This window comes from Microbacterium sp. NPDC055910, from assembly GCF_042271185.1.
Lineage (GTDB): Bacteria > Actinomycetota > Actinomycetes > Actinomycetales > Microbacteriaceae > Microbacterium.
The window spans coordinates 1-57,671 of sequence record NZ_JBHJZS010000011.1 but is presented as its reverse complement, the minus strand read 5'-3'; the positions used below and the strand labels follow the sequence as shown (position 1 = coordinate 57,671).

Annotated in this window: 48 protein-coding genes and 1 pseudogene (1 of these 49 running past the window's edge); 33 read left to right on the top strand and 16 right to left on the bottom strand. The window is 66.3% G+C overall.

Annotated features, from left to right (window positions below; translation table 11 throughout):
* The 6 genes from ACFC3F_RS07245 to ACFC3F_RS07220 all read left to right on the top strand — a co-directional run.
* Nucleotides 1-1,897, top strand: partial view of an N-6 DNA methylase gene (locus tag ACFC3F_RS07245; RefSeq protein ID WP_376128055.1) — the 3' portion only. Its footprint begins 134 nt before the window's first position; 1,897 of the gene's 2,031 nt are visible here — the last part of the coding sequence; the start codon falls outside the window, past its left edge; its stop codon occupies nucleotides 1,895-1,897.
* A complete protein-coding gene (locus ACFC3F_RS07240) occupies nucleotides 1,894-3,177 on the top strand; it encodes a restriction endonuclease subunit S (RefSeq protein ID WP_376128053.1) in 1,284 nt (427 codons plus the stop codon). Before ACFC3F_RS07245 ends, ACFC3F_RS07240 begins: the two co-directional genes overlap by 4 nt.
* A 29-nt stretch (nucleotides 3,178-3,206) precedes the next feature.
* The gene (locus ACFC3F_RS07235) at nucleotides 3,207-6,272 is read left to right on the top strand and encodes a type I restriction endonuclease subunit R (RefSeq protein WP_376128052.1); all 3,066 of its coding nucleotides are present in this window, start codon (nucleotides 3,207-3,209) and stop codon (nucleotides 6,270-6,272) included.
* Nucleotides 6,273-6,288: 16 nt separating this feature from the next.
* Nucleotides 6,289-7,653: an AAA family ATPase gene (locus tag ACFC3F_RS07230; RefSeq protein ID WP_376128050.1), complete on the top strand. Its 1,365-nt coding sequence runs from the start codon at nucleotides 6,289-6,291 to the stop codon at nucleotides 7,651-7,653.
* Nucleotides 7,646-8,479, top strand: a complete 834-nt coding sequence (locus ACFC3F_RS07225; protein ID WP_376128048.1) for a hypothetical protein — start codon at nucleotides 7,646-7,648, stop codon at nucleotides 8,477-8,479. Before ACFC3F_RS07230 ends, ACFC3F_RS07225 begins: the two co-directional genes overlap by 8 nt.
* Nucleotides 8,480-8,704: 225 nt before the next feature.
* The gene (locus tag ACFC3F_RS07220) at nucleotides 8,705-11,449 is read left to right on the top strand and encodes an AAA family ATPase (RefSeq protein ID WP_376128046.1); all 2,745 of its coding nucleotides are present in this window, start codon (nucleotides 8,705-8,707) and stop codon (nucleotides 11,447-11,449) included.
* A 158-nt stretch (nucleotides 11,450-11,607) separates the two neighbouring features.
* Here ACFC3F_RS07220 and ACFC3F_RS07215 read toward each other — a convergent pair whose 3' ends face one another.
* A complete protein-coding gene (locus ACFC3F_RS07215; RefSeq protein WP_376128044.1) occupies nucleotides 11,608-12,249 on the bottom strand; it encodes a hypothetical protein in 642 nt (213 codons plus the stop codon).
* Nucleotides 12,250-12,454: 205 nt separating this feature from the next.
* Between ACFC3F_RS07215 and ACFC3F_RS07210 the strand changes: the two genes are divergently transcribed.
* The 3 genes from ACFC3F_RS07210 (at nucleotide 12,455) to ACFC3F_RS07200 (ending at nucleotide 15,356) form a co-directional block, all read left to right on the top strand.
* Nucleotides 12,455-13,102, top strand: coding sequence for a helix-turn-helix domain-containing protein (locus tag ACFC3F_RS07210; protein WP_376128042.1), 648 nt, complete (start codon nucleotides 12,455-12,457; stop codon nucleotides 13,100-13,102).
* A gap of 464 nt (nucleotides 13,103-13,566) precedes the next feature.
* Nucleotides 13,567-14,886 (top strand): SIR2 family protein, encoded by a 1,320-nt coding sequence (locus ACFC3F_RS07205; RefSeq protein ID WP_376128040.1) that lies wholly within the window; start codon nucleotides 13,567-13,569, stop codon nucleotides 14,884-14,886.
* A gap of 23 nt (nucleotides 14,887-14,909) precedes the next feature.
* Nucleotides 14,910-15,356, top strand: coding sequence for a TIR domain-containing protein (locus tag ACFC3F_RS07200; protein WP_376128039.1), 447 nt, complete (start codon nucleotides 14,910-14,912; stop codon nucleotides 15,354-15,356).
* Between the two features lie 84 nt (nucleotides 15,357-15,440).
* Here ACFC3F_RS07200 and ACFC3F_RS07195 read toward each other — a convergent pair whose 3' ends face one another.
* Nucleotides 15,441-15,824, bottom strand: coding sequence for a hypothetical protein (locus ACFC3F_RS07195; RefSeq protein ID WP_376128037.1), 384 nt, complete (start codon nucleotides 15,822-15,824; stop codon nucleotides 15,441-15,443).
* A gap of 77 nt (nucleotides 15,825-15,901) precedes the next feature.
* Here ACFC3F_RS07195 and ACFC3F_RS07190 point away from each other — a divergent pair.
* The 3 genes from ACFC3F_RS07190 (at nucleotide 15,902) to ACFC3F_RS07180 (ending at nucleotide 18,480) form a co-directional block, all read left to right on the top strand.
* A protein-coding gene (locus tag ACFC3F_RS07190) for an IS3 family transposase (RefSeq protein ID WP_376128035.1) occupies nucleotides 15,902-17,091 on the top strand; the annotation gives its coding sequence in 2 pieces (ribosomal slippage) (nucleotides 15,902-16,180 and nucleotides 16,183-17,091; 1,188 coding nt in all).
* A 421-nt stretch (nucleotides 17,092-17,512) separates the two neighbouring features.
* Complete coding sequence (locus ACFC3F_RS07185) at nucleotides 17,513-17,998, top strand: TIR domain-containing protein (protein ID WP_376128033.1); 486 nt, start codon at nucleotides 17,513-17,515, stop codon at nucleotides 17,996-17,998.
* A complete protein-coding gene (locus ACFC3F_RS07180) occupies nucleotides 17,995-18,480 on the top strand; it encodes an HIT family protein (RefSeq protein ID WP_376128031.1) in 486 nt (161 codons plus the stop codon). The genes ACFC3F_RS07185 and ACFC3F_RS07180 overlap by 4 nt, the downstream gene beginning before the upstream one ends.
* Here the strand turns inward: ACFC3F_RS07180 and ACFC3F_RS07175 are convergent.
* Both ACFC3F_RS07175 and ACFC3F_RS07170 read right to left on the bottom strand, forming a co-directional pair.
* On the bottom strand, nucleotides 18,431-18,877 hold the full coding sequence (locus tag ACFC3F_RS07175; protein ID WP_376128029.1) for a hypothetical protein: 447 nt from the start codon (nucleotides 18,875-18,877) through the stop codon (nucleotides 18,431-18,433). The two genes, ACFC3F_RS07180 and ACFC3F_RS07175, sit on opposite strands and share 50 nt — an antisense overlap.
* Before the next feature lie 148 nt (nucleotides 18,878-19,025).
* Nucleotides 19,026-19,205, bottom strand: coding sequence for a helix-turn-helix domain-containing protein (locus ACFC3F_RS07170; RefSeq protein WP_376128028.1), 180 nt, complete (start codon nucleotides 19,203-19,205; stop codon nucleotides 19,026-19,028).
* Here ACFC3F_RS07170 and ACFC3F_RS07165 point away from each other — a divergent pair.
* From ACFC3F_RS07165 to ACFC3F_RS07155, 3 genes are all read left to right on the top strand, one after another.
* The gene (locus ACFC3F_RS07165) at nucleotides 19,204-19,932 is read left to right on the top strand and encodes a hypothetical protein (protein WP_376128026.1); all 729 of its coding nucleotides are present in this window, start codon (nucleotides 19,204-19,206) and stop codon (nucleotides 19,930-19,932) included. The two genes, ACFC3F_RS07170 and ACFC3F_RS07165, sit on opposite strands and share 2 nt — an antisense overlap.
* A gap of 626 nt (nucleotides 19,933-20,558) precedes the next feature.
* The gene (locus tag ACFC3F_RS07160; protein WP_376128024.1) at nucleotides 20,559-21,386 is read left to right on the top strand and encodes a nitroreductase family protein; all 828 of its coding nucleotides are present in this window, start codon (nucleotides 20,559-20,561) and stop codon (nucleotides 21,384-21,386) included.
* A 450-nt stretch (nucleotides 21,387-21,836) separates the two neighbouring features.
* The gene (locus ACFC3F_RS07155) at nucleotides 21,837-22,070 is read left to right on the top strand and encodes a hypothetical protein (protein ID WP_376128022.1); all 234 of its coding nucleotides are present in this window, start codon (nucleotides 21,837-21,839) and stop codon (nucleotides 22,068-22,070) included.
* A 549-nt stretch (nucleotides 22,071-22,619) separates the two neighbouring features.
* Here ACFC3F_RS07155 and ACFC3F_RS07150 read toward each other — a convergent pair.
* Entirely contained in the window at nucleotides 22,620-24,287 is a 1,668-nt protein-coding gene (locus tag ACFC3F_RS07150; RefSeq protein ID WP_376128020.1) for a dihydroxyacetone kinase subunit DhaK, read from the bottom strand.
* 194 nt (nucleotides 24,288-24,481) lie between these two features.
* On the opposite strand from ACFC3F_RS07150, the gene ACFC3F_RS07145 reads away from it, so the two are divergent.
* From ACFC3F_RS07145 to ACFC3F_RS07110, 8 genes are all read left to right on the top strand, one after another.
* Nucleotides 24,482-25,381, top strand: a complete 900-nt coding sequence (locus ACFC3F_RS07145; protein WP_376128018.1) for a dihydrodipicolinate synthase family protein — start codon at nucleotides 24,482-24,484, stop codon at nucleotides 25,379-25,381.
* 75 nt (nucleotides 25,382-25,456) lie between these two features.
* Nucleotides 25,457-26,482, top strand: coding sequence for a DctP family TRAP transporter solute-binding subunit (locus ACFC3F_RS07140; protein WP_376128016.1), 1,026 nt, complete (start codon nucleotides 25,457-25,459; stop codon nucleotides 26,480-26,482).
* Between the two features lie 87 nt (nucleotides 26,483-26,569).
* Complete coding sequence (locus ACFC3F_RS07135) at nucleotides 26,570-27,133, top strand: TRAP transporter small permease (RefSeq protein ID WP_376128014.1); 564 nt, start codon at nucleotides 26,570-26,572, stop codon at nucleotides 27,131-27,133.
* Nucleotides 27,130-28,413 (top strand): TRAP transporter large permease, encoded by a 1,284-nt coding sequence (locus ACFC3F_RS07130; RefSeq protein WP_376128012.1) that lies wholly within the window; start codon nucleotides 27,130-27,132, stop codon nucleotides 28,411-28,413. The genes ACFC3F_RS07135 and ACFC3F_RS07130 overlap by 4 nt, the downstream gene beginning before the upstream one ends.
* 1 nt (nucleotide 28,414) lies before the next feature.
* Nucleotides 28,415-29,452 carry a LysR family transcriptional regulator gene (locus ACFC3F_RS07125; RefSeq protein WP_376128011.1) on the top strand — a complete coding sequence of 346 codons (1,038 nt, stop codon included), beginning with the start codon at nucleotides 28,415-28,417 and terminating at the stop codon, nucleotides 29,450-29,452.
* Nucleotides 29,449-30,441, top strand: a complete 993-nt coding sequence (locus ACFC3F_RS07120) for a Gfo/Idh/MocA family protein (protein WP_376128009.1) — start codon at nucleotides 29,449-29,451, stop codon at nucleotides 30,439-30,441. Before ACFC3F_RS07125 ends, ACFC3F_RS07120 begins: the two co-directional genes overlap by 4 nt.
* Nucleotides 30,438-31,385 carry a fumarylacetoacetate hydrolase family protein gene (locus ACFC3F_RS07115; protein ID WP_376128007.1) on the top strand — a complete coding sequence of 316 codons (948 nt, stop codon included), beginning with the start codon at nucleotides 30,438-30,440 and terminating at the stop codon, nucleotides 31,383-31,385. The genes ACFC3F_RS07120 and ACFC3F_RS07115 overlap by 4 nt, the downstream gene beginning before the upstream one ends.
* Before the next feature lie 22 nt (nucleotides 31,386-31,407).
* Nucleotides 31,408-32,130 (top strand): SDR family oxidoreductase, encoded by a 723-nt coding sequence (locus tag ACFC3F_RS07110; RefSeq protein WP_376128005.1) that lies wholly within the window; start codon nucleotides 31,408-31,410, stop codon nucleotides 32,128-32,130.
* A 10-nt stretch (nucleotides 32,131-32,140) separates the two neighbouring features.
* On the opposite strand, the gene ACFC3F_RS07105 is transcribed toward ACFC3F_RS07110, so the two are convergent.
* The 3 genes from ACFC3F_RS07105 to ACFC3F_RS07095 form a co-directional block, all read right to left on the bottom strand.
* Complete coding sequence (locus ACFC3F_RS07105; protein WP_376128003.1) at nucleotides 32,141-33,127, bottom strand: hypothetical protein; 987 nt, start codon at nucleotides 33,125-33,127, stop codon at nucleotides 32,141-32,143.
* Nucleotides 33,128-33,168: 41 nt separating this feature from the next.
* The gene (locus ACFC3F_RS07100) at nucleotides 33,169-35,868 is read right to left on the bottom strand and encodes an OmpL47-type beta-barrel domain-containing protein (protein WP_376128001.1); all 2,700 of its coding nucleotides are present in this window, start codon (nucleotides 35,866-35,868) and stop codon (nucleotides 33,169-33,171) included.
* Nucleotides 35,869-36,109: 241 nt separating this feature from the next.
* The gene (locus tag ACFC3F_RS07095) at nucleotides 36,110-40,291 is read right to left on the bottom strand and encodes a DUF5979 domain-containing protein (protein ID WP_376127999.1); all 4,182 of its coding nucleotides are present in this window, start codon (nucleotides 40,289-40,291) and stop codon (nucleotides 36,110-36,112) included.
* 208 nt (nucleotides 40,292-40,499) lie between these two features.
* On the opposite strand from ACFC3F_RS07095, the gene ACFC3F_RS07090 reads away from it, so the two are divergent.
* Entirely contained in the window at nucleotides 40,500-40,895 is a 396-nt protein-coding gene (locus tag ACFC3F_RS07090) for a hypothetical protein (RefSeq protein WP_376127997.1), read from the top strand.
* A gap of 4 nt (nucleotides 40,896-40,899) precedes the next feature.
* Here ACFC3F_RS07090 and ACFC3F_RS07085 read toward each other — a convergent pair whose 3' ends face one another.
* Nucleotides 40,900-41,586, bottom strand: coding sequence for a hypothetical protein (locus ACFC3F_RS07085; RefSeq protein WP_376127995.1), 687 nt, complete (start codon nucleotides 41,584-41,586; stop codon nucleotides 40,900-40,902).
* 169 nt (nucleotides 41,587-41,755) lie between these two features.
* Here ACFC3F_RS07085 and ACFC3F_RS07080 point away from each other — a divergent pair, with 169 nt between their 5' ends.
* A complete protein-coding gene (locus tag ACFC3F_RS07080; protein WP_376127993.1) occupies nucleotides 41,756-42,202 on the top strand; it encodes an SRPBCC family protein in 447 nt (148 codons plus the stop codon).
* A 42-nt stretch (nucleotides 42,203-42,244) separates the two neighbouring features.
* Here the strand turns inward: ACFC3F_RS07080 and ACFC3F_RS07075 are convergent, their stop codons facing one another.
* Entirely contained in the window at nucleotides 42,245-42,586 is a 342-nt protein-coding gene (locus ACFC3F_RS07075; RefSeq protein ID WP_376127991.1) for a DUF6804 family protein, read from the bottom strand.
* A gap of 237 nt (nucleotides 42,587-42,823) precedes the next feature.
* Here ACFC3F_RS07075 and ACFC3F_RS07070 point away from each other — a divergent pair, with 237 nt between their 5' ends.
* Together ACFC3F_RS07070 and ACFC3F_RS07065 are read left to right on the top strand one after the other, a co-directional pair.
* Nucleotides 42,824-43,933, top strand: coding sequence for a cystathionine gamma-lyase (locus ACFC3F_RS07070; RefSeq protein ID WP_376127989.1), 1,110 nt, complete (start codon nucleotides 42,824-42,826; stop codon nucleotides 43,931-43,933).
* Between the two features lie 254 nt (nucleotides 43,934-44,187).
* Nucleotides 44,188-44,574, top strand: coding sequence for a hypothetical protein (locus ACFC3F_RS07065; RefSeq protein WP_376127987.1), 387 nt, complete (start codon nucleotides 44,188-44,190; stop codon nucleotides 44,572-44,574).
* A 101-nt stretch (nucleotides 44,575-44,675) separates the two neighbouring features.
* Here the strand turns inward: ACFC3F_RS07065 and ACFC3F_RS07060 are convergent.
* Nucleotides 44,676-45,536: pseudogene (locus tag ACFC3F_RS07060) on the bottom strand (LLM class flavin-dependent oxidoreductase); the annotation flags it as partial.
* Nucleotides 45,537-45,639: 103 nt separating this feature from the next.
* Here ACFC3F_RS07060 and ACFC3F_RS07055 point away from each other — a divergent pair.
* Nucleotides 45,640-46,038 carry a glucose-6-phosphate dehydrogenase gene (locus tag ACFC3F_RS07055; RefSeq protein WP_376127985.1) on the top strand — a complete coding sequence of 133 codons (399 nt, stop codon included), beginning with the start codon at nucleotides 45,640-45,642 and terminating at the stop codon, nucleotides 46,036-46,038.
* Nucleotides 46,039-46,100: 62 nt separating this feature from the next.
* Entirely contained in the window at nucleotides 46,101-46,583 is a 483-nt protein-coding gene (locus ACFC3F_RS07050; RefSeq protein WP_376127983.1) for an SRPBCC family protein, read from the top strand.
* Between the two features lie 218 nt (nucleotides 46,584-46,801).
* Here ACFC3F_RS07050 and ACFC3F_RS07045 read toward each other — a convergent pair whose 3' ends face one another.
* Nucleotides 46,802-46,960, bottom strand: a complete 159-nt coding sequence (locus ACFC3F_RS07045) for a hypothetical protein (protein ID WP_376127981.1) — start codon at nucleotides 46,958-46,960, stop codon at nucleotides 46,802-46,804.
* A gap of 129 nt (nucleotides 46,961-47,089) precedes the next feature.
* On the bottom strand, nucleotides 47,090-48,247 hold the full coding sequence (locus ACFC3F_RS07040) for an AI-2E family transporter (protein ID WP_376127979.1): 1,158 nt from the start codon (nucleotides 48,245-48,247) through the stop codon (nucleotides 47,090-47,092).
* Between the two features lie 322 nt (nucleotides 48,248-48,569).
* Between ACFC3F_RS07040 and ACFC3F_RS07035 the strand changes: the two genes are divergently transcribed.
* Together ACFC3F_RS07035 and pntB are read left to right on the top strand one after the other, a co-directional pair.
* Entirely contained in the window at nucleotides 48,570-50,105 is a 1,536-nt protein-coding gene (locus tag ACFC3F_RS07035; RefSeq protein WP_376127977.1) for a Re/Si-specific NAD(P)(+) transhydrogenase subunit alpha, read from the top strand.
* Nucleotides 50,102-51,496, top strand: a complete 1,395-nt coding sequence (gene pntB / locus ACFC3F_RS07030; protein WP_376127976.1) for a Re/Si-specific NAD(P)(+) transhydrogenase subunit beta — start codon at nucleotides 50,102-50,104, stop codon at nucleotides 51,494-51,496. Before ACFC3F_RS07035 ends, pntB begins: the two co-directional genes overlap by 4 nt.
* A gap of 89 nt (nucleotides 51,497-51,585) precedes the next feature.
* On the opposite strand, the gene ACFC3F_RS07025 is transcribed toward pntB, so the two are convergent.
* The 3 genes from ACFC3F_RS07025 to ACFC3F_RS07015 all read right to left on the bottom strand — a co-directional run bounded on the left by ACFC3F_RS07025 (nucleotide 51,586) and on the right by ACFC3F_RS07015 (nucleotide 53,618).
* Nucleotides 51,586-51,942: an Lsr2 family protein gene (locus tag ACFC3F_RS07025; protein WP_376127974.1), complete on the bottom strand. Its 357-nt coding sequence runs from the start codon at nucleotides 51,940-51,942 to the stop codon at nucleotides 51,586-51,588.
* A 125-nt stretch (nucleotides 51,943-52,067) separates the two neighbouring features.
* Nucleotides 52,068-52,928, bottom strand: a complete 861-nt coding sequence (locus ACFC3F_RS07020; protein WP_376127972.1) for a LuxR C-terminal-related transcriptional regulator — start codon at nucleotides 52,926-52,928, stop codon at nucleotides 52,068-52,070.
* A 141-nt stretch (nucleotides 52,929-53,069) separates the two neighbouring features.
* A complete protein-coding gene (locus ACFC3F_RS07015; RefSeq protein ID WP_376127971.1) occupies nucleotides 53,070-53,618 on the bottom strand; it encodes a methylated-DNA--[protein]-cysteine S-methyltransferase in 549 nt (182 codons plus the stop codon).
* A 161-nt stretch (nucleotides 53,619-53,779) separates the two neighbouring features.
* Here ACFC3F_RS07015 and ACFC3F_RS07010 point away from each other — a divergent pair, with 161 nt between their 5' ends.
* Together ACFC3F_RS07010 and ACFC3F_RS07005 are read left to right on the top strand one after the other, a co-directional pair.
* Nucleotides 53,780-57,502, top strand: a complete 3,723-nt coding sequence (locus ACFC3F_RS07010) for an AAA family ATPase (protein WP_376127969.1) — start codon at nucleotides 53,780-53,782, stop codon at nucleotides 57,500-57,502.
* On the top strand, nucleotides 57,492-57,671 hold a 180-nt coding region (locus tag ACFC3F_RS07005), incomplete at its 3' end, for a hypothetical protein (protein WP_376127967.1). The genes ACFC3F_RS07010 and ACFC3F_RS07005, both read left to right, overlap by 11 nt.

Sequence of the window (57,671 nt, the reverse complement as noted above, 5' to 3'; positions counted from 1 at the left end):
GTTCAAGCCCTCTGAGTACGGGTCGGTGGTTCTCCCGTTCACGGTGCTCCGCCGCCTCGACGCCGTGCTCGCCGACACGAAGCCTGCTGTGCTCGAGGCCGCGAAGTCCATCGCGACGCTCCCTGAGATGCTGCAGGCGATCAAGCTCCAGGAAGCCGCCGGTCACCAGTTCTACAACGCGTCACCCTTCGATTTCGGCAAGCTCGTCGCCGATCCAGCCGACCTCCGCGCGAACCTGTCCTCCTACCTGGCCGGTTTCTCCCTGAACGTGCGCGACATCTTCGAGCGGTTCGAGTTCGACAAGACGCTGAACAAGCTGGCGGAGAAGAACAAGCTGTTCGCGGTGACGGAGAAGTTCGCGCAGGCGGACTTCCACCCCCGCACGGTCAGCAACATCCAGATGGGTCTTGTATTCGAGGAGCTCATCCGGTTCGCGAACGAGAAGTCAAACGAGACCGCCGGTGACCACTACACCCCGCGCGAGGTCATCAAGCTCATGGTCGAGCTGCTGTTCGCACTCGACGACGACGCCCTGTCGAAAGCAGGTGTGGTGCGGTCCATCTACGACCCGACCGCCGGCACGGGCGGCATGCTCTCCGTCGCTGACGAGTACCTCCGCACGTTGAACCCGGGCATACAGCTCAACCTGTACGGGCAGGACTATAACGACGCCTCGTACGCGATCTGCAAGGCCGACATGGTCCTCAAGGGCCAGGACGTCGACAACATCGCCCTTGGCGACACCCTCACCGAAGACGCCTTCGACGACAAGAAGTTCGACTACAGCCTCTCCAACCCGCCCTTCGGCGTCGACTGGAAAGACCAGCGCACCTACGTCGACGACGAACACACCAAGCTCGGCTTCAACGGCCGCTTTGGCCCCGGCACCCCCACCGTTAGCGACGGGGCGATGCTATTCCTCCTCCACCTGGTGTCGAAGATGCGCACACCCGAAGGTGGCGGCTCCCGCATCGCGATCGTCCTGAACGGGTCACCGCTGTTCTCCGGCGGTGCCGGAGGTGGCGAGTCGAACATCCGCAAGTGGCTGCTCGACAACGACCTCGTCGAGGCGATCATCGGGCTGCCGAAGGACATGTTTTACAACACCGGCATCTCCACATACATCTGGGTCCTCACCAACCGCAAGGCCGATGACCGCAGGGGCCGGGTCCAGCTCATCGACGGGCGCGAGATGTTTACCAAGGTTCCGAAGACCCTCGGCTCCAAGCGCAACGAACTCTCGCCGAAGAACATCGAGACCATCGTCGGCCTGTACGCCGAGTTCGAGGAAGGCAAGAACTCGAAGATCTTCCGCAACGAGGAATTCCTCTATCGCACCATCACCGTCGAACGTCTACTCAAACTCAACTGGCACGCCACCCCCGAGCGCATCGACACCGTCTTCGAAGCCAAGGCCATCCAGAAACTGAACGAGACGGATTCCGCCGCCCTCCGCGCCGCTCTCGACCGGCTCGGCACTGACACAGTGTGGAAGAACCGCGCCGAGTTCCAGAAGGCGCTAAAGGACGCCGCGAAAGCCGAAGGCCTCACCCTCCCCGCACCGCTGCTCAAGACCGTGACGACGGAGCTCGGCGAGCAGGACGACACCGCCGACACCTGCACCGACGCCAAGGGGGACCCTGAGGCCGATCCGTCGCTCCGCGACACCGAGAACGTGCCATGGGACGAGGATGCAGACGCCTACGTTGCCCGTGAAGTCCTCCCGTACGCGCCCGACGCATGGGTCGACTACTCCAAGACCAAGGAAGGCGCGGAGATCCCCTTCACCCGCCACTTTTACCAGTACATCCCACCCCGTCCACTTGAGGAGATCGACCGCGACCTCGACGCCGTCATGGACGAACTCCGCGCAATACTCAACCAGGTGGAGGCGTGAAGCGTCACAGGCCGCATGCCGACTACCGGGACAGTGGGATCGAGTGGCTAAGCGACGACAAGATCCCGGCGTCCTGGGAAACCATCAAGCTCGGTCTGATTGCGCGCTTCAAGAGTGGCGACGCTATCGACAGCGCTCGGATCAATGAGTCAGGTGAGTATCCCGTGTACGGCGGCGGCGGGTTCCGCGGGTACACGGACTCGTTCAATGTCGACGCGGTGGCGCCCATGATCGGCCGACAAGGTGCCCTGTGTGGGAAAGTCTGGATAGGACACGGCAAGGTCTACGCAACCGAGCACGCGATTGTCGCCTACTCGGGACGCCGCTGTGATCCTGAATGGCTTCGCTACATCCTCTCCGTCATGGACCTCGGGCAGTATTCCACCAGTGCGGCCCAGCCCGGAATATCGGTCGAAACCGTCGCCTCCAAGCGGGTGCCGGTCCCGTCGCTCCCCGAACAGAGAGCCATCGCCGACTATCTGGATCGGGAGACGGCACAGATCGACGCGTTCATCGCGAAGAACGAGGACCTCATCACCCTCCTCACCGAGCGCCGCGCTGCGGTCATCGCGCACGCTGTTACCCGTGGTATCGATGCCTCAGCCCCGCTGGCAGCGAGCGGTGTCGAGTGGCTCGGAGATGTCCCAAGCCACTGGTCGGTTCAGCGGTTGGCCTCGACGGTAGCTCGCGCCCGGAATGGCGTCTGGGGTGCTGACCCAGAAGGGGGGGGAGAGGATCTCCGTTGCGTGCGTGTCGCTGACTTCGATCGGCCAAAGCAGCGGATCCACGACGATGCGCACACTCTTCGGAAACTGAGTGCGTCTGAACGAGCCGGTCGGGTCTTACGGAACGGCGATCTGCTGCTCGAGAAATCCGGTGGGGGTGAGAAGTCCCCGGTCGGCTTCGTCGTGCTGTACGACCGAGATGAGCCGGCAGTTTGCTCGAACTTCGTAGCTCGCGTAGAGCTGCGAGCCGGAATGGATCCCCAGTTCTGGACGTACGTCCATGGAGCGATGTATCGACTGCGCATCACCGAGAAGTCGCTTAAGCAGTCGACTGGGATCCAGAACCTCGACCAGTCCGCGTACTTCAACGAGTACGTCGCAGTGCCGCCCTACCGTGAACAGTGCGCGATCGCTGAGCAGGTGGAGCGACGGACGGCGGAGATTGACGCTGCGGTAGGCACAGCGCGGCACAGCGTCGCGTTGGCGCGGGAGCGTCGTGCCGCCCTGATCTCGGCGGCTGTGACGGGGAAGATCGATGTGGGGGTGGCTGTGTGAGTGGTGTTGCTGGGTCGCATCTGGAATCGGTGCTCGAGAACGAGATCGCGGAGCGTCTCGCCGCGAACGGCTGGTTGTATTCGCCGACCGATGCCGGTTACAACCGTGAGCTCGCGCTGTTCCCTGAGGACGTGCTCAGCTGGTTGGCGGACTCGCAGCCTATCGAGTTCGCGAAGGTTGTTCGGCCCGGTGACACTCAGACGCAGCGCAAGGCCGCGGGCGACAGCATCCTGAATCGCCTTGCGAAGTCTTTGGATCTGGATCCGTTGAAGAACGGTGGGACGATCCGGATTCTGCATGAGGGGTTCTCGATGGTGCCGCTGCATGGGGGTGCGGTGAAGTTCCGGTTGGCGCAGTTCCGGCCGGCGACGACTCAGAACCCTGACACGCTCGAGGCGTACGCGAAGATGCGGGTGCGGGTGGTGCGTCAGGTGCACTACTCGGTGAAGCATCCGAACAAGGCCTTGGATCTGGTGCTGTTCGTGAACGGTATCCCGGTCGCGACGTTGGAGTTGAAGACGGACTTCACGCAGTCGATCGGGAACGCGGTGAACCAGTACCGGTTCGACCGGTCGCCGGCGGGTGAGCCGTTGTTCGGGTTCGCGAAGCGGTCGCTGGTGCACTTCGTGGTGTCGAACTCCGAGGTGCGGATGACGACGAAGCTCGCCGGCGCCGCGACCCGTTTCCTGCCGTTCAACAAGGGCGCGGATGAGGGCGCCGGGAACCCGGTCAACCCGAACGGGTCGGCCTCCTCGTACTTCTGGGAGGAGATCCTGCAGCGCGACACCTGGCTGCAGCTGCTGGGATCGTTCGTGCACCTGCAGGTCGATGTCGATGTCGACCCCGACACAGGCAAGAAGACCAAGACCGAGAAGGTGCTGTTCCCCCGATACCACCAGTGGCGGGCTGTGACCCGTCTGGTTGAGGCGGCGCGGGTGGAGGGGCCGGGGAACCGGTACCTGGTGCAGCATTCGGCGGGGTCGGGGAAGACGAACTCGATCTCGTGGCTCGCGCACCGCCTCTCCCAGCTCCACGACAACCAGAACGTGCGCGTGTTCGACACGGTCGTGGTGGTCACGGACCGGACGGTGCTGGACAAGCAGCTGCAGGATGCAATCAGCCAGTTCGAGAAGCAGGCCGGGGTGGTGCAGTCGATCACGAAGGACGCGGGCGAGTCGAAGTCGAAGCAGCTCGCCGCCGCGCTGACTGGCGGCAAGAACATCGTGATCGTGACGATCCAGTCGTTCGAGGCGCTGATCACCGCGATCCAGACCCTGCCAGAGCTGCAGGGGCGTCGTTTCGCGGTGATCGCGGATGAGGCACATTCGTCGCAGACCGGGTCGACCGCGGGCGCGTTGACGAAGGTGCTGTCGCCGGATGAGCAGGCCGCGGTCGCGGAAGGCGCGCCGATCAACTCGGAGGCGTACCTGCAGTGGGCGATGGAGGTCACGGCGTCCGCTCCGAACATCTCCTACTTCGCTTTCACAGCGACCCCGAAGGGCAAGACGCTCGAGCTGTTCGGGCGTGTGCGAGAGGGTGGGGGTCTGCCGGAGCCGTACGACCTGTACTCGATGCAGCAAGCAATCGAGGAAAAGTTCATCCTCGACGTGCTGCAGAACTACACGCCCTACAAGGTGGCGTGGAGGCTGCAGCATCCCGACTCGGAGTACGACGACGCCGGTGAGGTCGATGAGTCGACCGCGGTGAAGGCGCTGGTGCAGTACGTACGGTTGCATCCGACGAACATCAGCCAGAAGGCAAAGATTGTTGTCGACCACTTCTGCACCTTCGTGCAGCCCCTGCTGGACGGCAAGGCCAAGGCAATGGTCGTCACCGGATCGCGCATCGAGGCGGTGCGGTGGAAGAAGTACCTCGACAAGTACATCGCGGACTCCGGAGTGCTGGGGGTGCGGTCGCTGGTTGCGTTCTCAGGCACCGTCGAAGACCCGGACGACGTTGGCGAGGGGCTGACGGAGCGCACTCAGAATCCGGGGGTTCCGTCGGATCTCGCAGAGGCATTCAAACCGGCCACATTCAACGTGATGATCGTGGCCGAGAAGTTCCAGACCGGGTTCGACCAGCCCCGCCTGGTCGCGATGTACGTCGACAAGAAGCTCGGCGGCGTCCAGGCCGTGCAGACCCTGTCCCGCCTGAACCGCACCTACCCGGGCAAGGACAAGACGTTCGTTCTCGACTTCGTCAACGATCCCCTCGAGGTGCTGGACGCGTTCCTGCCGTACTACCGGAAGGCGACCCTCACCGCGACGACCGACCCGAACCTAATCTACGACCTCGTGGTCAAGCTCGACGCCGCAGGAATCTACGACATGACGGAGGTCGAGCAGGCGTTCGATGCCGCACTCGCCGGTGGGGTGAACGTGAACTCGAAGGTGTCGGCGGCGACCGCCCCGGCGGTGGACCGGTTCCAGAAGCGGTGGGTCGCAGCTGTGCTGGACGACGACAAATCCGAGCAGGACGAGTTGCGGCTCTTCAAGGCGGACGTGGGAAACTTCGTGAAGTTCTACGATTTCATCTCCCAGGCCCGCAACCTCGAAGACACCGACCTACCCCGTCGGCACTACTTCTTCCGCCGCATCCTTCCCCAGCTGTCCACTGCGACAATCCTCGAACCGGTCGACATCTCGGACGTGACGCTCGTCGGCTACAAGATCTCCGCAGGCGAAGCGGTCAAGCTCAACCTCGAGCAGGGACCGGGGCTGGACCCGATCACCGCGATCGGATCCGGCGCGATCCACGAGAAGCACCGCAGCGCGCTCGAGGAGATCATCCAGAAGCTCAACGAACGCCTCGGCGACAAGTACGGCGTCGGCGTCATCGACCTGCAGATGAACCACATCGTCGGCAAGCTCGCCCTGGACGTCGAACTTGCTCGCCAGGCCGAAGTGAACACGCCGCAACAATTCGCCGAGTCGCCGGCGCTGCCGAGGGCGTTCACCAAGGCAGTCGTCGAAGTGCGAGACGAGACGCCCGCTTTCATTGACGAACTGCTCGGCGACAGCGGGCTGTTCGCGGCGTTGAGTAAAGCGCTCCCCGCCATGCTTTATGACCACTTCAGAAGTGTGGGTCCAAATTGAGGAACGAAGGAACCCCATGAGAACCGTCACCAGAATCGAAATCGTCGGGCTATTTGGCTATGCACACCATGTGGTGAACCTTCGTTCAACCGAGCCAACAATCATTGTCGCGCCCAACGGTGCCGGAAAGACCCACGTGCTCCGCCTGACGGCTGCACTTCTCGCCCTTGACGGTCAGACCCTCATTGAGACGACGTACAGAAAACTGACGCTGGAGTTCAGCGGCGGTAAGGCGCTCGTCGTCGACCGAGAGGTCGGACCTGACGGGCCCACCGTCCGCATATCTGCTGCAAGCCAACCCGGTGAGGAGACGGAGAGCGTTGTGTTCACGCTTGAAGAGCTCGACATTGAACGCGCGCTGCCTGCAGGAATCGTGAAGACGGCGGCGGGGCGTTGGTTCAACGAGCGGACCGGAGCTTACCTATCAGAGAACGATTTGCGCCGCCGGTACGACTTCGATGTCGATGCACTCGCGACCCGCGCTAGGAAGGTCCCAGCAATCGCCGAACTCTGTGGAGGCAATCGCCCGGTCTTCATCGATACCTGGCGCCTGGACGCTCGCGCAGAGGACCCGCGCATGCTCGGCGAGTGGGGCGGCCGTCGTATTCGGTCAAATACCGCGGCGGCATCAAGAATTCGTGGTTATACACACATGCTCAGTGAAGAGATAACCGAAGCCCGGCGTGCTTCAGTGCAGGCCACGCAGAGTGCAGACCTTAGTTTCGCGCGGCGCGCCCTGCAAGGTGCCCGGTCGACGGTGCGAGAGTCCGACCTTCACAAGCGCTACGACAATACAGTCGAGCGATATGAGGCTCTCGCTCGGAACGGACTAGCAGTTGGCGAAAGACCGATGGCGTTTCCGGACAAGACAACGCCGACCGATCGCCGAATACTGAGCGTTTTTCTAGATGACTGGGATCGCAGACTTGAGCCCCTGCTTCCAGTCAACGAGAAGCTGGAAGCGCTTCGCGACATTCTTGACACGAAACTAGCGCCATCGGGAAAGAAGACCTCGATCTCCGCGCGCGGCGGTCTCGAGTTCCACAATGTGGCAGGTCATCGGCTTCCCGTGGCGCGGCTCTCATCCGGCGAGCAGCACCTGGTAGCCCTGTTCACCCTTCTGCTGTTCGCTGCCCGTCCCGGGTCCCTCGTCCTTATCGACGAGCCCGAAATCTCGCTTCACGCGGCCTGGAAGCACGCATTCCTCGCAGACATCACCCGCGTGGCTGCTCTCAGCAATCTCCAGGTGCTCCTGGCCACGCACTCGTCGGGGATCGTAAACGGCCGATGGGATCTCACAGAAGAGCTCGAACTCACATCCCAGATCCCTGCGACTGCTTCGGAGGACATCGACGACCTCAGCGAAGACTTCGATGAGTAACTCACTGCGTGACCTGGATCGCCTCGAGGATCGTATCCGTCAGCATCGTCAAGTAGATAAGTCGCCCGTATTAATTGTAGAAGGTCCGGACGACCTACTTACGCTCCGAGCGCATCTCGATCGGGTGACCATGTTTGCCGCCGACGGGAAACCGAAAGCCCTGACCGCGGTGCGAGCGCTCAAGGCGTGGGGGCAGGTGGGAGTACGAGCGATTGTCGACGCCGACTTCGATGATGAGCCCGATGCCGAGCTTGAGGGTATCGTACATACTTACGAACAGCGAGATCTCGAAGCGATGCTCGTATCGTTGGGAGTGCTCGCGCATCTGCTCGAGCATCTAGCTTCGTCGACGAAGCTCAGCGCAGTCGGCGGGGCGGAGGCGGCAGCTCAGACCGTCATCGACTCAGCGGGGCCCCTTGCGGGCATCAGGCATGCCAGTCGGGTGAATGACTGGGGGCTGCGGTTCGATGCGATTGACCCGACCGCGAAGGCAAACAAGGTCACCCTGACCCTTGATGTTCGACGCTACGCCGCCAGTTTGCTGAGTGCCAGCGACTGCGCGGTAGCGGTTGCCGACGTAGTTCTAGCTAGCGCTCACCCGCCGCCAGACGGACGGGGGTCGCGTGGCAAGGATATTGCGGCCTTCGCAGGACTGTCACTTCGCGCGAAGTTCGCATCGCTCTCTCACACTGCGGTGGGCATGGAGTTGATCGCCGCGCAAATACGTTCCAGCGGCGGATTTGCGCTGGCTCAGTCTCAGTGGCTTCTCACGGTTCGTGAGTCGCTCGCTGCAGCAGAAGACGAGCTTCGAGTCTTCGCGGCCTGAGAAGCTACCAATCCCGTGTGATGATCAGCGGACTCCGCGTAACGCGCTTGCTCCGTGATTGGCCGCAATGCACCCATTGAGCTCAGTGACCGTATTGCAACGCTATGACCGTAATGCACGCAGGCACCGATGGTGGACGACGCCCTTTGAAACCACTTCGCTACAGCTACCTGCATCCTAGAAAAATCCCTGGATAACCGCGAAAACCTAGCCTACTCTGGCGCCATGCGCGGAGGTCTGGAGCGATGGAAGAGGGGTGTCGAATCCCGCGGGGTTCGGCACGCGATCTCGTATGCTCTCGAGGGCACGTGCGACGCCCACATACCCCACCCGACGGGCGCCGAAGCGCTCGAGGCGTATGGCGCAGCATCCGATTCAACCGTCTCTCGGTTCGTCGTCGACAACGGCGTCATCACCTCCGACGAACTCACAGCCGGCGGACTTCGTGTCTGGCTGACCGGGCACGACCCGGTCACGGGGGAGGAGCGAGGCCACCAGCGGCTGAGCCCTGACGCGGACTTGGTTCTCGACGGGACGCTCAATCACCCGAAGTCGTACAGCATCGCGGCGCTGCTGCATCCGGAACTCGCTGCAGAGTTCGAAGCGCTACAAGACCGGCTGCGTGAGCGCATCCTGCTCACGTGGCAGACCGAGCTCAACGCTCGGCGCGGCCACGGCGGTCTCCTCCGCGAGGAGGTCACGCGCATCGAGGTCGTCGAGCTGCAGCATCGTCGCTCTCGCGCGCTCGACCCGCACATCCACCGTCACCTGTGGCTGAACATCAAGGTGCTCGGCGCGGACGGTAAGTGGTCGAACCTTGACTCGCGCGTCGCGATGAAGCTGCATACGGTCATCAACGCCGAGGGCGAGCTCGCCGCGCGCACAGATCCCGAATGGATCGCCGCGCTTGCACGCCACGGGTACAGACTCGACGACTCGGGCGGGATCGCCGGACTCGCCGGCGCCGTGCGTCCGCTCTCGCGCAGGTCGGGCCAGATCGAGCGGAACCGAACGCGCTTGATCGCGGAGTGGTCGGCGGCGCACGGGGGCTCGGCGCCCAGCGCGCAGGTGCTGCATCAGATCGACCGGCGTGCGTGGGCGATCGCGCGACCGAACAAGCCGGTAGACCTGGAGGAGATGTCGTGGGAGTCGCGCGTCCGCGACGAGATCACGGCGATCGATCCGAGTCTGATCACCGCGCGTGCACCGATTGCCGTCGCTGCGACAGACCTGCACGCCCTCGATCTGGATCTGCTCGCTGCTGCGGCGATCGTGGATGCGGACCAACGGTCCACATCATGCGGCGGGCGATTCAGTACCTTCGACATCCGCGCCGGCGCAATACGCGCGCTCTCGCGGACGGGCATCGTTGCGGAGCGCAGCGAGCTCGATGGCGTGATCCTCGAGATCACGACGCGCGCCGCGAAGGCCGTCTATCGGCTCGTTGCGGAGGTTCCGCCGGCGCATGTGAAGGCCTTCATGGCGACCGAGACAGTGCGCGCGAAGGTGCGCCTCGCCGGACGCCTTGATGTGCTCGCCCAGCCGGGGCGCTCACTCCTGCCGAATGTGCTGTATCGGTTCGCGCCCAACGAGGGCATCTCGACGCTGGACGCCTCGCAGGGTGTTGCGGCGTGCGCTATCGCCGGGACTGATGGGCTCGTCGCGGTCACCGGCCCCGCTGGCACAGGCAAGACGACGATGCTGCGTGTTGCTTTCGCAGCCCTCGGTGCGCAACGGCGGCAGATGCTCGTCGTCGCTCCGACCCGGAAGGCGGCGTCGGTGGCGTCTCGCGAGGTTGGGGCTTCCGCATCCAGTATTCATGCACTGCTCGCAGACCACGGCTACCGGTGGGGTGCCGATCCGACCGGTGCAAAGGTGTGGACACGACTGCGCGTGGGCGAGATCGATCCCAGCACGGGTGTCGCGTACAGCGGGCCGACGCAATTCGTGTTGCGTTCTCGCGATCGGATCGTGGTGGACGAAGCGGGCATGGTCGATCTGCAGACAGCGAACGTCCTCGCCGACCTTGCGATCGAACAGGGGTTAGGGCTCGCGTTCGTGGGTGACCCGCACCAAGCGCTGCCGGTCGGGCATTCCGGTGCGATGGGTTCAGCGGTCCGACACGCGAATTCAGCGGTCGAGCTCGACACGGTGCATCGGTTCCGTGATCCCGAGTACGCGGCGCTCACGCTGCGGCTGCGTAACACGAGCGATCGCGAGCATGCATTGACGGTTGCCGGTGAGTTGGCGGAACGCGGTCACGTCGTACGGGTTGCTCATCACGATGCAGCCCGTGAGCGGATGATCGACGCGTACTTCGAGTGGCAAGCGCATGGCATGCGGGTGACGTTGGTGTCCGGTACCAACGCTGAGGCGGATGCCATCAACGTCGCGATCCAGCAGCGGCGAGTCGATCACGGCGACCTGGATCCCGGTGTGGTCGCGTGGGGGATGGGGGAGCAGCGCATACTCGTCGGTGACACTGTCCAGACCCGCCGTAACGACCGGCTCACGGGCGTCGAGAATCGTGCGCAGTGGATCGTACGCGGCATCCGTGAGGAGTTCGTCGATCTTGTGTCGGTTGGCGACAGCGGAGAGTTGCGGCGAGTTTCTGCCGAGTATGCGCGGGAGCACCTGCAGCTCTCCTACGCGTCGACGGTGCATGGCGTTCAGGGCGACACGGCCGATGCTTCCGTGGTCGGGCCGGATGTCGACGCGGCGGGCCTGTACGTCGGCCTCACACGCGGGCGAGTGCACAACGTCGCAATCGTGGTCGCGCGGACGGATGCGGCCACCCGCCAGTGTCTCGCCGAGTCGATGCAGCGCGGCACGCCGGAGCTGACGGTGCAGGATGCTGTGCTCGCGGCTCAGGCGGAGTTGCGGCGAGCGGCGCGAGCGCGGGACTTGGCGGCGACGGCGACCGGTCCGGTTGTTGGGGCGTCGAGTGCGGGGCGTGGGATGGGGATGTAGCGGCGTTCGATTCGCGGGGCTCTCAGCGGGCAGGCTTCGGGTCGGTATCCGGGGCGGGGTGGATGGGGGCGTGGGCGCAATCGCGACATCTCGTCGCGTGGTCTGGCGGAGGACACAACGAGCGGGCGAGCTCTAGACCGGCCCGCTCTAGTCGTCTACTAAGCCGCGACGGCCCAGGCCTCCCGATAGGCCAGCGATTCTGTTCGGAGGAAGGAAATGCGTTCACGGGTCAGAGCTACCGCCGGGTCGATCGGACGGGCAACCCCGGTTCGCGCCAAGACGATCATCGGCTGCAGGTTCGGATCGATCTGCTGGACCGCTTTCGCGACCGCGGTCTCCATCAGATCCATTTCCGGCTGAGTGATCGGATTGCCCGAGAAGTGAACCACTGCGCCAAAGTTGCCAGAGGCGGCCTCGAGAACAAGATGTACCCGCAAGCTGACGAGGGGATAGCCATCGGTATCGAGAACCACGATGTTCCTCTGTCTGCGGGACGCGCTGGTCGGGTTCAGGCCTTGGAGAACCTGCGCCATACCCTTCGCCGCCGCAGCATAGCTGGGCTTCATGCGGTCACTGGCGTCGAACACCGCCTGGTCGAGGGCCCCGCCCCGGTTACCGGCACGAACGTACTCGATGATTCGAGTAATCAATCGTTCGTAAACGAAAGCGAAGACGCGATCGTCTGCGGGTGCTTCGACCTGACGTCGGTCGCTCTCGACATGGGTAGCGCGACCGTTAGCTCGCGCACGCGCGAAGTCGCGAAGGTGACCGAGCGAAGGGGTATGACTTTCGGGTGCCATCTGAGATCCAATCGTTGATGCGGGGCTTCGACGCAACGCACTAACGCACGCGGGATACGATTGGATCGCTGATGAACCATCGCACCACGGGCCTGAAGTAGTTGTCGCTACTTCAGGCCCGCCATCTTTGTCTTTTTCGACAAGCCTTGTAGTGGTAAGCATAAATGCTTGGGCTTGTGTCCGCAACGGCATAGAGTTGCTTTCTATGACAACCTCCGTAACGTCCATGACGCAAGAAGAGGCCTTTGGTCGAGCCGTGGCCTTCTGGCGGGGTCAGCGAGAGCTCAGTCAGCGCCAACTAGCGGATCGCCTGACAGTCCGAGGCATGAAGCTGGACGCGCCGGCGGTTTCGCGCATCGAGTCCGGCGCGCGCTCGGTTCGCCTGACGGAAGCCATGCTTATCGCAGAAGTGATGGATCTCGAGCTTGATGCGTTAGTCGGCTTCGCGCTCTCACCGCCACAGCAACTGCATCGCCTACGACGTGCTGCCGACTCCGCGATGAACGAACTCGAACCGTTTTTGCAGCGCTGGCTCAATCGCCTAGCGATGGTGCGCGAGTTTCTCGTGGAACACCCCGACTTGCTCGCCAATCTGCCCGATGCAGAGGGCGACATTCGCCCCGATCAACCAGACGAGTACTTTGACTGGGTGCAACAGCGACTCGGCAAGCTGGCTGTCTCTGCACTACCTGAGGACAAGAAGCGCGCGCGTGTCGATAACGAGATGATCGTCATCGTCGAGAGCGAACAAGAGCGTTCGGACCTGGTTGAGCTTGCCGCTGAGTACGCGCGGGCACAGGTGCTCCTCTGGACCGAAGTGCCAGAGCAGCCTTCGAGCACTGGTACTGACTAGCGCTTATGCGAAAGATGGGTCGCGCTCAAGGGAACGATTGCCTCTCGGAACGCGTACTCGTCGATGTCCGCTCTTGTCAGTCGAAATCCGGTTAGCGAGTTCGAGTCCGCTCGTCCAAGCTAGAGCGGAGCGGGGTGTAGAGCAGGCTTGCGCTCGAAGCCTGTAGAGCGGAGCGAGGTCCAGAACTGCCATATGAGGGCGCGCCAATATGCTGGTGGGGCGTGACTGGCTCGGGTATGTCGGGGTCGGAGCGATTTCCTTGACCGAAGGTGGCCCGGTGGCAAAGACACGACGATTCGCGAACTGCGCTGGAGCTGGGACATCGTGAAAGCGATCCTCGCCTGAGGTCAGCGATGTCAGCCTCGATAAGCCGCGCCGACTTTCTGCGGCAGTATGGACAGGCCTTGCGTCGGGGCGAGGCGGCTTCGTTCGTTGGTGCAGGACTCAGCCGTGGCGCGGGGTTCGTGGACTGGAAGGGTCTCTTAGAGGAGTTCGCGTCGGATCTCAAACTCGATCTGGATGTCGAGCAGGACCTCACCGTTGTCGCCCAGTACCACCTGAACCGGGAGCCCGCGCGGAGCCGGCTGCGACTCCATGCCAAGCTCGTGGAGGAGTTCTCAAAGTCGGGGACCTCGGCGGCGCACGATGCCTTGGCCAAGCTGCCGATCGATCTCGTCTGGACGTCCAACTACGACACCCTCGTTGAGGACTCGTTCCGCGCGGCTGGCCGAACCGTCCGCGTCAAGAACAGCTCCGCCAAGCTGATCGAGGCTGGTTCGAAAGCCGCGACGACGGTCTTCAAACTTCACGGAGATCTCGAAGACCCCAAAACGATAGTTATCACTCGCGATGACTATCGGACCTACACGCGGAATTTTCCTGGGTTCCGGGACCGCCTGCGCGCGGACCTATCTGAGAGAACCTTCCTCTTTCTCGGATTCAGCTTTACGGATCCGCACCTCGACCTCATTCTGAACGAGCTTCGGTTGGCGTTCGGTGACTCGAAGCGCGAGCACTTCGTCGTAATGCGGAGAGAGCCACTGGGGCGACGAGGCACCAAGCGTTACGGCTACGCGAGGAACCGCCAAATGTTGAAGGTCGAGGACCTCGCAACCTTCGGCATCCGAACCCTTCTCGTTGACGCTTTCGACGAGGTCCCAAGTCTGTTGCTCGATCTCGATCGACAGTTGCGGCGCACGCGCGTCTTCATCTCTGGCGCCGCAGATGATTTCGAACCACGAGGTCAGCGTTGGCTTGAGGGCGCTGCTCGGGAGCTCGGCCGCCAGCTCATCGCCGACGGATACGACATCATTTCCGGGTTCGGGAAGGGCATCGGCCCGCACCTCCTGAGCGGTGCGCTGGAACAGTTGTACTCCGAGGGAGCAACGAACATTGACCGACGGCTGATCCTGAAGCCCTTTCCTTACAGCTCTCCGCGACGAGATCTATACACGAAGTATCGGACGGACCTACTTGCCAGCGCTGGCTTCGCGATCTTCATCGCCGGCAACAAGGTCGCATCGGATGGCTCCACGACTGTGCCCTCCGACGGCGTCCACGAGGAGTTCCGGCTCGCGCTTGAGGGTGGTGCGATCCCGCTCCCGATTGGCAGCACGGGCTGGGTAGCCGAGGAGCTTTGGCCGCAAGTGAAGGGGGACTGGCAGAGCCTCATGTCAGCGACGGCCAGCAAGCGCGACTTCAATATCCTGAATCGCAGGAGCACGACCGTCCCAGAGATACTGGAGGCGCTGGCTCGCCTCATGACTGCAAACCGCACCGCGTAACTGATCACCTACGGAGTACACGGATGGCACGTCGAGTCTTCTTCAGCTTCCACTTTCAACGCGACATTTTCCGGGCGAATGTTGTTCGCAACAGTTGGGTTACTCGCGATCGTGAGGCCGCCGGATTCTTCGATGCATCTCTGTGGGAGGAAGCGCAGACCAAGGGCGATGCAGCGGTCCGGGCAATCATCGCCGCGGGATTGAGGAATACGTCCGTCACCGTGGTCTTGATCGGGAAGGAAACGGCGTCTCGCCCATACGTGAAGTACGAGATCGAACAGTCCATTGCGCGCGGCAACGGATTGCTCGGCATCCGGATCGAGAAGATCAAGGACATTCGAGGCAACGTCGACGACGCTGGTCCGAACCCGCTGCCCGCTGGATACCCCATGTACCTATGGAACAAGGACGATGGGTATACAAACCTTGGCGTTTGGGTTGAGCGAGCGGCGAAGGCTGCTGGGAAGTAGCTCGTCGCGCGGCCGCCTATGAGTCCCCTCGCCGTGGTGCGCTGCGCGACGACAGTGGACTCGCTTTCAGCGCCCAGATGTGGACTAGCGCACGCGCCATGAACTGCCGCCGCGCGCTGCGACGAGCTCGGACAGGGACTTCTGCAGGGTTACAGGACCCATCCGCTTGGTGACGATTGGAGCGGACAACGAAGACCAGTCGGGTTTTTCGATCTGTGGATAAATGTCCAGATACTCCTGACCGAGTCGCTGTCCCTCGTACTCGACGAGCGGCATAATGGCGATCGCTTCTTGGCCTTTTCGGCCGTCGAAGTATCCGAGCTCCCACGGCATCCACTTCGAAGTGGCTGCGGCATTCGTCGCCGCATACACCATAGACGCGCACTGCCTCATACGCTCGCGCAGCGTTCGTGCCGATGCGGCCGTCACGCGGCTACGGTCCAGTTGCGGGTCGTCGATCCAATCCACGTACGCCGTCTGGGACTGCCCCGAGTTTGGTTGACGTCTGATCTGTGAGGATTCGTCCTCGCTGGAAGGATGTCCCTGTGGCAAAGCCGTATCCCAAGGAGTTCCGAGACGACGTCGTGGCGGTGGCCCGACAGGGCCAGACGCCGCTGTCGCAGATCGCGAAGGACTTCGGTGTCTCCGAAGGGTCCTTGTCGAACTGGATGAAGCAAGCAGACATCGAGGACGGACGACGTCCCGGTCTCACCGGCGCCGACCAGACGGAGCTGCGCGAGGCGAAGAAGCGCATACGTCTGCTCGAGCAGGAGAACGAGGTGCTCCGCCGTGCGGCGGCGTATCTGTCGCAGGCGAACTTGCCGGGAAAATAGTCTTCCCGCTCGTCCGTGAGATGGCCGCGGCCGGCGCTCCGATCAGGGTGCCGGTCGTGGTGGCGTGCAGGGTTCTGGGCTTATCGACCCAGGGGTACTACAAGTGGCTGAAGGCCCCGATCTCCCAGCGGGACTGGGACGATGCTCACCTCATCGACGTCCTTTACGAGGCTCACCGCGATGATGCGACCCTCGGCTACAGATTCCTCACCGATGAACTGTCCGACGAGTACGGCATCACCGTCGGCGAGAACCGCGTGCATCGGCTCTGCCGCATCGCTGGAATCACCGCCAGCCATCACAAGAAGCGTTCCAAGCCCGGCTCCACCGGGCCTGCCCCGCATGATGACCTCCTCGCGGTCGTCGACGAGCACGGCGTCGTCCGGCATGAGTTCGCCGCCGATGCCCCGAACAAGGTCTGGCTCTGGGACATCTCCGAGCACCCCACTCGTGAGGGCAAGCTCTACATCTGCGCGATCAAGGACGTCTGCAGCAACAAGATCGTCGGCTACTCGATCGACTCGCGCATGAAGGGATCGCTGGCGCGGTCGGCGCTGCGCAACGCGATCGCTCTGCGGCAGCCGGTCGGCACGATCTGCCATTCGGACAGAGGTGGCCAGTTTCGCGCGAAGAGGACCCAACGGCTGCTCGAGAACAACGGGCTGGTCGGGTCGATGGGGCGCTCCTACGGCGCGGGCGACAACGCCAGCATGGAGAGCTTCTTCGCGCTCCTGCAGAAGAACGTCCTCAACACGCGCCGCTGGGAGACGCGGCAGGAACTCCGCCTCGCGATCGTCACCTGGATCGAGACGAAGTACAACCGCCGCCGCCGTCAACGAGGCCTCGGAAAGCTCACACCCGTCGAGTTTGAGATGATCTACAGAACCGCAGAAGCGGCCTGAACACCCCGACCCCTACCCGTCAACCAAAGTAGGGGCAGTCCCTCTTGCCGGAACGCTGCAACAACTCCCGAACCCCGAGGATAAGGTCGGCGTCCGCGAAACTATGACTCAGGAAGATGTCGAAGTTCCCAGGCTGTTGCGCGGAGTGTCGGAGGACGTCACGGGATGTCGCGGATTGGCGAAACGCTTGCTCGCGCCCGATTCGTTGCACTTCTCGAATGGTGTACTGAGTCATGTGTCTCCTGGGTCATGGTGCGGAGGCTCCAGCGAAGAGCTTCGAAGTCTGACCGCTCTGCCAAATCGTCGCAGGGGAATGCTCTCCCGCGAGCGACCGGCAGGCGGTTCGTGCGGATTCTTCGATGTGTCGCAGGCCGCCGCTAGCCTGAGCATGCGCCAAGAGGCGGCATATAGAAGGGGCGAAATGGCTAAGTCAGTGTTCTACAGCTTCCACTACGACAACGATGCGTGGCGGGTACAGCAGATCATCAATATGGGTGCAGTGGAGGGGCAGCCGCTGCTCAACTCTCAGGAGTGGGAAGCGGTGAAGGCGAAGGGCAAGGCCGCGATCGAGAAGTGGATCGACGATCAGATGGCATACAAGAAGGCCGTAATCGTGCTGATCGGATCCGAGACGGCCGATCGCCCGTGGGTGGACTATGAGATCCGCAAGGCATGGAACGCGAAGAAGCCGATCATCGGCGTCCGCATTCACGGGCTTGCCGATTCCTCCGGAAACACCGACTCTGCGGGCGCCAATCCGTTCGCGAACGTCTCATTGAAGGACGGGACGAAGATCTCCGACTACGTGAAGGTCATCAAACCCAGCGGATCAACCAGCAAAGATGTGCACGCCGACATCAAGGCGAACCTTTCGGGCTGGGTCGACCAGGCTTACGCCCGCTCATGAACGCGGCCGGCGGGGACGAGGACTGCCCGTTCTGCGAGATCGTCGAACGTGATGCTCCGGACGCTCGCGAAGTGTACCGGGATGAGCATACGGTGGCCTTCTTCCCCACCGAGCCCGCTGTGTTGGGCCACACGATGGTCATCCCTCGCGCTCATGTGCCCGACATCTGGCATCTCGCCGATGCCCAGGCCGCGCAGCTCAGCCTGACCACGCTACGAATCGCGACCGCGATCCGCGACAGTTTGAACCCGGACGGATTGAACGTCATTCAATCCAACGGCAGGGCCGCCAGTCAGAGCGTGATGCACTTGCACATTCATCTGGTGCCGCGCAACGAGGGCGATCGTATCGGGCGGATTTGGCCGCCGGAGAGCAACTACAGCGAGGCGCAGAAAGACGACGCTTGGGAGGTGCTGCGGGCTGCGTGTCGAACTATCGGCAGTGCAACCACACAAGCAGAGCAACGCCAACGAGCAAGATGATGCCGTAATAGTCGCGCACGGACCACGACCACACCACTTTGCCCCATCGGATGGACTCGCATTCGGAACGGGCGAGCGTCCCGCAGTATCTTGTCGCGTTCATTTCGTAGATCTCGACGGTGCCAAGTCGAGCAGCATCGAACAGCAGCCGATACTTGCGTTCTTCCCGGAAGTAGCGAGCGTCGACGGTAGCGAACGACAGCACCGCGAACATTCCTAGCAGTGCCACCACGGTCGACGAGTTCGTGCCGGCGTATCCGTAAGCAGCTGTGGCTATGGTCAACGCCCATCCCTTAGCTACGGCCGAAGCCGAAGACATCCGCCCGACCGCTGTCTGGATGAAGTCCAGGTGCTGGCGCCGAGCGTCGGAATACTGCACCGGATCGTGATCCGTCACCCCTGCCTCCACCTCGTCGTGGCATCAGCATATAGATGCATCCGGCTGGGTAAGAACACCTGACGTCCCATCACCGGCATGCGGAGGATCCTCCTTCAGCTCACGCAGAGGGGGTTTGCATCGAGGGGCTCGCGCGCATCAGCGCCTGTCAGTCGTTGATGCCGAAAACGCGCAGCAACGGCACGCGGGGGATCATCCGCCGCGGGCCCAGCTGGATCGTGGGGATAGTCCCGCTCTCGATGCCGAGCTTGATCGTGCGGTAGTCGACGCCGACGAGTTTCGCAGCATCCTTCATAGTCAGCGCGAGTGAGGTGGATGACGTACTCATGACATTCTCCTTCGGTGGGCAGCTAATGACATCACTTGCTCACGCACTGTACACCCATGAATGTCCGATGTCATCGCTTGCTCAGAGTCGGGCGAACTGGCACACTCGCAACATGCCCGAACTTGCCATCGAACAGGTCGACGCGGAGATCATCGACGCGGGGGACGGCATCCACGTTCCACGCTCGTGGCGCGCGGTCGTCACGGGTCTCCCCGGGATTCCGGGCGCGGTCCATGCGCGCATCGTGTACGACCCGACATTGCGGCGTGCGGCGGCTGAGTCGGTTCGCGTCGACCGCGACGGGCTGGGGGATGAGGTGACCACGACGCTGCTGCGCGACATCCGCGTGCAGGCGATCGTGCAATGGGCTGCGGGTCGCGTCGTTCGCATCGAGCGTGACGGGGGAGACCCTGAATCGTATAGCGGGTACATCGGGCGCCTCCGCAGGGAGGAAGGGCGCTCCGAGGAGCAGAACCTGCGTGAGGCGGTCAGACTGTATCGACTTGGGTCGGTGATCAATGACGGACCGCTGAAGCTCGTCTCCGAGGAGCTCGGTGTCAGTATCAGCACGGCGACGCGAATGATGAATCGTGCCCGGGTCGCCGGCCTTGTGGACGAGGAGACCGGTCGCGAGGTCTACGTCCAGGCTCGCGAACAGCAACTTCGCGAGCAGGCCACGGGACCCGTCGCTGGCCCAGGGTCATCAGGTCCGTCGGTCGACCGCTGATCATCGCGTTCGCGACGCTTCATCAGCATGCCCGCTGGCGTCGGAGCGACTGCGCGGGCAATCGGCCGATTCTCACTATTGGCGGCATGAGTACCCAAGTGTTGATCAATGTGCTCAGACTTCGCGGCGTCCACGGATGCGGGCAAAAGTGAGTCTCCCGAGTGCCTGATCTAGGCCCGGAAACCCGCGGGTTTCTTGCCCGCAATTTGCCCGCATCCCATCTGAAGCTAGGTGTTTTTGCATGTTCCGCGATGCAGTCGAAGTCTCGAAAACCCGCGTAATTCCGCGGAAGTTGCCGGTAGATGTCGCTATTGAAAACGCGCTGATTCGGATTCGAGTCCCTCCAGGGGCCACAGTATCTTTTGCCGCTGACCAGGTCAGACCACGCAGGAGTTTTTTTGCGCGTTGTTCGCCCGCACCCCTCTTTGCCAGGCATTCGAGTGTCAACCATCAGTGACTCTGCCTCCTCTTCCGCTTGCAGCGGCACTTTCCGCCGGGACGGCGCCGCCGCTGCTTATGCTTGCACCGCTTCGGGAGTGACTTCTGCCTCAGCTCGCGCGTCTTCCCCTCGCGCGGACCAGACCCGAGCACGCAGGCCGGCTCACGGTCGTCTCTACACTGGACGAGTGACCATCCCCGACGTCAACGCCCTCCTCAGCCAGCGGTACGGGGCAAGCGCTCCCGTGCTGGAGGACCCTGCCATCGTCTCCTCGGAGCCGCTCGGCCTGCTTCTTCGGCACCGCTCGGTGCGCGCGTTCACGCGCGAAGAAGTCTCGGACGAGCACGTCACGGCGATCATCGCGGCGGCGCAGTCCGCCGCCAGCTCGTCGAACAACCAGTCATGGAGCGTGGTGGAAGTCCGCGACCCCGACAGGCTTCATCGCCTCGTTACAGAGGCAGGAGGCAGCGAGCTCCTCGCCGATGCGCCCGTCGTGCTGCTGTTCGTCGCGGATTGGTCGCGGGCATCCGACATCGCACGCTGGCACGATGAGCCTGCGCATGCCGCCTCGTACCTGGAGAGCACTCTCGTTGGGTTCGTCGACGCGGGCATCGCGGCGCAGAGCGCTGTGGTGGCCGCCGAGGCGCTCGGGCTCGGCACCGTCTATCTCGGGTCGCTGCGCAACCACCCCGAGGTCGCCGCGGCCGAGATCGGGCTTCCGCAGGGTGCGGCCGTCGCCTTCGGCGTGGCGATCGGATGGCCCGACCCGGCTGACCAGGCGGGCATCAAGCCGCGGCTGCCGCAGAACGCCGTCCGATCGCGGGAACGGTACCGGCCCATCGCACGCGAGGACGTCGAAGCGTACGAGGGTGAGCTCGCGGCGTACAACGCCTCGCAGGGTCGCGCCGGCAACTGGACCAGGCAGGTCGTCGCGCGCGTCCGCGACGTCCAGGGCCTCCACGGCCGCGAGAACGCTCGCGCCGCCCTCGAGCAGCGCGGCCTGCCCTCCCGTTAGAGGAGGAGAGGGCGGTATCCAGCGTTCCCGCCCGATAGGCGGAAGAGCGATCTGCAGGACCCGCGCGGCGGTCGGGCGGGCAGTCCCGCCCACCTGCGGCGAGATCAGCTCCCGCCGCACCGCAGCGGCGCTCCACCGTCCCAGCATGGCGCCCGCGGCGGTGTCCGTGATGTGGTGCTGGCCGCGGTAGACCCGCGAGAACGCGATCGCTCCGGGAATTCCGTACCGAAGGACAGGGCCGAGGAGCCGCGTGCCCCGGGCGCCGTGGCGATCGAGCAGGTCGGCGAGCGTGCCGTGGAGCGCGAAGGCTACTGCCGTGAGCGCGACGTCCGGCCACACGTTGGCGCTCAGGTGGTGGCGATTCGGTCCGAATCACTTCGCGTGGCGGACTCTCGCCCTCGTCGATAGCCCGGGGACGTATGCGTTCTCGCTGGTCGGTATTCTCCGAGTATGACTACGACCATCAAAGTCAGCGGCGAACTCCGCGACCGGCTCAAGGAGCAAGCCGCCCGTGACGGGCGCACGCTCGGGGCGCACCTCGCGCATCTCGCAGATGCCGAGGACAGGCGATGGCGTCTTCACTCGCTGAAGTCCTCGATCGACACGTCGACGAGCGAGGATGCAGAGTCGTACTCTGCGGAGACTGAAGACTGGGAGCGCACCGAACTGTCCGACGCTTCGTGACGACCGCCGACCTCGCCCCGGGGGTCATAGCCTGGGCGGCACCCGAGCCTGTCCGCGGCAGAGAGCAAGGTGTTACTCGATCTCTGGCCATCGGTCTGTGGCGACATCGCGATTTGAAGGCCATTGGAGCATATTGCTCCTGTGAACGTCGTTCGGGCGTTCCTATAGAGTAATGTGCTCATTTGACGGCAAGTGTCTGAGGGCCTCCTTTGAGCGCCGGAGTGACACCTCCACGGATGTCCCATAGGTCCGATTTACCGGGGATTATTGCCCGCATTTTTCCCGCGAACTGGTTGCCGCAACCTGCTTTCCGGCGTCGCGCGATGTTGCTTGAGTCCTCGAAATGCCGTGTAATTCCGGGGTTTTTCAGGTTCAGGGCTGATTGAGCATTATGCTCAGTCGTGTTCGACTCCCTCCAGGGCAGTGCAGTTGTGGTGACCGTTGTTTAGCCAGGCTCGCGTCTGCGTGCCGGACAGCTGCGGGGCTCAGCCTGGCACTCGCGTTGGGGAGCCCCCGAATCGCTCTCGTCCATTGGGGAACGCCTCTCCTCTAGTCCAGTACGCGCGCCACGACGGCACGCACTTCGTCCGTCTCAGCGGGGGCGAAGTGCTCAGCGACGGCGCCGAGGAGCACCGCAACTCCCGCGGCTCCGGGATCAACGTGTCCGAGTGCGCGATCTCCGACGTAACTCGCGCGACCGCGCGCGGCTTGCATTTCCGAGGTGGCAGTCGCCCCCGAAGCCGTGGCTACCACGACAGTGAGCAGTCCGCCATCGGAATCCTCGACAGGCACCAACGCGTCGAGCAAGGTTCGGTCTCCACGCTCCGCACCACCGAGTCTGTGAATCGAGTCGCTCGCTTGGAGGACTGCGCGGCGGGTCGCCGAAGCATAGTCGTCGGGCGAGTCCGCACGTCCCAGTTCCACCCTGAGGTGCAGGAACAGCAGGCCGAGGAGGGGACCACTCGAGCCTCCGACATGATCCATGAAGGCATCGCGCAAGGCGTCAAGACCGCTCGTGTCGCTGTCGTCGGCTGCGTGTGAGACTGCCCAGCGGACGCCGGCCAACAAGTTGTCCCCGAAATCGCCGTCACCCGTCGCCTGGTCGAGCGCCGTCAACCGTTCATGCGCTGCGGTCACCCGCGCCAGAGTCACGCGAAGCAACGGGTTATCGAGGCCGCTACCTCTTTCGGTTGGGCGCAGGCTCGGCGCGGGCGGTATCCAGCGGCTCATGCGGGGCATAGCAGGAGTGGCCGTCTCTGTCAGCCACCAGCGCATGCGCTCGTCGTCGCTGCTTGTGAACGTGATGGAGAACCCACGCATGTCCAGCGCAGACGCGAGAGTCCCCACCGCGACGCTGTCGACCGTGATTTTCTCGTCCATCAGGCGCGCACACAGGAGTTGGTTGACCGAGTGCAACTCGAGGGCGGTCGTTCCACCCAGCCCGTTGACAAGCACGATAACCCGCTCTGGACGACGGGGGAATGCGGAAAGAACATCGTGCATCATCCGTTCGACAAGGTCGTCCAGAGTAGGTCGCGCGACGGTCTGCCGAGCTCGTTCGCCGTGAATGCCGACGCCGTACTCCACCTCGTGGGGCGAGATCTCGAAGGCAGGCTCACCCGTGCTCGTAGACGTGAGCGCGGTGGAGGCGACAGCCACGCTACGGCTGCTGTCGATGATCGCGTCGCCATGCCGTTTCAGTTCCGCGAGGGACAATCCTTCGTCGGCCGCCGCCCCGAGCAACTTTTCGACGACGACCGTCGCACCCGTACCGCGTCGCCCGGTGCGAGTGTGTGCACTGTCCGTTGCTACGTCGTCGTCCACGACGATCCGTTCTACAGATATTCCCTCGGCGCGAAGCCGCTCCATGGCTGCACCGAAGTTGATGAGATCACCGGTGTAGTTCTTGACGATGTGCAGCACGCCGTCGCTCTTTGCGACGTATCGGCTCGCGGCGTAGACCTGTCCCGCATGCGGACTGGCGAAGACGCGCCCCGGCACCGCAGCATCTAGACAGCCTTGTCCGACGAATCCGGCGTGCATCGGCTCGTGCCCGGATCCGCCCCCGGAAACAAGGCCGACGCGGCGGTTTGGAAGCGGGGCTCTCGCCGCAACGAAGGACGGTTCGTCGTGATAGACGACCATGTCGCCATGCGCTGCGCACATGCTGACGAGCGCGCCGGGGACCGGGTCTGCGGGGATGAACATGTGCGACATTGCAGGTCTCCTCAGGCGCGTCGACGTGGCCTCTGCTGGCCGACGTTACCAACAGAGGCGCGTGTTGAGGCATTCGAATCACGCATACTCTGCATGCGAAGATTGCGCTATGCGAATGCGCAAAGCGTTGGCAGTCTGGGCATTCGGACCACAACGAACCGTGGTCGCTATGGCGAGAACGAAGGAGTTTCACAATGCCCGTTGGTTACCGAGGAGTTATCCCGCCCATCGTCACCCCCTTCCACGAGGACGGTTCGGTCGACGAGCAGGCGCTCCGGGACGAAGTCGACTTCCATCTCTCGGTGGGCGTCAACGGACTCTGCGTCACGGGAACGTCGGGTGAAGGCCATGCACTCAACAAGGAGGACTCAGCCGAGATTGCGCGGATCGCTGTCGACCAAGTCGCCGATCGTGTGCCGGTGATCGCCGGAATCATCCAGAACTCCACGTCGACATCGGTTGAGTACGCCGAAGCGATCGCCGAGACCGGTGTTCACGGCCTGCAGATCACGCCCGTTCACTACCTTTTCAAGCCCGGCACCGACGAAACCGTCTACCACTACCGGACGCTCGCCGACTGCGTAGGACTGCCCCTCGTCATTTACAACGTCGTGCCGTGGTCGATGGTCGAGGTGCCGGCGCTTCTCGAACTCACTCGCGAGGTGCCTGAGGTCGTCTCGGTCAAGCAGAGCGGGGGAGACCTGCACAAGGTGGCGGACCTGCTGTGGGCGCTGCCCGAACAGACGACGATTCTGAGTGCAGTAGATGACCTGCTCTACCCTGCTTTCACGATCGGCGCGCATGGCTCGGTCTCCGGAACGTCCTCAATCGCTCCGCAGCTCGTCATCCAACTGTGGGAGGCCGTGCAGAACGAGGACCACGCCACCGCCCGCGACATTCACCGGCGCCTTCTCCCGCTGTGGCGCGCGGTCGAGGGATCGAACATGAACGCCCTCATGAAGGAAGCCATCACTCTGCAGGGGCGCAAGGGCGGATACGCGCGACGCCCGATCAACCCGGTGACTCCCGCGCAACGCGAGCGGCTCAAGGAGGCCGTCCAACTGGCCGGCCTGCTCGACCCCGCCCTGGCCTGACTGCGGTCTCCTCGCTCGAAGACAGGCACGAACGACCCGAAGACAGTCACGAACGATAGGAAGGTAGAAGGACATATGAACACGCGTACAAAGATGTGCGGCGCTGTCGGCTCCGTCGCTGTGGTCGCGTTGGCGCTCACAGGATGCGGCACCAATGACGCAGGGGACGGTGCCGAGGCGACGGTGGACATCAGATTCGGTCACCTCTATGAGACGACGCATCCGTTCCACGAATGCGGAGCGCAGCCCTTCGCCGAGGCGATCAACGGATCAGACCTCGGGTTGAAGGTCTCGATCTATCCAGCCAGTCAGCTGGGCAACGAGCAAGAGCTGGTGCAGTCCATCGCCTCCGGTGACATCGACATCGCTCTGGGCGGGCCCGGAGCAGTTGCCAACTGGTACGAGCCGATCAGCGTGCTCGATGCGGCATACGTCGTGGATGACTGGGATCACATGAAGCGCGTGTGGGACAGCGAGATCGGCGACGAGTTCCGTACCGGTCTCGAGGAGTCCGGCATCGTGCCGCTCGATCTTTGGCTCTACGGATCGCGCCATCTCACCACCGGCGACAAGCCGATCCACTCGCCCAGCGACCTCGCCGGGTTGAAGATTCGTGCGATCGACACCCCGATCAGCCTCGCGAACGCGACGGCGCTGGGATCGAGCCCGGTCCCCGTTGCCTTCGACGAATTGTACATCGCGCTGTCTCAGGGCGTCGTCGACGGTCAGGAGAACCCGATCCCGACGATCGACTCGCTGAAGCTCTTCGAGGTTCAGGGATATCTGAACCTCACCGGCCATCTCCTGCAGTCGACGGTGATGCTCGCTTCGACGGGGCTCATGGAGAAGCTCAACGACGACCAGCGTGCCGCGATTCACGACGAGATGGTTGCTGCCGGGGATCGTGTGCGCGAATGCGTCGAGACGATCGAGACCGATCGTTTGGCCGAGTGGGAGGAATCAGGTGCGTGGACAGAAATCGTCCACCCCGAGGACATCGATCTCGAGGCCTTCAGGCAGAACGCGCAGAGCGAGTTGCCCTCTAAGTTCAGCGACACGTGGGGAGACCTCTACGAGCGTGTCCGAGCGATGGCGGACTGAACGCTCTCATCGCCGATGAATGAACGGTCGTCGGGGGATTCGCAAGGTTCCCCGGCGACCGGTCTCGAAGTGTAAAGGAGCACGACGATGACGGACTACGCGGGCCTTCCCCACGCAGATGGGAGATGGCGATTCGAGCGCTGGCTGATCCACGTCGAAAGATGGGGCACATATCTCTTTCTGATCATGGTGGTGGGACTTGTCATCCTGCAGGTCGCGACGCGCTACGCCCTGTCGAGCCCGCCCCTTTGGACGGAGGAGTTCGCCAGATACTCCCTCGTGTGGGTGACCTTTCTGGGCGCCGCATGGCTCGTCGCGATCAACGACCACATCACGGTTCATGGCGTCGACCTGCTCCTCGGTGCCCGCGGTAAAGCGGTCCTCGATGGTCTGGTCCAGCTCGTGCAGGCCGCCGTCGCGATCGTCATCGTCGTCAGCGCGCCGGACTTCTTGGAGCGCGTCTCGAAGCAGCACAGCGCGGCTGGCGCCCTCTCGATGGGCTGGGTCTACGGCAGTGTCGTCGTGGGCTTCTCGCTCATCGCGATCCACTCGGTCCTCGTCCTCGTGAAGGACTATCTTGCCGCGTCGGGACGCGGCGGGTTCGACCACTTGCACGCGCAGGGTGTCTATGAGGCGGAGGTGCTGCCATGACCGTCCTTCTCATGGTTCTTGGGCTTCTCGTCTGCCTGCTCGTCCTGCGCCTGCCGGTCTACCTCTCACTTCTGGTGCCCTCGATCGTCTACATTCTGCTCAGCGGCGGGAAGCTGTCCTTCTCGGTCCTCCTTCAGCAGTTGACGAGCGGCGTTGACAGTTTTGTCCTTCTCGCCGTGCCGATGTTCATCCTGATGGGAAATCTGTCCAACGCATCCGGGATCACCGACCGCATGTTCGACGCGGCGAAGGCCGCGCTCGGGCGTGTGCGCGGAAGCCTCGGATACGTCAACATCTTCGTGTCACTGGGCTTCTCGTGGATGAACGGCTCGGCGCTGGCTGATGTGGCCGGTACGGGCAAGATCGAGATACCGACGATGATCAAGAACGGATACGACAAGCGGTTCGCGGTCGGTCTGACTGGAGCGTCGGCGCTTATCGGCCCGATCATGCCTCCCAGCATCCCCGCTGTGATCTTCGCCCTGACGGCGGGTGTGTCGCTCGGGGGCATGCTGCTGGCGGGCATCGGGCCCGCGTTCCTGCTGACGGCGTCTCTGATCGTGTGGGTATGGGTGCTCATGCGCAAGCAGGAGCACCTCCGGCTCGCGCGAATTCCCACCCGACAAGTCGCGCTGCGTCTGCTCAAGTCGCTGCCGGCTCTTGCGACACCCGTCATCCTTGTCGGCGGAATCCTCGGCGGCTTCTTCACCCCGACAGAAGCTGCCGGGGTCGCGGTGATGTACGTGTTCATCCTCGGACTGGTGTACCGGGCGTTCACGATCGCGAAGCTCAAAGAGGTGCTGCGCTCGTCTGCACACGCAACGGCGGGCGTCATGATCATCATCGGCTCGGCGTCTCTGTTCGCCTGGATTCTCACGGTCGAGGGGGTTCAGGTGATCGTCGGCGATGCCCTTCAGACGATCGTGCACGAGCAGTGGCAGTTCCTGCTGATCGTCAACATCCTGCTCATCGTCGTCGGGACGGTGATGGAAACGACCTCGTTGATCCTCATCCTGGTTCCGATCCTGATGCCTCTTGCGTTGAGCTACGGTGTGGATCCCCTGCACTTCGGTGTCATCGTTGTCTTCAACCTCATGGTTGGCCTCCTGACACCACCGATGGGCCTGCTGTTGTTCCTTCTCAAGTCCGTCACGGGGATGAAGATGAAGGACGTCATCCTCGGGGTCGCGCAGTTCGCTGTCCCTATCTTTGTGTGCATGATGCTTCTCACGTTCGCGCCAGCGATATCGACGACGATCCCCAGACTTGTGGGACTTTGAGATGAGCAACTACCGTCTGCCGGCCGGGCGACTCGGAGTTCTCGGTACGGAGAGGTTGACGAGCTTCCTTGCGGTGATTGACCGCGGCGGTTTCAGTGCCGCGGCCGAGACGCTGATGAGATCGCAGTCCCGCGTCAGCATCCATGTGAGCGAACTCGAGACTGCGCTGGGAGCGCCGTTGATCGATCGAGCATCTCGGCCAGTCGTGCCCACCGATATCGGGCTGGTTTTCGCGACTCATGCGCGCAAAGCGTTGGATGAGTTGCGCATCGGCGCCGAGCACGTGGATGCTCTCCTCAACCTTGAGGAAGGAGAGGTGAGGGTCGGCAGCTATGGCAGTGCGAGCATCAGTTTCTTGCCTGGAGTGTTGCAGACCTTCGCCGCGAAGTATCCCGCCATCCACGTCGCGCTGCTCGAGTCGACCGCCGTCGAGGCCGAAGCGGCGCTCGCGAACCGCGTCGTGACCCTCGCGATCCGCACGCTCCATCCGCCGATCAAGACTGCCGGAGTCCGGCTGCGTCCACTGTGGAACGAGCGCCTCGTGCTGGTGCTGCCCGAGGATCACCCGGCGAAAGAGCGCATGACGCTGGCTGGGGTGCGGCGGCTGCTGCGCCGCGAGAAAGTCATCTCGGTGGGAGCGGGCCCCGGCGCTCCCGCTCTCGATGTGTCGAAGGATCTCGATACCGTGAAGCTCCTGCATGCTCTCGGAGTGCCGGTCGACCGCGTCGTGTACACGCTGCACCCCCAAGCGCTCATTTCAATGGTGCGTGTCGGCCTCGGCGTCGGGATCGTCAACAACCTCGCCGTGGAGTCGAGCGACCATCGGGGGATCGTCAGGGTGCCGCTCGATCTGCCTGAAGCACAACGTCAAGTGGGGCTCTGCTGGTATGAGGGGCATTACCACTCGATGGCCGACCGGATGCTCTTCGACGAGATCGTCAAGGCACCACCACCTGTAGGAACAGTCGCTCTCGGCGAGGCCGACAAGGATCTTCACCAGCTGAGAGGGAGCAGCAAGCAGGGAGGGGCCGACTCATGACCGGTGTGGAGCGTGAACCTCTTCGATGGGCCATCGTCGGCACGGGCACGATCGCCAACCGGATGGCGGCCGACCTGACCGGTGCTATGGACGCGCGCCACGTGGCCACACTCTCCCGAAACCTTGCGCGTGCCGAGGCCTTCAACCAGACGCACGGACTTGCAGGTGCGTTCGACGACGTCGACGAACTCATCGACGAGACACGGCCCGACATCGCGTACATTGCCACCCCTCATGCGCAGCACCCCGAGTCCGCGCGCGCGTTCATCCGTCGCGGGGTCGGCGTTCTGGTGGAGAAGCCGTTCACCTGCACCGCGGAAGCCACCGTCGATCTGTTCGAGCAGGCTCGGCGCGCCGATGTGTACGCGTGCGAGGCGATGTGGATGCTCTTCAACCCCGTTGTTCGGGCCCTGCTCGACGCCGTCTCGTCCGGCGAGATCGGCGACGTGCTGCGGGTGGAGACAGCCCAAGGCTTCGACTTCCCCTTCGACCCGACTTCGAGAGTATGGGATCCCGAACGCGGCGGCGGGGCGACGCTTGATCTCGGCTGCTATGCCGTCGCACTGCTGGTAGCGCTGCTCGGGCCCACGAGGGTTGACACCGTCGAAGCAGCCCTCGCGCCGAATGGACTCGATGCTTCTGCGGATGTGGTGCTGCGCTCCGAAGGGGGAGCGATCGCACAGGCGGTGTGGTCTTTCGAACGGGATCTCCGCGGGGAGGCCCGTGTGGTCGGTCAGAAGGGGCAAGCGGTGCTCGCGGCACCGTTCCAACGGGCAACACGACTCACCGTGAACGGCGCAGGCGGTGAGCGCACAGTGAGCGAACCACTCCGCGGGCTGGGCTTTGTGTCGATGATCGAGGCCGTCAGCCGGGATCTTCGCGCGGAGCGCACGCGAAGCGCTGTTGTGACGGAGGGAGCGAGCATTTCCGCCGCACACGTGCTCGATCAAGCGCTCGCGATCATCCATGCGAAGGAGACGGACCGATGAAGCTCGCGAATGCCGTGGACGGTGCCGACGTCGTCCTCGCGGTCGGACGCGGAAACGAAGTGATCTTCGTCGCCGAGGCGGCGGCCGCGCTGAAGGCTTGCGGTGTCGCCACGTCCACGGTTCCCACGAGCGTCGAAGACTGCGTCGCCGATGAGGCGGCGGGTGATGCGCTCGCCGAGCTTCTCGAACTCGTCCACCGCCAGGGCGCTGCGATGCATCGGCTGTGGCGAGCGGAGAGCGACGTCACATTCGTCGCACCCGTGCGTCGCCCGGGTCAGATCCTCTGCGTCGGGCTCAATTACCGTGATCATGCCGCCGAAGTCGGACTCGACGCCCCCGACCGTCCGCTGTACTTCGCCAAACTTCCTTCCGCGGTGACCGGACCTGGTGGCGAGATCGAGTTTCCGGCAGAGTCCATCCAACTCGACTATGAGGCCGAGCTCGCTGTCGTCATCGGCGCGACGGCGCACCGCGTCACCGCGAACGAGGCGCGAGCCCACATTGCCGGCTACACGATCTTCAATGATGTATCGGTGCGGGATGTCATGTTCGCCGATGGTCAGTGGACACGCGGGAAATCAGGCAACACTCACGCGCCGATGGGGCCGTATCTCGTCACTCGGGCGGCAATCGCAGACCCGCAGTCCCTGGCCGTGCGCACTACCGTCAACGGTGCAGTTCGACAGGAATCCACCACGGCGGAAATGATCGTCGGGGTCGATGCGCTCGTGGCTGATGCATCGCAGTGGTTTACGCTGCGGCCCGGCGACGTCATCGCCACGGGTACCCCGGCGGGAGTCGGACTGGCGCGGCAGCCTCCTGCCTACCTCGAGCCTGGAGATGTCGTCTCGGTATCGATCGACGGTCTCGGCACGCTCACGAACACTGTCGGACCGCGTCACAGTCATGCGACCCCGGCGGCCTCGAATATGGACGTTTCATGACAATCACGATGGAAAGAGGCAAATGATGGGTGCCCTTGACGGTTATGTTGCAGTGATCACCGGCGCGAGCTCGGGGGTGGGCGCCGCGAGTGCGCGTCATATCCTGCGGGAGGGCGGCCGAGTCGTCGCTGGCGCGCGTCGCGTCGAGCGAATCCGAGAGCTGCTGGACGGGCTCGACGGATGGACGGCGGTCGAGTGGGATGTGCGTGAGTCGGCTCATGCCGAACGGGCCATCGCAACCGCAGTAGCGGAGTACGGCAAGATCGACGGACTCATCGCCAGCGCCGGCATCGGCATGTACGGCGGCATTTTGGACCACACCGATGACGAACTGCAGGAGATGCTCGCCACCAACATTGCCGGCACCGTGTGGCCTGTCCGTTCAGCCGTGCGCGCAATGCGGGAACGCGGGAACGGCGGCGACGTTGTGATCATCAGCTCGGTGGCCGGGCTGCGTGGTCGGGGCAACGAAGCGGTCTATGCGGCGACGAAGCACGCCCAGGTCGGACTGGGTGGTGGACTCGACAAGGAACTGCACCGCGAGGGGATCCGCGTTTCGACGCTGTGCCCCGGGGGCATCGCAACAGAATTCGCCATGGGTGCTGGACGCACCGAGACATCGCCTGAATTGTCGGTGATGATGTCCGCGGATGAGGTCGCGGCGCAGGTGCTGTGGACGATCACCGCGCCGGCGAATATGCGCACGCTCATCCATTCGTTCCGAGGGCTGGGCGAAGAGGACTGAGTCGCGCGTCTCACCCGACGGGCCGATTCAGCGCCACCACAAACGGCGCCCACTTGCTCGCGTTGTTGAACCGGCGGTCTCCGATCTGGAACGGCGCTTCCGCCGCATAGGCCACCGCGCTGCCAGCCCCCGGAACCACGGCGTCCAATGCGCCCTGGACGGCGGGGACGCCGAACGACCGGAAGACGTGCGGATCCTTCAGATACCGCTCGGACAGCTCATCGACCGTGGCGAACGCGGCCTGCGAGATCTCCTTCGCGAGGCTGATCCCGTCGGCGACCGGGGCATCGATGGCGAGCAGGTACTGCCGGAACTCGGCGACATCACGGCGATCCCGGATGGCCTCGAGGCCCTCGTGGTAGGAACCGGACGGACCGAGAATATTGGGCACCTGCAGCGCCGCGAGCTGCGTCGCCGCTGAGCGCTTCGTCATGCCGAAGTACTGACTGTCGGCGAGTTCGCGCTCGAGTTCCTTGTTCAGGGCTTCCTGAGCGGGCGACCCGAAGATGACGTCGGTATGGCTGAGGCCCAGCTCGGCCACGACCCACAGGTCGCGCAGCGCGTTGTCGAGCCGCATCCCATTGCCCACCACCTCGGTCCGCCCGACATGCAGGTTGTGCGTGTGGTTGTCGATCGCGAATTCGCCGGTGGCAGGCCCGCACATCTCGGCCGAGATGTCGCTGAAGAGCTCGAAACTCGGGCCGTCCATCCACCCGTCCTGATCTGCCGCATCGAACTCAGTGAGCGCGGCGACAGCGGCTTCGATCGACGACGGGTCGTCGGTGAGGAAGTGGACATAGGGCAGGTCGCGCATATCCGCAGGGCAGAACTGCGGCGCGAGAAAGACGAGCTCGTCGTAGCAGAGGAGAAGCCCCAGCACGTTCTCGAGAACAGGGTTGGGGCTGCTGCCGTCGCGCTCATCCACCCGCGGTGCCGGATTGCGATAGTCGTAACCGAACGGACCCGCGAGTCCGATGAATGCCGCATTCTTCGCCACCGCCGAATGCTACAGCGTCTCGCGGATGCACCGGAATGCGCCTACTCCTCGACGTGGAGGCGGCCGTCGTCACTGCGGACATGCAAGGTGACCATGCCGCGGATGTCGCGCTCTGCGGTCTTGTCGGGGCCGCACGAGTTGGGGTTGGTCCTCTCCTCGGCAGCATCCGTTGCGGGTTGGTCGTCGAAACCGCAGTCGTCGGTGCGGGGGTGGGATGGGGCGGCTGTTTCGGCAGAATGCTGTTGCGACCCTTCGGCAGGCTCAGGGACCGGGGTTCGGTGCGCGCGAGACCCTTCGGCGGGCTCAGGGACCGGGGTTCGGTGTGCGGGTGACCCTTCGGCGGGTTCAGGGGCCGGGGTGCGGTGTGCGGGCGACCCTTCGGCAGGCTCAGGGACCGGTGGGTGAGGCTCAGGGACCGGTGGGTGGTGCTCAGGGACCGGTGGGTGGTGCTCAGGGAGCGGGGAGCAGGGGGCGCAGGAGCCGGTGCCGGACTCGTGCACGACGATGGAGTAGTCGTCGAGGGCATCCCAGCGCGCCTTCACAACGCGGCGCGAGGCGCCGTCGCCGATCGCGACGAGTTGACGCACGCCGAGCAGCGCATGGGCGGCATTGCGGCCGACGAGACGCTCGAAGACCATCGTGTTGCGCTCGCTGCGGGGGCGCGGCTCGTCGCTTCCGCCGTCCGGCGAGACCATACGCCCGACCTGCTGCTCCCGTCGCCCCGCCCGGCGGTAGTCGTCGTACACGAGCGCGAGCACGCTCGCCTCGTACGCGAACGGCGAGCACCGCACCTTCAGATACAGCGTCGTGGTGTTGTCGGCGCGATCGCGCACCTCGTAGACGCGCAGCTCGGCGGTGTCCGAGCCGAACGGCGTCCATTCGGTGTCGACGCGCGATGTCGGGGCGATCGGTCCCGCCGGCACACCGGACAGGGCGTCGCGGCCGTGCACGAGGATGTCATCGAGGTCGGGATCGTAGAAGATATCGACCTCGGGCGCCGTCAGGTCGATGTCGACCGCGACCCGCTGCTCGGGCTCGACGTTCTGCGACCGGTCGATCGAGTTGAACGAAACGCGGTGTCTGCCCTCGCTCGGAAGGGCGATGGGGGAGGAGTAGGTCATCGGTCCGACGCCGTCGACGCGATACTCCGTGCGCGCGACGCCCGAGATGTCATCGGTCGCGGTGAGCTGCACCGCGACCGGCGTGCGGTTCCAGCCCGCCCCGTTCGGCAGGGGAGAGACGCTCGCGGTCGTCGACGGGGGAGTCGTGTCGAGCGGCAGGATCCGTGCCTGCAGCTGCGGAGTGAGCTCGGGCTGCAGCGCCGAGACGGTCGGCGGTGCGTACCCACCCGAGCCGATCGCCCCGCCGCGCAGCCGCAGGATCTGCCAGTCGTTGCACGGCTCGAGCGACGTCTGTGAGCCGTCGTTGTTGGTGTCCATCGACAGGTTGATGTTGGTGGTGAGGCCGTCACCGTCCCAGTCGATCGGGGCGGCAGCATCCGCCACCTGCACGAACCCCGCCGGTGTCGCACCCGCCGCCGGAAGCCAGCGCGACGTGCCGTATCCGGCGGAACCGGGCCCGAGACCGACGGTCTCGTTGAGCGCGACCTCGTTGAGGATCGCGAGCGCGACGCTCGAGAAGTCGATGACGAACGCGCCACCCCGGCGGATGCCCGACATCTGCCAGAGGTAGTTCATGACGCTCGGGTAGTTCGCCTTGTTGTTCACCCCGTCGCTGCCGCCGTGATCGAGACCGAGCGCGTGACCGAGCTCGTGCATGAACGTGCCGGCCACATTCAGGTCGGTGATCGGCGGCGCGAACGTGCCGAGGCTCACGATGAAGTCCGACCCGGGGGTGTGGCGGGCGACGCCGCTGTTGCCGACCGAGCCGATCTGGTGGCATGCGACGGCGTAGCGGAAGATCGGGCCACGACCCGAGGTCAGATGCCCGCCGGCGCGGGCCTTGAGCTTGTCGAAGTCGGTCCAGTCGTAGTTGATGTTGCCCGCAGCATCCGGACTCGTGGTGCCCAACTGCGTGACGTGCCCCACCGACGCCGCCCGGCTGAGCGAGCCCCACGTCGCACCGTTCGTCGGATTCAGGATGCTGGTGGGCCCGGCATCCACGTGCAGGTTGATGCCGACCGCGCCATTGCGCGCGATGTACGGCGCGTTGGCGAACGCGTCGATCACAAGCCGGATCGCGGCATCGCTCGGGCGGTGCGAGTGGGTGGCGTCGTCCATCCAGTCGAGATGCACGAAGATATCGGGCTTGCCGACCGTCGCCCCCATCGCCGGCAGGTCGACGAACTGCGGACCTGACCCGTCGCCCGGATCGATCGTGGCGCCCGAGGTCTTCCACGAATCAGGGATGCCATCACCCGTCGTCGACGCATCGGCGACGACCCAGTGGGCTGTCGCGTCGTTGCCCGAGCCGCTGCCGGTGCGCGCCACGGTCAGCACGTCGGGACCGGACTGGTCGAAGTTGTTGCTGCCGATGTAGGGGTTGTCCCAGTGCAGGCGCACGAGACCGGTCGTGCCCGGGATGTCGAGCCGGTACCAGACCGTGCCCTCGGTTCCCGTCGCGACCCCATCGGACTCGGCGACCCACTGCGCCGTCGTGCCGGCCTCGATCCGCGGCGGGGGCGGCGAGCCCCAGACGCCGTGCTGCAGGCTCTCATGATCAAACACGAGAGCGATATCGAAATCGTTCTGGACCTTGATGGTCACGCTGCGTGCAGCCATGACTCCTCCTCGTGCTTGCGGCGCGAACGCCGTCGTCAAGGAAGAGGAGGGATGCGGGGTGGTGATACGCCCTTCGGGGGGCTCGGGGGCCGACCCTTCGGCAGGCTCAGGGACCGCGACCCTTCGGCGGGCTCGGGGGCCGCGACCCTTCGGCAGGCTCAGGGACCGGCCCGGGCTCAGGGACCGGACCACCGGGGGCGCTCACGCGGGCGGCGACGTGCACCGTAGCCGCCCGATGCGGTTACGCCCGGCGTCGCCGCCACATCAGCGCGGCGCCCGCGAGGATCGCGGCGAACGCCGCCGCGACCGTCCAGACCGCGATTCCCTGCGAGCCTGTCATGGGCAGATCGGCGTCGAAGGCGAGATCGTTCGTGAGGGTGAGTGCCGCCGTCGCGGCCGATTCGCCGGTCACCGTGAAGACGGCGACCGCACTGCCGTCCTCCGTGCTCACCGTGACGTTCTCGCTGTCTGCCGCCCAGTCGGCACCGGCCCAGCGGACGCGGTCGGCGAGGCCGGTCCTCCGCTCTTCGGCGCGCACCTCGGTGCCCAGCGGCAGGTCGACGACGACGACGGGCTGATCCGCCACCAGCTCGATGTCGCGCGACTGCTCCTCGCCGAGCAGGTCGGTCCAGGTCAGCGTCACGGGGAACGCCGTGCCGGTCGAGGCGCTCGCGCCGTCACCGGTCAGCGACTTGGTCAGCGTGACGCTGCCGAGCGAGGCCACGGCGGTGTTGACGAGCGAGACCTCGGCGACATCGGCCGCGCCGATCGTCACGACGACGCTGCCGTCGTCGCCGACGGCGACGCGCTCGCCACTCCACGCGGCATCCGCCCACGTGAAGCGTGCACTTTCGGGCAGAGCCACCTCGGTCAGCGACACCTCGGTGCCGTACGCGAGCTGCCGCGGGAACTGCGCGACCGTGCCGTCGGTCGGCACCGAGATCTCGGCGGACTGGGCGCCCTCGCCGTCGACCCACGTCGCGACGACCGTGACGGCGTCGGGCACGTCGGCGTCGTCGAGGAGGACACCGGCGACGCTCTTCGCGAGCGAGAACGTGCCGGGGGCCCACGTGGCCTCATTGACGACCGTCACCAGCGTGACGTCGTTCTGCTGGCCGGACACGGTCACCGTGGCCGACCCATCGCCGGCGTCTTCGACCGCATCGCCCGAGATGGTGATGCTGCCCCACACGACCGTGTCGATGCCGGGACGGGTCTGCTCGGTGATCGTCACGACGGTGCCGGCGGGAAGGACCACCCCCAGCTCGGTCGGCTCGACGGCGTTGATGGTCAGCTCTCGCGACTGCTCGACGCCGTCGGCGCCGGTCCAGGTCGCGATGACCGGGAACTCAGTCGCCGGGTCGACCTCGCCCGCCGCTTCACCGGCGATGCCCTTGAGCAGGCTGATGCCCGCGGTCGAGGTCGCGGCGTGGTTCTCGAGCGTCACCGTGGCGTCGGCGTCACGCCCGATGGTCACGCTCGCGGAGCGCCCGGCCACGGTCACGCCGGTTCCGGTCCACACCGGGGCGCCCCAGGCGATGCTGGAGCCGTCGGTGAGCGGCACCTCGGTGAGCTTCACCACGGTGCCGATCAGGAGGTTCGCGCCGAACGGCACGGGGGTGCCGTCGGTGGGGAGGGTCAGCGTCTTGGCGCGGAGCGCGCCCTCTTCCGTCCACGTGGCGATGACCCGCACCGAGTCCGGCACGGCCGGGTTGTCGGCCTGGTCGCCGGTGACCGTCTTCACGAGCGAGAACGTGCCCACCGTGCGCTCGACCGTGTTGGTGAGGGTGACGGATGCCGCTTCGGTGGCGTGCGCGGGCGTCACGGTGACGCTCTCCGGGCTGAACACGGGCGCGGACCACGTCAGGGTGTCGTCGTCGGTGGGGCGTGCCTCGGTGAAGGTGACCGTCGCGCCGATCGGCAGGTTCTCGAGCACGACCGGCTCGCCGACGGTCAGGTCGAGGGTGCGGTCGGGCTGGGCGGGAACGTTCGCGCCGAGCGTGCTGGTGTCGATCGACGCGGTGACGCGATAGGTGCGGCCGGCGTCGACGAGATCCGCCGCGCCGCCGTTCAGCGCCTTGACGATGCTCACCGAACCGAGCAGCGCCTCGTTGGTCAGGACGACCGAGACGTTGGTGCGCGGCGCGATCGTCGCGATCGCGGTCTTGCCGTCGGCGCTCACCGTGACGCCGGGCGCCTCGGCGAACACCGGGTCACCGAAGACGACGCCCGAGATGGTCGGGAACGTGGGCTCGGTGAGCTCGACCGTCCACCCGGTGCCGCGGGCGTTCAGGCCGCTCACCGGTGCACCGTCGAGCGGAACCCGCAGGTCGTACGCGTTCTGCACCGTGCCGGTGGGGTCGATCTCCTTGACGTGCACGGTGAAGGTCGCGTCGCGCGGGATGAGCGCGGCGCCCGGCGTCTCGGCCAGGGCCTTGTCGATGGCGACGGACCCGCGGGTCACGCCCTGGCCCGTGCCGCTGCCGGAATTGCTCTGGGTCGTGCTGGTCGAGAACTGGATGCCCGAACCCGACACCGCGTTGTCGTACCTCGTGCCCGGTGCATCCATGCCCCCGCTGGCGGTGCACGTCGTGTAGGTGATGACGTACTGGTATTCGCGGCTGAACCCGTCGCTCGTGCCGGTCGGGATCGGCAGGTTGACGGCCTTGATGTCGAGCGTGAGCTCGTTGCCGTCGAGCGACAGCGCGGTGACGCCGGTCAGGTTGGCGGTGGCGAGACCGCCGTTCTGGATCTGGTCACGGGCCTCGACGCGCAGGTTGAGACGCGTGGCCAGGCCCGCTGAGGGATCGCCGGCGGGGCAGATCGTGTGCGACGCGGCGAGCGTGTCGGTCAGGGTGAGGTAGCCGCCGAGGTCTTCGATCATCTCGCCCGGAATCGTGACCGACCAGTCGAGCGTCGTCTGCGGCATGTGCTGCACGCCGTCGATCGTCACGGCGGAGGTGTTGATGCGGCCGCTCTTGCCCTGGCTGCGGGCCGGCACGGTCGCCTCGGTGCCGGTGGCCTGCCCGTCGACGTCGACCCGGTTCGCGTACGCGGTGCCGCCCTCGGGCAGCTCATCGCTCGTGACGCAGGTCGTGTAGGTGAGGATGTAGCGGTAATCGGATGCGCGGAACTCGAGGTCGCCCGCGATGTCGAACCGCACCTGGAAGGCCTGCGCCGACGACGAGATCGTCGTCGCGGTGAGCAGGTCGGTGATGTTTCGCTGCAGCTGGCTGCTCGGACCGTAACGCTCGGTGATCTGGATGCCGCTGATCGTGCCGGCGCAGAGCTCGTGCCCGGCGCCGAGGGTCTCGGTCAGGGTGAAGCCGTTCTTGCCGACGAGCTGGTCACCCGGGATGACGACGGTCCACGCGATCGTGCTGTTGCGCGCGGTGCCGTTCTGCACGTTTCCGGACTTCGTGAGCGACTGCTGCCAGGGCAGGCTGGCGACCTCGCCGATCCCGATGCCGGCTTGTCCCCAGCCCTCGATCTGCGCCGAGTTGTCGTACGTCGTGCCGGCCGGGTCGATCTGCCCGCCGGGCGTGCAGGTGCGGTAGGTCACGCGGTAGGTGACGTTCGCGTCGAACGGGCCCGCGAGGGCGAGGCCGAACTGCGCGTCGCCGGGTTCGCCGTCGAGGGTCGCGATGCTCGTCACATCGACGACCGTGCCGCCGCGCACCGTCTCGACCTTCAGCCCGGTGGGCGTGCAGAGCACGTGCCCCGCGCCGAGGGTGTCGGTCAGGTGGGCGACCTCGTCGCCAGCAGCCACGAGGTTGGCGCCGGGGATGTCGACGGTCCAGGTCATCGACCAGTTGTTCTGGTTCATCACGCCGGACTTCGAGACCTCGCCGGGCAGGTCGATGCCGTCATCGATGCCGCCCCCGCCGGGCAGGTCGACCGAGACGGGCGCGCCGTTGAGGTCGAACACGACCTTCTCCTCGGTCGTTGCCCGCACCGCCTGGACCTCGAACTGCCACGTGCCCTTCACGAGCTCGGGAGCCTCGGTCACGGCGTCGGTCAGCACGCACGTCGCCGTGCCTGTGGCCGGATCCGTGAGGCAGTTGCCCCACACGACCGCGGCGCCGCTGTCGTCCGTGCCCATGAGCGGGAAGGGCACGCTCTGCGGGAACGAGAACTCGGGCGGCAGACCGATCGTGAAGACATCCCCGGCGTGCGGGTTCGCCGTCGTGGCATCCCACTCACCGGATACCGTCAGCGTGTCACCGACCGTCGCCTGCTCGCCGGCCGGCGCGATCGTGATGTTGCTGACCGTGATGTCGGCGTTCGGCGCAGCGTGTGCCGCGCTCGGCAGCGCGACGACCGACACGAGTGCCAAACCGAAGACACCGAGTGCGGCGAGCACGCGGTGCAGCAACGCGCGCACACCGCGCGAACGCAAAGGAGACGACGGGGACGAAGACATAGCTCTCCTCCAGGCGGTGCTGTCACGCATCAGCCGATCGAATCGTGCGCGTGATAGCCCCAGTTGTTGCGCCCCCACGCGATGCGACGTGGAGACATCGCAAACGTCCTAATAAAAGCAGTGCGCGGGAGCGCGAAAAAATTTGGCATTCCGCGTTCCGGACTGATACGACCCCGCCGTCGTCGGCTGCCCCCGCTACCGTGGACCCGTGCCTTTCGTGCTCGTGCTCACCGTCGCCCTCGCGGTGCTCGCCGTGCTGCAGATCGCGCTCATCCTCGGGGCGCCGATCGGCCGCTTCGCGTGGGGCGGACAGCACGAGGTCCTGCCCGCGCGCCTGCGCATCGGCAGCGCCGTGTCGATCCTCGTCTATGCGCTGATCGCCCTCATCGCGTGGGATCGGGTCGGCGCGATCGATGTGTTCCCCGCGCCGTTCTCCGAGATCGCGATGTGGGTGATCTTCGTCTACTTCGTGCTCGGCATCGCGGTCAACGCCATCTCACGCAGCAAACCGGAGCGCTACACGATGGCGCCGCTGTCGCTCGTGCTGGCCGTGCTGTCGTTCCTCATCGCGATGGGCTACGGCGTGCTCGCGATGGCGATCTGAGCCGTCACCCGGGGATCGGCCCGGTGAGCTTCTGGCTGATCTCGATGTCGACGCCGCCGTCTTCGAGTTCGGCCTCGAACTCCGCGCTGCCGTTGGTGCCGTCATTGCGGAAGTCGAGCTCGATGTCGTCGGCGCTTTCGTCCTGCTTGACGATGGCCCAGCCATCGCTGACATCGACGCTGCCGAGGGTGAGTGTCGAACCGTCGGTGTCGAAGGCGACCACGGCGGCGCTGCCCACCGGATAGGTGCCGCCTGCGCCCCGCGTGATCTTCAGCTCCTGGGAGATCTCCATGGTGCCTCGCTCGAGCTCGACCTCGAACTTCCACCTCGTGTTGTCGCGCGTGAAGTAGACCTCGATCTCGTCGGAATCCTCGTCGCTGATCCGCTGCTGCCACCCGTCGGCGGGGCGGACCTCGACCAGGGCGAGCGAGCCGTTCTGCAGCGAGAACTCGACCTCACCGGCGTCACCCACCTGCCACGTGCCGTCGCGCAGTTCGTCCACGGCGCCGGCGGTCGACGACGTGCCGGTCGATTCCGGCGTCGGGCTCGGCGCCGGATCCTGCGTCGCGGTCGAGCCGGTGGTCGCCGGCGGCGGCGTGCTCGCCGGGGCATCCGCCTGCCCGGCGCACCCGGCCACCAAAAGCCCCACGACCAGCAGGCCGCCTGCAGCCGACACGACGTTTCGCTTCATGTTCCTCGCCCTCCAGAGCATCCGCGGCGGTGTTCGGACATGCGCCACTCTGCCCCTGTGCGCCGCTTCCGCCAAGGCGGTTGACTTTCGCCGCGGTGGCGTCGATCCTGCGCGACGGGGTGCGGCGCGCTCACGACGGTGATCCGCGCACGACTGCGATGATCGAGCCGTGGCATCCGTCGTCTCGATCGTGACCCGCTCGGCTGCGCCCGCGGAGCGGCTCTTTGACATCTCGCTCAGCATCGACGAGCACCAGGCCTCGATGGCTGCGTCGGGCGAGACGGCGATCGCGGGCGTGACCAGTGGTGCGATCGGCGTGGGCGAGACGGTGACCTGGCGTGCGCGGCACTTCGGGATCTGGTTCACGATGACCTCGCGCATCACGAGTCTCGATCGCCCGCACCGGTTCGTCGACGAGCAGGTGCGCGGGCCGTTCCGCGCGTTCCGCCACGAGCACGTGTTCGAACAGGATGCCGCCGGCACGACCATGATCGACACGCTGACGATCGCGTCGCCGATCTTCGGGCGTCTTGCGGAGCGGCTGGTGCTCGTGCCGTACCTGCGCCGGCTGATCACGGCGCGGAACCGGCACCTGGTCGATGGACTCGAGCGCTGACGGTTCGGGGGCTCCCCGTTCGCTGAGGGAGCGGCACCCCGGTCAGGGGATCGGCCGCGGCGTCTTGATCATCGCGCCGGCAGAGAGGAACGTCGCGGTCGCGGCGATGTTCGCGCCGATCCACCACGGGCCGTCGAAGACGATCGGGTAGAGCGGATTCCACACGACGGCGATCGCGAGCATCGGCACGATCCACCACCACTGACGTGCCTGGGCGGCGAACCATCCGATGATCACGGCGAGGATCGCGATGATGAACCGCGCCACGAGGTACAGCTCCTGGTCGACGAGCGCGATCCCGGCGATGCAGACGATGGCGGCCAGGATCCCCGGTGCCAGAGCGTTGCGCTGGAAGGCGGGTGATGGCGTCGGCCGTGAGGACACCGGGGGCTCCGTTCGTGTGCGGGGAGGGTCAGTCGACTGTACGACGGGATGCTGCGGGTGGGCGATTCGGCGGGGGCGACCCTTCGGCGGGCTCAGGGGGCGGGGTGGGTGCTCAGGCGGTGGAGTTCGAGGCGACCCTTCGGCGGGCTCAGGGACCGGGGTGTGGGGGTGCGGGGCGGCGGTGTGAAACCCTGAAGCGTCCGGCGACGCCGCGCCGGGCGCGGGAGGAGTGAACGAATGGATGCATCGGCCGAGCTGTCGTTCGCAGAAGTGCTGCACCACCGCGCGCAGACGCTGCGCCCTGGTGAACCGCTCTCGCCACCCCTCGTCTCGGCGAGCACATTCGCGCTGCCGGGTGACCCCGCGGGTGTGCCCTACCAGTACGGGCGGATGGGCTCGCCGACGTGGACGGCGCTCGAAGACGCGCTGCAGGTGCTCGAGCGCGCCGAGACGGCGATCTTCCCGTCTGGCATGGCGGCCATCGCCGCCGTGCTGCTGACCCATCTGCGCCCCGGCGATCGCGTGCTGCTGCCGAGCGACGGCTATTACACGACGCGCCTGATCGCCGACGAATATCTCGAGACGATCGACGTCGAGGTCGAACTGTGCGCGACGCGCGACTACGCCGATCGCGATGTGACCGGCGTGCGGCTCGTGTTCCTCGAAACCCCGTCGAACCCGGCGCTGGACGTCTGCGACATCGCCGACATGGCGCGCCGCGTGCGCGAGGCCGGCGGTCTGCTCGTCGTCGACAACACGACCATGACGCCTCTCGGTCAACGGCCGCTGGATCTCGGCGCCGATGTCGTGGTGGCATCCGATACGAAGGCGGTGAACGGGCACTCCGACGCGCTCCTCGGCCACGTCGCGAGCCGCGACGCCGGCGTCATCGAGCGGGTGCGCGACTGGCGCAAGATCACGGGCGGGGTTCCCGGTCCGTTCGAAGCGTGGATCGTGCACCGCGGACTCGAGACGCTCGAGGTGCGGTTCGATCGAATGTGCACGAGTGCGGCGGTGATCGCGGAGCGCCTCGCCGAGCATCCGGCGGTCGGTGCGGTGGCGTACCCCGGGCTGGCGTCGCACCCGCAGCGCGAGGTCGCCGAGCGGCAGATGCTGCGGTTCGGCAGCCTCGTCGGCATCACGCTCGAGAACGCGGATGCCGCTGATCGCTTCATCGAGCGTGCGAAGTTCATCGTGCCTTCGACGAGTTTCGGCGGGGTGCACTCCTCGGCCGAGCGGCGCGCGCGCTGGGGGGACGACGTGCCCGACGGGTTCGTGCGGCTGTCGGTCGGCTGCGAGCCCACCGAAGAGCTGTGGGCGGACATCTCCCAGGCGCTCTCCACCTGACTCCGTCGGCCCCCGGTTGACTCGGTCGGCCGCCCCGGTCCCTGAGCCCATCCGACACCGGTCCCTGAGCCTGCCGAAGCGTCGTTCCCTCACCCCGGTCCCTGAGCCTGCCGAAGGGCCGTCCCGCACTCCGATCCCTGAGCCTGCCGAAGGGTCGTCCCGCACTCCGATCCTTGAGCCTGCCGAAGGGTCGTCCCGACCCACGACTATCTCGGATGTCAGCCGGCGTCCGAGGCCAGGAGTAGGGTCGCCGCGTGGTCGATCTGGATGAACTGCGCACCGTCACGGCGCGTTTGCCGGGCGTCGAGGAGCGCTCGACGACGGGCGGGCCCGCGTGGTTCGTGCGCGGCAAACTCTTCGCGTGGGAATGCCACCCGTGGCCGAGCATTCCCGACGACATGCGCGAGATCATCGGGCGCGAGCTCGTCGTCGGAGTCAAAGTCGCCGATCCGGTCGACGCCCTCGCGTTGAAGGAGATGGCGCCCGATGTCTTCCTGCGCGAGACGACGCGGTGGAGCGAGCCGAAGGTCGCGTTCCGCATGAGCCGCATCGACCCCGAGCACTTCATCGAGCTCGTCACCGAGGCGTGGTACTCGCAGGCCCCGAGGTACTTGCGGCGGCAGGTGGACGAGGCGGGGTAGAGCGGCCGACCCTTCGGCAGGCTCAGGGACCGGGTGGGGGAGTGGGCGACCCTTCGGTGGGCTCAGGGGGCGGTTCGGCAGGGTCAGGGGCCGGGGTGGGCCGGGGCCGAGGGTGTGGCAGACGCCCGCTCGGCAGCGACCGTCTCGCGCACGACGGGGGCGACCTCGGACGAGAACCGTTCGAGCATGTCGGGGTCGTCGCTGCCGACGATGAACGTCGAGACACCGTCTTCGAGGGCGAGCGCCAGGAGCTGACCGGCGGTCTCCCGCCCCGAGATGTTGAGCAGGCGCACGACCTCGTCGGGGCGCCGGCCGGCGCTCGTCGCGGCATCGTCGATGCGAGCGTTCCCGGCGGCGAGGTCACCCGGCTTCATGTAGCCGAGAGAGGGCAGCCACCCGTCGCCGAGGCGGCCGGTGAGGCGCAGCATCCGGGGTTTGTAGGCGCCGATCCAGATCGGCACGCGGTGCGCGGGTGCGGGCCCGCGCTTGGCGCCCTTCATGGGGTAGTACTCGCCGCCGCGCACCCCGCCGCGCGTGTCGGTGTCCCACAGTTCGCGGATCACGCCGATGCCTTCGGCCAGCGCATCGACGGCCTCGCCGGGGGTCAAGCGGCGCGCGCCCATCGCCTCGATCGCATCCCAGAATCCGCCGGCGCCGAGACCGAGTGCGAACCGACCGCCCGAGAGCAGATCGAGGGATGCTGCGGCTCGCGCCGTGACCGGCGCCGGTCGCATCGGCAGGTTCAGCACGTTCGGCGCGAGCTGGATCGTCGAGGTCGAAGCGGCGACGTAAGACAGCAGCGTCCACGTGTCGAGGAACGCCGGCTGATACGGGTGGTCCTGGAACGTGACGAGGTCGAAGCCGAGCTGCTCGCTCATCTGCGCGAGCTGCACGGGACGCTGCGGATCGCCCGCGACAGGGGTGAGAAACGTGCCGAAGCGGATCGGATGCCCATAGTCCATACAGGGCGCAACATCGCATGCGCGCGAATGCTTCCGCGGGGGCCGGCCCGCGAGGTCGTCGCCGTCGCGTAACGTTGATCGCGGGGAAAGCGAGGCTCACCGCATGAAGGTTGCCGCATCAGCGGACTGGCGACAGTCCATTCCATTCGAGACGCCGATGCTGGTCGCCGATCTCGTGCCCGGCGAGCCGACGCGCTGCTTCACCTGCGGCATGTCGTCGGAGCCCCGTGAGCGCACCGAGCTGTGGGCGTTCAAGCACCGGCATCCACGTCATCACGACGGTTTCGTGCGCTTCTACTGTCAGCCGCATGTTCCCGTCGTCACCCGCCCGGAGCCTGTCGCTGCGCCGGCGCGTGCCCGTGCGGCATCCCGACCCGAGCGCACCAGCGCACCGCGCCGCACCCCCGCGGCGGACCCGAAGCCGCGCGCGATGTGCCCGTCGTGCTTCGTCGAGGTGTCGGCGAAGGGCGAGTGCGGCATGTGCGGCGCGTCGGTCGTATAGCCCACATGGCGCGCGGGGAAAACCCCGTGCGTCCGCGCCGTGCCGGGTGACAGAGTCGAACCATGTCGACCAACGTCCGGATGCTGCGCTGTGAACCCGAGCACGTCTTCGACGTGCTCTCGAACGGATGGCTCTACCCTTCGTGGGTCGTCGGCGCCTCGCGCATGCGCGACGTCGACGCGACGTGGCCGCAACCCGGCGCTGAGCTGCATCACTCGTTCGGGGTGTGGCCTGCGCTCATCGACGACACGACCGTGAGCCTCGAGTGGGACCCTCCGCGGCGTGCCGTGCTGCGGGCGCGCGGCTGGCCGCTGGGCGAAGCCCGCGTCGTGATCGACGTGAAGGCGCACTCCGCCGGGCGGTGCCTCGTGCGCATGCAGGAGGAGGCCGTCTCGGGCCCCGGGCGCTTCGTGCCGGCGCCCGTGCTCGATGTGCCGCTGTACTGGCGCAACCGCGAAACCCTGCACCGCCTCGCCTATCTCGCCGAAGGCCGCGCGATCACGGCCGAGCCCTCGACCGCCGAGCGCGAGGGCACGCAGGACTGAGGCCGGGCGGGCTGGGGCCAGCGGGGTGGAGCCGGGCGGGGTGGGCCAGCGGAGGCGTTGGGTGCGCGGCATCCCTTCGTTTGCCTCACTTTGCTGGCCGAGCTGTGCTCTTTGAGCACTTTGAGGCAAGTGAACTCGGGGGTGGCTGGTTCAGTTGCCTCACTTTGCTGCGCGTGGTCAGCGCGCAGCGCAGTTCGAGGCAAATGAGCTGACCGAGGTCAGGACTGCAACGGATGCTTCGGGCGCGCCCAGCGGGCGGGGAGGTCGGGGCCGTCCCACACCTGCACGACGCCCCAGACGGCCGCGGCGATCGGCACGGCGAGCACGGCCCCCACGATGCCGCCCAGCGCGGTGCCGCATCCGTTCGGTTGCCTCATTTTGCTGGCCGAGCGGTGCTCTTTGAGCACTTTGAGGCAAATGAACTCGGGGGTGGCTGGTTCAGTTGCCTCACTTTGCTGCGCGTGGTCAGCGCGCAGCGCAGTTCGAGGCAAATGAACCAAGCGAGGTCAGGCTTGCAACGGATGCTTCGGGCGAGCCCAGCGCGCCGGAAGGTCGGGGCCGTCCCACACCTGCACGACGCCCCAGACGGCCGCGGCGATCGGCACGGCGAGCACGGCCCCCACGATGCCGCCCAGCGCGGTGCCGACGGTCAAGGCGACCAAGATCACGAAGGCGTGCAGCTTCATCGACCGGCCCATGAGCACCGGCTGCAGGAAGTTGCCCTCGAGCTGGTTCACGAGCACGACGACACCGACGACGAAGAGGGCGTTCACCCAGTCGTTCGCGACGAGGGCGACGAGGGCCGCGAGGATGCCGGCGAGCGTCGCTCCGACGATCGGAATGAACGCGAGCAGGAACACCAGCACGGCCAGCGGGATCGCCAGCGGCACCTGCAGGATGAGCAGACCGATCAGGATGCCGATGGCATCGACGGCCGCGACGGTCGCTGTTCCTCGCACGTAAGACCCGAGCACCGACACCGTCTTGTCGCCGATGCGACGGGCGCGGGCGTAGTTGGCGCCGCGGAAGGGGCGCAGCAGGAACTCCCACATGCGCGGACCGTCCTTCAGGAAGAAGAACAGGATCACGACCATCAGAACCAGGCCCGTGACGAAGCTCGCGACGGCGCCGATGCCGGCGATCGCGCCCGATCCGAACTGCGCGCTCGTGACGAAGTCGCCGAGAGCGGCGAGCCACTCGTCGATCTGGTCGGCCGAGAGGAAATCGAACGGCAAGGTGTTGATCCAGGCGAGCAGGCTCTGGACGCCGTCTTCCGCTTGCGCGTATAGCTCGTCCCACTGGTCGCGTACGGCCCAGACGATGAGCCAGCCGAGGAGCGTCAGGATCACGACGATCGCCAGCAGGGTCAGCACCGTCGCGAGCAGCGGAGGGAAGCCGTGTCGCCGCATGAGCCGCATGACGGGCGAGAACGCCGACGCGAGGATGAGCGCGATCACGAGGGGGATGGTCACGAGCGTCAGCGTCTGGATGACGAAGATGATGCCGGCGGCGACCGCGACGACCAGGATCACCTGCAGCGCCCGGATCGCGAGCTTGCCGAAGCCGTCGGCCCACAGGCTCCACGTCTGGCGTGTGGCCTCGAGCTCGATCGATGCATCCTCGAGGCGGATGGTTCGTGGTTCTCTGCGGAAGAACAGTCCCATACCGAGACGGTACGCGCTGAAGGCTCGGCACGGAAACACTCCGCCCAGATGAGGCTTGGGGTTGCGCGGGTCGACGCTCTGCTCTAGGCCGTGTCAGATCGGGACTCCGCCGGCTCAGACCGGGAGATCTTGTGAGGACAGGCGGATCTGCGGCAGGATGCCCCGTCCCAGCCGGAACTCCTGATCTCGCGGTGCGTCCCGCCGGCGCCGCGAGAATGTTACGTCCTTTCGAGGCGTCGATGTGCGTTCTGGTCATGATGACCATTAGAGTCTGGAAATGTGCTGCCTTTCCGGCGTGCACACGTGAGCGAAGGAGCTGTGCATGTCTCGTATCGGCATAGTCGCTGAGCGTCCGGGGGAAACCCGGGTCGCCGCGACGCCGGCGACGGTGGTGAAGCTGCGCCAATTGGGTTACGACGTTTCGGTCGAATCGGGGGCGGGTACCGCGTCGTCGTTCCCGGATTCCGCGTTCGCCGAGGCGGGCGCCGACATCGTCGACACGGCGGCGGCGTGGGCCGCGCCCATCGTCTTGAAGGTCGACGCGCCGACCGATGAGGAGATCGGTCATCTCTCTGACGGCGCGACGATCGTGGGTCTGCTGAGTCCCGCACTCCGGCCGGAACTGCGGGCTGCGCTCGCGGTGCGCGGGATCACGGCGATCGCGATGGACGCCGTGCCGCGCATCTCGCGGGCCCAGCCGATGGACGTGCTGTCCTCGATGGCGAACATCGCCGGCTACCGGGCCGTCGTCGAGGCGGCGAACGAGTTCGGCCGGTTCTTCACGGGTCAGGTGACGGCGGCGGGCAAGGTGCCCCCGGCCAAGGTGCTTGTGGCCGGGGCCGGTGTCGCGGGGTTGGCGGCCGTGGGCGCGGCATCCAGTCTCGGTGCGATCGTGCGCGCGACCGACCCGCGTCCCGAGGTCGCCGACCAGGTCAAGTCGATCGGAGGCGAGTACCTCAAGGTCGAGGTCGCGGTGGAGCAGTCCACCGACGGCTATGCGAAAGCGACGAGCGAGGCGTACGACCGGCGTGCGGCGGAGATGTACTCCGAGCAGGCGGCCGATGTCGACATCATCATCACGACGGCGCAGATCCCGGGGCGCGCCGCGCCGCGTCTGATCACGGCGGCCGATGTCGCGACGATGAAGCCCGGCTCGGTCATCGTCGACATGGCAGCCTCGTCGGGCGGCAACGTCGAGGGCTCGGTCGCGGGGGAGCGGGTCGTCACCGCCAACGGCGTGATCATCCTCGGATACACCGACCTCGCGGGTCGGCTCGCCGCTCAGGCGTCGCAGCTGTACGGCACGAACCTCGTGAACCTGCTGACGCTGCTCACTCCGGGCAAGGACGGTCAGCTCACGCTGGATTTCGAGGACATCGTGCAGCGCTCGGTGACCGTCGTGCGCGACGGTGTCGAGACGTGGCCGCCGCCGCCGGTGCAGGTCTCCGCCGCGCCGCCGGCCGCGAAGCCCGCCGCCGTGGTCGCGCCCGTGGCGGGACCCGCGCGCAAGGCCCCGAAGATCATCGGGTTCGCCGCCGCGGCTGTGCTGCTGTTCCTCGCCGCCGCTTTCGCGCCGCAGCCGCTGCCGCAGCACCTGACGGTGTTCGCCCTCGCGGTCGTGGTCGGCTTCTATGTGATCGGCAAGGTCGCGCACGCGCTGCACACCCCGCTCATGAGCGTCACGAACGCGATCTCGGGCATCATCATCGTCGGCGCCATGCTGCAGCTGACCACGGATGACCTGGTCGTGCAGATCCTCGCCGGCGTGGGCGTGCTGGTGGCCAGCATCAACATCTTCGGCGGGTTCGCCGTGACCAGACGCATGCTGCGCATGTTCTCGAAGGGGGACGCCCGATGAACCCGGAAGCGATCGCCACCGCCGCGTATCTCGTCGCGGCGCTGCTGTTCATCCTGAGCCTCGCGGGGCTGTCCAAGCACGAGACGTCCCGCGCGGGAGTGTCCTACGGCATCGTCGGCATGACCATCGCGCTCGTCGCGACGATCTGGCTGATGTCGCAGTCGCCCAGCGACGGGATGATGACGGGCCTCATCATCATGCTCATCGCGATCGTCATCGGCGCCGCGATCGGCCTGTGGCGGGCACGCGTGGTCGAGATGACCGGCATGCCCGAGCTCATCGCGCTGCTGCACTCGTTCGTCGGTGCCGCCGCCGTGCTCGTCGGCTGGAACGGCGCACTGTATGACGGGGGCCTCACCGGGGCGCTGCGCGACATCCACCACGCCGAGGTCTTCATCGGCGTGTTCATCGGTGGCATCACCTTCACCGGGTCGATCGTCGCGTTCCTGAAGCTGTCGGGCCGCATCTCGTCGAAGCCGCTCGTGCTGCCGGGCAAGAACATCCTCAACCTCGGCGCTCTCGTCGTCTTCGCCGGGCTGACCGTCTGGTACGTCATCTCGCCCGAGATGTGGATGCTCGTCGTCGTCACGATCCTCGCCCTCGCTCTGGGCTGGCACCTGGTCGCCTCGATCGGCGGCGGCGACATGCCCGTGGTCGTGTCGATGCTCAACAGCTACTCGGGCTGGGCGGCGGCCGCGGCGGGCTTCCTGCTCAACAACGACCTGCTCATCGTCACCGGTGCGCTCGTCGGATCCTCGGGTGCCTACCTCAGCTACATCATGTGCAAGGCGATGAACCGGTCGTTCTTCTCGGTCATCGCCGGCGGTTTCGGTATCGAGGCGCCCAGCTCGGGCGACGAGGACCACGGTGAGCACCGCGAGATCGACGCGGCGTCGGTCGCGGACATGCTCGCGGGGGCGTCGTCGGTGGTCATCGTGCCCGGCTACGGCATGGCCGTCGCGCAGGCGCAGTACCCCGTCGCCGACCTCGCGCATCGCCTGCGCGAACGCGGTGTCGACGTGAAGTTCGGCATCCACCCCGTCGCGGGACGCCTGCCCGGGCACATGAACGTGCTCCTGGCCGAAGCGAAGGTGCCGTACGACATCGTCCTCGAGATGGACGAGATCAACGACGACCTCGCGCGCACCGACGTCGTGCTCGTGATCGGCGCGAACGACACCGTCAACCCCGCCGCCGCCGAGGATCCGGGTTCACCGATCGCGGGCATGCCCGTCGTGCGCGCGTGGGAGGCCGAGAACGTCATCGTGTTCAAGCGATCGATGGCGTCGGGTTATGCCGGCGTGCAGAACCCGCTGTTCTTCCGCGAGAACGCGCAGATGCTCTTCGGTGATGCGAAGGACCGCGTGGAGGACATCCTCCGCGACTTCTGACCGTGCCGGGGTGTCGACAACTCCGGACAAAAGTGACTCCCGACGGCTTCACGCCGTCGGGAGTCGCTGTTTCCGGAGTTGTCGATGGGTCAGTGGGCCGCCTCGTAGGCCTCGATGACCGATGCCGGAACTCGGCCACGATCCGAGATCCGGAATCCGTTGTCTTTCGCCCAGGCGCGGATGCCGCTGTAATCGCTCTGCCCCGAGCGGCGGCGCGTGCGGGTGGCGTTGCCGCCCGTGGTCGTCGTGCCCCGCGAAGCGGAGATGCGGCGGCCGGCCGCCACGAAACGCTCGAGGGAATCGCGCAGGGACCGTGCGTTCTCGGCGCTCACGTCGATCTCATACGCGACGCCGTCGAGCGAGAAGAGTACCGTTTCACCTTCACCCACTTCGAGGACGGTGCCGTCCAGATCGTCGACGAGTTGATGCACAATTCTGCGAGCCATGGAAGCACAATACGCCTATATCGCTCCCGTGACTATTCGATTATTTCGACACCACAATTCAGGTGATAGTCATTCCCTCGATCCGCAGAACGAAATGCGCATTTCTGATGCGCGGCATCTGCTGCTCAAGGAAGAATTCCCGCGCGTCGCGCCTTCACGACCGCGGCGTGCCGACTCGAGACATCGAGTTTCGCCATCGCCGATTGCAGATACGACTTGACGGTGACTTCTTTGAGGCCGAGGATGACGGCGATCTCGGCATTGCGCGAACCCACCGCGGCGCACGCGAGAACGTCGGTCTCACGGCGCGAGAGTCGCACGTCCGGTTCAGCCGGGGTGTCCGCGGTCTCGGCCGACAGGGCGGCCAGGCGCCGCTCGACGTGCTCGAGCCGATCGCGCAGCGCCGAGTCGCTCACCGACGACGCGATCGTGCGCAGCTCGACATAGCTCTGCCGCAGCTCTTCTCTCGCCGAGACGCTCAGCGACCCCGCCGGCGTCGGAGGCATGGCCGCGGCGAGGCGGCGCTCGACCTCGTCGCGTACGCGCAGCTCGGTGGCGAGGTCGCTCGCGATGTCGAATGCGGGACCGGTGACGACATCGCCCACGGGGGACTCGGACCACGACCCGCAATACAGCACGCCGCGGGCGCGACCGCCGACGAGCACGGGGACCGCGAAGAGCGTCGCGATCCCCTCACCGAGCACAGCCCGGTCGTAGTCGTGCGTGATGACGCGCGACGACCGGTAGTCCAGGGCGAGCCGCGGGCGCCGCTCGACGAGGGCGCGACCGCCGAGACCTCGACCCGCCTGCACGACGAGGCCCTCGAGGTGGCGCGTGCGCGCTCCCGCGATCGCGGAGATGTGCACGGCGCCGTCGCGCTCGAAACCACCGAACGCGACCGGGAACCGGGTGCGCCGGGTCAATTGGTCGACGGCGCGTGCGACGAGCTGCGCATCGACCTCGAGGGTCGTCGGAGCTGCTCCCACCGCCTACCTGCTTCCGGGTGCGGCGACGCCGCCGCTTTCGTAGCGACGACGATACCACCGGGCCGATGCCGCCTCCCGGCCCCGAACCCGAACCCGCCCACATCCTGCACCCCCGAGAGGCGCAGCCGGGGCGCGAACGGCCTACACGCTCGCGCCCCGGCTGCCGGTGCGGCCGGCGAGTGCCGCGTGCTCCATGTCGATGAGGTACCTCTTGAGGGCGGGGTGGCGCCCGTACTGACCGAGCGAACCGTCGGCGCGCACGACGCGGTGCGCGGGCACGACGATCGAGAACGGCGTCGTCGCGCACGCCGTTCCGACCGCGCGCGCGGCCCCGGGGCGCCCGGCCATGATGGCGACTTCTCCGTAGCTGGCCGTCTCGCCGTAGGGGACCTCGCAGGCCGCCTCGAGCGCGTCGCGCCGGAATCCGCGCACGAGCCGCCACTCGAGGTCGACGGTGAACTGGCGGCGCTCGCCCGCGAAGTACTCGTCGAGCTGCGCGGCGGCCGTCACCGCGGCATCCGTCGTCTCGGGCTCGGGAACCGCGCCCAGTCGTCGCGACAGCTGCTCGAGCTCGACGCCGAGAGGCGCGTCGAAGGGCGCGAGCGACACGATGCGCTCGCCCTCGGCCACGATGAGGATGTCGCCGACGGGAGAGGGATGGACGAGGAAGCGCGGCGTCGGAGCGGTCATGGGGACCATCCTGACGCGCCCGAGCGTGCCGCGGCGCGGGAAGCGACGAGCGGGGGAATGCGGATCGTCGATGCACGATGGGGAGGAACGGGTGCTCCTAATACCGTGAAACCCGGCGCGGATGCAAGCACCGCGGGCAGGGGGCACCTAATGTGGCTGTCGTGTGGCGATCGAATGGCAACACCGTGATCGGTGACGAGGACTCGGAGGGCGCGACGGTGACTCCGGCAGACCTCGGGCTGTCCGATCCCGGCGTCGAGGTGGCGCACATCGCCGACCCCGAACGCGAGCGACTGCGCCGCGAAGCCGCCCAGCTCGGCGGACGCTCCACGCTGCTGCACTACACGGACCGGGACGACGCCGGCATCGAGATCACGCAGGCCCACCCGAGCAGCCTCCCGCAGTTCCTGACCGGCCGGTCGACGCTGCTGTCCAACCTCTTCCGCGACGAGGTCGCGCTGCGCAATGCGCGCCTGGCCGCCGAGCGCATCACCGCCAAGAGCGTCGAGCTGCGCACGACCCGCGGGCTCGACACCGTGCACCTCGCCGTCGGTCTCGCATCGTGGCGCATCGCCGGCCTCGTCTGCACCGCCCCCGTGCTGCTGCGTCCCCTCGCGATCCGGCGCCACCAGGCGGACTTCGAGGTCAAGCTGCACGGCCCCATCACGCTGAACCCCGAGCTCGCCCGCGCCCTGCGCACGCACTTCGGCATCGAGATCGACGCCACCGCGCTCGCCGCGCTCGCCTACGACGAGGGCGTCTTCAAGCCGCAGCCGGTCATCGACCACCTGCGCGCCATCACGCGCGACATCGCCTCGTTCACGGTGCATCCGCGGCTCGTCGTGTCGAGCTTCGGCGACGTGGGCGCGGCGATGGCGACGGATGCTGCGAACCTCGACCACCCCGTACTGAATGCGCTCGCCGGTCACCCGGGCGATCGCGAGCGGCTCGCGACGCGCGTCACCGTGCCGACGCGGACGAACCCCGATGAGCGACCCCCGGCATCCGACACGCTGCTGCTCGATGCCGACGCCGAGCAGGAGCGCGTGCTCGAGAAGATCGCGGCGGGGCAGTCGCTCGTCGTGCACACGCTGCCCGGCACGGGCGGCACGCAGACCGTCATCAACGCCGTCGGCCAGCTCGTGAAAGACGGCAAGCGCGTGCTCGTCGTGAGCGCTCGCCGCTCGACGCTCGAGGGCGTGCGTCACCGCCTCAGCGGCGTCGGGCTGCCCGGGCTCGCCGTGTCGCCGCGGCACGTGCAGCGCGACCTCATCCGCGCGATCGGCCGCAACGAGAAGGCCGAGCCGCCCAAGGTGTCCGACATCGACGACGCGCTCGTGCGGCTGCGCGGCGTGCTGCGCGACTATCGCGGCGCCGTCACGTCGCAGCATCCGACTCTTTCGGTGTCGGTCCTCGACATCCTGCGCACCCTCGCCGAGCTCACGGCGCGCGAACCCGCGCCGGCGACGACGGCGCGCTTCGACATCGGAGCCCTGCAGCGGCTCGCTCCCGTGCGCGCCGAGGCCGCCGCGAAGCTCGCCGCCGCCGCGCGGCTGGGCGAATTCCGCTTCGGACCCGACGACTCGCCCTGGTACGGCGTCTCGTTCGAGACGACCGAGGAAGCCCGCAACGCCCACGGGCTCGCGTCGCGCCTGCACCGGCAGGACCTGCCCGCACTGCTCGAGCGCGGCTACGAGCTCATCGCGCAGACGCGCATGCGCCCCTTCCGCACGATCGCCGAGCTCGGCGTCTATCTGCGACTGCTGCAGGGGATCCGCGATTCGCTCGACCGGTTCAGCCTGACGGTGTTCGAGCGTCCGCTGGGCGAACTGATCCAGGCGCACGGGCCGCGGCGCGACGCCCCCACCATGACGGGGGCGAACCGGCGACGCCTGCGCCGGCTGTCGAAGGAGTACATCCGTCCGGGCGTGCACATCGCGGACATGCACGAGGCGCTCCTGCGCATCCAGCAGCAGCGCACCGAGTGGCAGCGGCTCGTCGAAGCGGGCGTCGCGCCCGAAGTGCCGCTGGGCCTCGGCGACGTGCAGGTCGCATGGCAGCGCGTCGACGCCGAACTGGCCGAGCTCGATCGCACGCTGGGCCGCTCCGAAGCGGACCGCCTGGCGACCCTGCCCGTCGCCGAGCTCGTGCGCACCGTCGCCGGCCTGGCCGCCGAGTCCGACGTCTTCGACAACCTCGTCGAGCGCGCGACGCTGCGCACCGAGCTGTCGCAGCTCGGTCTCGAGCCGCTCCTGTCCGAACTGTCGGTGCGCCACGTGCCCGAAGACCTCGTCGGACCCGAGCTCGAGTACGCGTGGTGGCAGTCGGCGCTCGAGCACCTGCTGCGCAACGACCGCGGCCTGCTCGGGGCGAACACGGCCGTCGTCGACCGGCTGGAGCGCGACTTCCGGCTCGTCGACGAAGCGCATGCCGCGGCATCCGGTCCGCTGCTGGCCGCGCAGCTCGCGACGCAGTGGCGCATCGGGATCGTCGATGAAGCCGGCGAGGCGACGGCGCTCAAGCGTCTGCTGAAGGACGGCAAGGCGACCCCGTCGCAGCTCTTCGCGGCCGCTCCGACCCTGCTGCGCACCCTCGCGCCCGTCTGGCTCTCGTCGCCCTACGACGTGCCCTCGATCCCCGACGCGTTCGGCTTCGACGTCGTCATCATCGCGGATGCCGGTGCGCTCTGCGTCGCCGAAGCGGCACCGGCGCTGCGCCGCGCACGGCAGGTCGTCGTGTTCGGCGACCCCGTGACGCAGAAGCCCACGCCGTTCGGCGTCGCCGCGGTCGTCGGGCCGCCCGCCGACGACGAACCCGAGGTTCCCTTCGACGACACGAGCCTGTTCGAGCGCTTCGCCGACATCGTGCCCGTCGAGACCCTCACCCGCAGCTACCGCGCCGGCGGAGAAGACCTCGCCGAGCTCGTCAACGCAGCGTTCTACGGCGGCGAGATCGTGTCGTACCCGTGGGCCGGGTCGTATCTCGGTCGCGGCAGCTTGAGCGTCGACTACGTCGAAGGCGGCACGGGCGCGCCCGATCCCGTGAGCGGCGCCGTCGAGAGCCCCGACGCCGAGGTCGCGCGCGTCGTCACCCTCGTCGTCGAGCACGCCGTCAACCGCGGCAGCGAGTCGCTCATGGTCGTGACCGCCAGCGCCAAGCACGCCGAGCGGGTGCGCGCCGCGGTCGAACGGGCCTTCGCGGGACGCTCCGACGTCGCCGACTTCGTCTCGCGCGACACCGCCGAGCCGTTCGCCGTGCTGACCCTCGAGGAATCGGTGGCCGAGAGCCGCGACCGCGTCGTCTTCTCGCTCGGGTTCGGGCTCACCAAGCACGGCCGCGTGCTCAGCGACTTCGGCGACCTGTCGACCCCCGACGGCGAGCGCCTGCTCACGGTCGGCATGACCCGCGCGCGCCGCTCGATGGTGATCGTGTCGTCGATCCGGCCCTCGTCCTTCGACGACGGACGGCTCGAGCACGGCGCCGCGACGCTGATGGGGATCCTCGGGGGGATCGCCGCGCGCTCGCGCGACGCCCGCCTCGAAGACCTCGCCGACCCGCTCACCCTCGCGCTCGCCCGCGAGCTGCGCAGCCTCGGGGTCGCCGTCGACGTGCACTACCGCGGCACGCTGCCGCTCGTCGCGCAGTTCAAGGGCAAGGCGGTCGTCGCCGAGAGCGACCCCGAGACGATCGGCGAGTCGCTGCGCGAAGCGCTGCGCCTGCGACCCCAGATCCTGCGGCGCCTGGGCTGGCACTACGTGCGCGTGCACTCGTTCGACCTGTACAGCGACCCGCGCGCCGTCGCGACCCGCATCGCCGAACTGCTCGGCGTGGGGCCCGAAGCGCCGCGGGCAGAGCAGCAGACGCAGCCCATCGATGTCGACTGACGACGACCGGCAGAAGCTCGTGCGGGTGCCCGGTTCTCGCCGGGTGAGGCTCACGCCCGTCGCCGGGGCCACGGACGAACCCCTGGCGGAGGACGAACCGGATGCCGCGGCATCCGGTTCGTCGTCAGGCCCGAACGACGAGCGCATGCGCCAGGACGTCCCCCCGCAC

Coding starts and splice junctions, on each gene's coding strand:
- ACFC3F_RS07230 (WP_376128050.1), top strand. CDS start 6,289: ATGAGAACCGTCACCAGAATCGAAATCGTCGGGCTATTTGGCTATGCA.
- ACFC3F_RS07225 (WP_376128048.1), top strand. CDS start 7,646: ATGAGTAACTCACTGCGTGACCTGGATCGCCTCGAGGATCGTATCCGT.
- ACFC3F_RS07220 (WP_376128046.1), top strand. CDS start 8,705: ATGCGCGGAGGTCTGGAGCGATGGAAGAGGGGTGTCGAATCCCGCGGG.
- ACFC3F_RS07215 (WP_376128044.1), bottom strand. CDS start 12,249: ATGGCACCCGAAAGTCATACCCCTTCGCTCGGTCACCTTCGCGACTTC.
- ACFC3F_RS07210 (WP_376128042.1), top strand. CDS start 12,455: ATGACAACCTCCGTAACGTCCATGACGCAAGAAGAGGCCTTTGGTCGA.
- ACFC3F_RS07200 (WP_376128039.1), top strand. CDS start 14,910: ATGGCACGTCGAGTCTTCTTCAGCTTCCACTTTCAACGCGACATTTTC.
- ACFC3F_RS07185 (WP_376128033.1), top strand. CDS start 17,513: ATGGCTAAGTCAGTGTTCTACAGCTTCCACTACGACAACGATGCGTGG.
- ACFC3F_RS07180 (WP_376128031.1), top strand. CDS start 17,995: ATGAACGCGGCCGGCGGGGACGAGGACTGCCCGTTCTGCGAGATCGTC.
- ACFC3F_RS07165 (WP_376128026.1), top strand. CDS start 19,204: ATGACATTCTCCTTCGGTGGGCAGCTAATGACATCACTTGCTCACGCA.
- ACFC3F_RS07170 (WP_376128028.1), bottom strand. CDS start 19,205: ATGAGTACGTCATCCACCTCACTCGCGCTGACTATGAAGGATGCTGCG.
- ACFC3F_RS07155 (WP_376128022.1), top strand. CDS start 21,837: ATGACTACGACCATCAAAGTCAGCGGCGAACTCCGCGACCGGCTCAAG.
- ACFC3F_RS07150 (WP_376128020.1), bottom strand. CDS start 24,287: ATGTCGCACATGTTCATCCCCGCAGACCCGGTCCCCGGCGCGCTCGTC.
- ACFC3F_RS07145 (WP_376128018.1), top strand. CDS start 24,482: ATGCCCGTTGGTTACCGAGGAGTTATCCCGCCCATCGTCACCCCCTTC.
- ACFC3F_RS07140 (WP_376128016.1), top strand. CDS start 25,457: ATGAACACGCGTACAAAGATGTGCGGCGCTGTCGGCTCCGTCGCTGTG.
- ACFC3F_RS07135 (WP_376128014.1), top strand. CDS start 26,570: ATGACGGACTACGCGGGCCTTCCCCACGCAGATGGGAGATGGCGATTC.
- ACFC3F_RS07130 (WP_376128012.1), top strand. CDS start 27,130: ATGACCGTCCTTCTCATGGTTCTTGGGCTTCTCGTCTGCCTGCTCGTC.
- ACFC3F_RS07125 (WP_376128011.1), top strand. CDS start 28,415: ATGAGCAACTACCGTCTGCCGGCCGGGCGACTCGGAGTTCTCGGTACG.
- ACFC3F_RS07120 (WP_376128009.1), top strand. CDS start 29,449: ATGACCGGTGTGGAGCGTGAACCTCTTCGATGGGCCATCGTCGGCACG.
- ACFC3F_RS07115 (WP_376128007.1), top strand. CDS start 30,438: ATGAAGCTCGCGAATGCCGTGGACGGTGCCGACGTCGTCCTCGCGGTC.
- ACFC3F_RS07110 (WP_376128005.1), top strand. CDS start 31,408: ATGATGGGTGCCCTTGACGGTTATGTTGCAGTGATCACCGGCGCGAGC.
- ACFC3F_RS07100 (WP_376128001.1), bottom strand. CDS start 35,868: ATGGCTGCACGCAGCGTGACCATCAAGGTCCAGAACGATTTCGATATC.
- ACFC3F_RS07095 (WP_376127999.1), bottom strand. CDS start 40,291: ATGTCTTCGTCCCCGTCGTCTCCTTTGCGTTCGCGCGGTGTGCGCGCG.
- ACFC3F_RS07085 (WP_376127995.1), bottom strand. CDS start 41,586: ATGAAGCGAAACGTCGTGTCGGCTGCAGGCGGCCTGCTGGTCGTGGGG.
- ACFC3F_RS07070 (WP_376127989.1), top strand. CDS start 42,824: ATGGATGCATCGGCCGAGCTGTCGTTCGCAGAAGTGCTGCACCACCGC.
- ACFC3F_RS07055 (WP_376127985.1), top strand. CDS start 45,640: ATGAAGGTTGCCGCATCAGCGGACTGGCGACAGTCCATTCCATTCGAG.
- ACFC3F_RS07050 (WP_376127983.1), top strand. CDS start 46,101: ATGTCGACCAACGTCCGGATGCTGCGCTGTGAACCCGAGCACGTCTTC.
- ACFC3F_RS07045 (WP_376127981.1), bottom strand. CDS start 46,960: ATGAGGCAACCGAACGGATGCGGCACCGCGCTGGGCGGCATCGTGGGG.
- ACFC3F_RS07040 (WP_376127979.1), bottom strand. CDS start 48,247: ATGGGACTGTTCTTCCGCAGAGAACCACGAACCATCCGCCTCGAGGAT.
- ACFC3F_RS07035 (WP_376127977.1), top strand. CDS start 48,570: ATGTCTCGTATCGGCATAGTCGCTGAGCGTCCGGGGGAAACCCGGGTC.
- pntB (WP_376127976.1), top strand. CDS start 50,102: ATGAACCCGGAAGCGATCGCCACCGCCGCGTATCTCGTCGCGGCGCTG.
- ACFC3F_RS07025 (WP_376127974.1), bottom strand. CDS start 51,942: ATGGCTCGCAGAATTGTGCATCAACTCGTCGACGATCTGGACGGCACC.
- ACFC3F_RS07015 (WP_376127971.1), bottom strand. CDS start 53,618: ATGACCGCTCCGACGCCGCGCTTCCTCGTCCATCCCTCTCCCGTCGGC.